The organism is Lentzea sp. (genome assembly GCF_035525475.1).
Taxonomy (GTDB): domain Bacteria; phylum Actinomycetota; class Actinomycetes; order Mycobacteriales; family Pseudonocardiaceae; genus Lentzea.
On sequence record NZ_DATLEC010000035.1, the window covers coordinates 55,939 to 107,017 of the forward strand.

Genomic DNA, 51,079 nt, shown 5'->3' on the forward strand with positions numbered 1-51,079 from the left:
GCCGATCGCGGCCGCGTAACCGCCGTCGAAGCTCACGAACGCCTCGTTGTAGAGGTGGTAGACGAGCACGGTGGTAGCCCGCAGCGGCCCGCCCTTGGTCGTCACGTACACCGCGTCGAAGAGCTGCAGGCCGTTGATCGTGAGCCAGACCAGCAGGAACCCGGTGGCGGGCGAGACCAGCGGCAGCTCGACGTGCCAGAACGACCCAGCACGGCCGCAGCCGTCCAAGGAGGACGCTTCGATCAGGTCCTTCGGCACGTTCTGCAGCGCGGCGAGGTAGATGATGACCGCGAACCCGAGCCAGCCCCACACCGTCATCGCCACCACCGCGAACAACGCCTGGCCGGGATCGGTGAAGAAGCCCTGCTTCGGCAGCCCGACGGCGTCCAGCGCGGCGTTGACCAGCCCGAACTGCGGGTTGGCGAGCCAGCTGAACATGATGCCGGTCGCGACCGTCGAGGTCACCAGCGGCACGGACACCGCGAGCCGGTACAGCACGACGCCGCGGATCCGCTGGTTGAGCATCACCGCGATCGGCAGCGCGAGCGCGAGCGTGATGGGCACGAACAGCACCACGTAGACGAGCGTGCGGCGGGCGGCGTCCCAGAACAGCGGGTCGGCGACGAGCTTGGCGTAGTTGTCGCCGCCCGCGAACGTCCCCGGCGAGGTGAGGTCGGTGTGCTGGAGGGAGAGCACGAACGACCACACCACGGGGACGAGGCCGAACACGCCGATCAGGACCACGGCCGGTGCCGCGAACCCCCACCCGGCGGCGTGGTCGGCGAGCTTGCGCCGGTCGGTCGTCATGAACCCGCCAGCGCCTGGTCGACCTCGGCCGCCGCCTGCGCGAGAGCGGCCTGGGGCTCGGCCTGGCCGAGCAGCACCGACTGCACGGCGGTGCCGAGGACCTGCGAGATCTTGGGGTACTGCGGGATGTTCGGCCGCGACTTCGTGACGTTCTTCTCGAGGTTCTCGACGAACACCTTGGCGGCGGGGTACTTCTCCTCGTACTCGGCGTACTTCGGCAGGTCCACCTCGGACTGCCGGATCGGCAGGTGCCCGGTCTCCATCGCGAACTCCAGGTGGATCTCCGCGGAGAGCAGCCACTTCAGGAACGGCAGCGCGTTCTCGCGGCCGTCGTCCCCGAAGACGACGAACGTGTCCGGGCCCGCGATCGTCGCGTGGCTGACCTTGCCCGGCAGGATCTGCACGCCGTAGGAGACGTCGTCGTTGATCGCGCTGAGGTCCCACGGCCCGGTCCAAAGCATGCCGATCCGGCCGGAGTTGAAGAGGTTGACGTACTGCTGGTCGCCCGCGTCGAGGTAGACCGACTTGTCCGTGACGGCCATGTCCCGCAACAGCTGCATGGCCTGCCGCCCGGCGTCGGAGGCGAACGCGGCCTTCTTGCCGTCCGCGGAGAGCAGGTCGCCGCCGGCCTGCCAGAGCAGGGCGAGGAAGCGCCAGACGGTGTCCTCGGTGCCGTCGTTGACGTAGGCCCAGCCGTACCGCCCGTCGCCGGTGAGCTTCCGCGCGGCCGACCGGAAGTCGTCCCACGTCCACGACTCGGTGGGGCGAGCGATGCCGGCGTCGTCGAAGAGCTTCTTGTTGTAGACGAGGGAGAGGTTGTCGACGAGCGCGGGGATGCCGTAGATCTTCCCGTTCACCGTCGCGGCCTCGCGCCCGGCGGCGAACAGGTCGTCCCACCGGAACTCGGCGTCGCCCTTGACCAGTTCGGTGAGGTCCTGGGTCTGCGCGCGGCCGGTGAGCCCGGTGATCGAGGAGCCGTACTGGTAGGCGACCTCCGGCGGGTTGCCCGAGGCGAAGGACGCCAGCGTCTTCTGAAGCACGTTGTCGTTGCCGCCGTTGAACACCAGCTCGACCTGCTGCTCGGGGTGCGCGGTGTTCCACCGGTCGGTGAGCTTGCCCAGGGCCGCGGCCTCGGCGTCGGTGTAGCCGTGCCAGACCTTGATCTTGCCGTTGCCGCCGGAGCCCGTCCCGCAGGCCGCGGTCATCAGGAGTGCGGCGCCCATCGTCAGCACCGTGCGGCGACTCAGCCCTGTGCCCATGTCGACTCCCTCAGGTGGTGGAACGCGGCTGCTCTGTGGTCGGGCACACTAAGCTCGAAACGCTCAAACAAGCAAGCATCGTGACCGAATGAGATTGTTTGCTGGCCTCCAGAGGACTCCTACCGGTACGGTCGCTCAGACCCGATCACCACTTCTGAGCGATCAAGGAGTTTGGCGCACATGACCTTCCCTGCGCGCGCCCTCACCGGGGCTGCACTGGCCCTGGCCTGCGTGACCGGACCGCTGACGACGTCCAGCCAGGCGGCGGCAGTCCAGCTCCCACCCACCGGCGCGGTGCTCGACTACCAGCTCGGCGCCGCCTACACCCCGCCGAGCGGCGTCACCATGGTGACCCGCGACAGCACGGCCTCCACGGCGGCCGGCCTCTACAACATCTGCTACGTCAACGGGTTCCAGACCCAGCCGGGCGACAAGAACGTCTGGCTGAACCAGCGCAAGCACCTCATCCTGAAGGACTCCTCCGGCAACCCGATCATCGACCCGGAGTGGCCGGACGAGTTCCTGCTCGACACCTCGACGGCCGCCAAGCGCACCGAGCTGGCGGGCATCATGGGCGGCACCATCGACCTGTGCGCGTCGAAGGGCTTCAAGGCGGTCGAGGTCGACAACCTCGACTCCTACTCGCGTTCGCGCAACAAGCTGACCGTGAGCCACAACCTGGCCTACGCGAAGCTCCTCGCGGACCGCGCGCACAGCAAGAACCTCGCCATCGGTCAGAAGAACTCCGCGGAAGAGGCCGCACGCGCACGCTCCGAGGTCGGCTTCGACTTCGCGGTGTCCGAGGAGTGCCACCGTTGGGAGGAGTGCTCGTCGTACTCCGACGTGTACGGCGCACACGTGATGGACATCGAGTACACCGATGACCTGCGCGGCACGTTCAAGGACGTGTGCAACGACCCGGACACCCCGGCGACCACCACGTTGCGCGACCGGTACCTCGTCGGTCCGGGCAACCGCGACTACGCGTTCGACTACTGCAAGTAGAAGCGTCGTCCGGGGTTCGCGCGACCCGCGAACCCCGGACGGGTCCTCACGCCCGGCGCAGCACGGTGAACCGGTCGATCACCAACGCCCCGGAGTCCAGCCGCAGCCCGAGCCCCGGCGCCCACCCCGCGACCACCGCGGGATCCACGGCAGCCCCGATCGGCGCGGACCGCAGCAGCGTCCACTTCTTGTCGTGCTCCTGCCAGCTGGTCAGCTGCCCGTCCCGCACCACGACCGCGAGCCGGTCCCCCGCCGCCCAGTTCAGCGCGGCGCAACAGCCTCCGGTCGCCTCGTCACCACGGCGGGTCCCGCCGACGGTCACGTCGACACCGGAAGCCTTGCCCGCGTTGTTGAACCAGGCCAGCGCGAAGTCGCTGTTCCCCGCTGTCTGACCGAGGAACAGGCTGTCCTCCGGCGCGGACCCCGCGAACGACCGGGGTTCGACGATCACGGCGGTCCCGCGAGCATCACCGGCCACGGGCGCGGCCAGCACCGACCCGCTGCGTGACGAGGCACTGGCCGTCAGCACGCCGCCGGACACGGTGAACGAAGGCGAAGCCTCGGAGAACGGCCCGTCCACCCGGTACGACCCGAGGCGGTCGGTGTCGAACGTGTCGTCCCAGGCCACGGCGCCGTAGTCGGCCGGGTCGAACACGCTCTGCGCGGACGACGACGCCGTGCTCGTCCCGCTGTCACCGGAAGCCGTCGCGAGCACGCGAACCGGGGCCGACTCCCCCAGCCGCAGCCCGGCGGGCGCGGTGACACGCCACCGCGTCACCAGCTTCTGCCCCGGCAGCAGCCGCGTGGCCGAGGCCGAGGTCAACGGAACCGCACTCCACCCGGCGGGCACGGCCAGAACCGACCGGACGTCCGCCAGCGACCGCGACGCGGTGACGGTCGTGGTGGTCTCCACGGCGGCACCGGCCCGTACCGGCAAGGACTCCGGCACCGAGGCGGTCAGCCCGCGCACGGGTGAACGCCACGACGAGAACGCGGTGATCCCGACCGCTCCACCATCGGCGCGGCGGGGCAGGATCCGCACCCGGTCGGTCGTCAGGGCGGGTTGCACGAGGACGCGGTTCACCTGACGCGCCACCGGTGACGCCGGAGTCCGTTGCTGTCCGGGGATGTCGCGCCACTGACCATCCGCGCCCCGGTACTGCAGGTCGTAGGACGTCGGCACCCGCACTCCTCCGCCGTCGTCGTAGAAGGTCACCCGCAGGTCCGACACGGGCGCGGGCGCGCCGAGGTCTACCTCCAGCCAGTCCGAGGCGTTCGGGCTGGTCCACGTCGTCCAGCGGGTGCCGGGCACGTCGAGGTGGAAGTCCTGACCGTCGATCGCCTTGACGGGCGGGTCGGCGCTGTAGCTGAAGGAGGCGCGGGCCGTGGGGTAACCGGTCTTGCCGACGTTGGCGAAGTCGTCGACGAGCTCGGGCAACTCACCCGAACCGCGGGCGGGGATCGACAGGCGCACCGCGGACAGGCCGGGCTGGCTGTGGGTGAGCCGGCCGTCCACCCAGACGCGCAGCCCGGCGCCCTTGCCGTAGCGGGAACCGGTGCGGTCCCACAGCACGGTGAGGTTGTGGCCGTGGTACGGCACGTTCTCGGCGGCGAAGTAGTCCCACGTGGACGGTGCGAGCGGGGCGATCTGGACGTCGTCGCCCAGCTGCGGGCGGATGCCGAGCAGGCCGGAGAGCACGTTGTCGTTGAACGTCGAGTGGTTGTAGTCCTCGCTGTGGCCCTGGCCGTCGTAGATCCACCGGTTCTCGTCGGGGTGGTGGGCCTCGGCGACGTACGGCCGGCCGTTCTTGCGCTGGGTCAGGGCGTAGCCGCGCAGCACCGAGAGGTAGTCGGCGCGGTTCACGTAGGACTGCGCCGGGTAGTCGATCAGCAGGTTGGCCAGCGCGGTCAGCGTCTGACTGGTGGCGTAGGGCCAGCTCGGGCCGTTCCACCGGCAGCAACCGCTCAACGCGTCGCGCATGAAGTACGGGCTGCGGCGTTCGGCGGTCGTGGGGCCGTAGGTGGCCGCGAAGCCCTGCGGGTCCTTCAGCTGGGCCCACGCCGCGCTGTTCTGAGAAGGCGCCATGTGGAAGTACCACGGCACGAACCCGATGGACTCGCGGTCGGCGATCTTCGCGCGGCCGGGGTTGTCGTCGCGCATGACGTGCTTGTAGAACTGGCCGTTCGCGTCCCACAGCCACCGCTCCTGCGCGGACCGCAGCGCGTCGGCGGCCTGGTCGTACTGGCGGGCGCCGGTGACGTCGCCGCGTGCCTTGAGCAGCTGCGCGATCGCCCGTGCGTCGCCGTACTGGTAGGCGTTCAGCGTCGGGCGGTAACCGTCGCCGCCGTGGTACGGGTCGGGGCTCTGGTACGAGCTGGCCGTGTACTCCATGGCGTCCCAGACCGGCGTCTGCCAGTAGAGGCCGAGGTCGGAGTCGAACTGCGGGGACCAGCGCTGCCACTGGCGGATCAGCTCGGGCAGGCGGTCGGTGGCGAACCGGGAACGGCCGTCGACCGCGGCACGGGCGGCCACGGCGTCGGCGGCCCAGAACGAGTACTGGTGCGCCCAGTCGGTCGTGTTCTTGTTCAGGAAGTCGGTGGCGGGCTTGGCGCTCGCGCCGGAGCCCCGCAGCCAGTAGTCCACGTAGTCGTCGAGGTAGCGGTGGTCGCGCAGCCACCGGCCCTCGTAGACGTGGTGGCCCGCCGCGGCGACGATGCCGCCGTTCGGCGCCGAGTAGCCGACGGGACCGAGGAACTCGGAGACGATCCAGCCGTCGCGGGGACCCGTGTACTTGAGCGCCTCCTTGTAGGTTCGCCAGCGGTAGTAGTAGGTGTCCCGGATCTCGCGGTCCGGCACGTCGACGAACGGGATGTTCGCCTCGTACCAGGCCGGCTCCGGGACGGTGCCCAGCAGGTCGGCGTGGTCGAGGAAGGAGGTTCCCGCACCCACGGCGGGATAGAGGTCAGGAGCTGCGGCGCGCCGCGCCACCGCCGGCGAGGCGGACGAGACCGCCAACGCCGCCACCACGAGGATCGTCATTGACCTGCGCATGCCCTCATTGAAAGGGAGAGCGCTCTCATCGCGCAAGACTCAACGCAGTCCGACATACCTCCACAGGATCACGAACATCACTCCCCGCCGCGGCCGCCCGAGCAGCCGCGGCGGCGAACCCCGGATCGCCCAGGACGCGTGTCACGGCGTCCCGCAGGCCCTCGACGGTCGACGGCCTGACGATCACGCCACCGCCCTGGCGCGCCACCCGGTTCGCCATCTCCCACTGGTCGCCGCCGCCGGGCACGACCACGACGGGGACGGCGGCCCGCAACGCCTTGACCAGCATCCCGTGCCCGCCACCGCAGACCAGCACCGACGACTGGCGCAGCAGCTCGTCCTGCCCGCCGGGACCCGAACGCGCCCACGGCGGAAGACCGGGAACCGGCGCGAACGTCGACACGACGGCCCGCACGCCTTCGTCCCGCAACGCTTCCAGCGTCATCTCGGCCATGCCGACGGACCCGGTCCACGCCGTCGACGGCGCGATCATCACCAGCGGAGCGGTGCCCGGCGGCGGGGTGAGCGTCTCCCGGCTCGCCTCCCACAGCAGCGGCCCGACGACGTGCGCGTTCGACGGCCAGTCCGGGCGGGGCACCTCCAACGCGGGCAAGGTCGCGATCAACCGCGCGGCCGGGTCAGGTCCGCGCGCCGGAAGGCCGACCCGTTCGCGCACGACGGCACGCTGTCGTTCGCCCTGGCGGATCGAGCGGGCCGTCATCGCGCGCAGGACGGCGTCACGCAGCCTCCCCCGCACACCGGTCCCGGCAGCCAGCCCGCTTCCCATCGGCGGCAGGCCGCGCGACGGCTCGTAGAGCGGATGCGGCGAGAGCTGGACCCACGGCACGCCGAGCAGTTCCGCGGCCATGCTCGCACCCAGCGCGAGCACGTCGCACACCACCAGATCCGGTGCGAGCGCACGTAGCCGAGGGACGAGCGCCAACGCCAGCTCGGCGGCCTGGTCGTGCAGGGCGCGGCCGAGATCCGCGCACTCCCGCAGGTCGGACAGCGCGAGGCCGGTGACCCGTGACGCCGTGATCCCCGCACCGGCGGCGGCGTCGACCCAGCGTTCTCCTGTCAGCAGCAGGGGCGTGTCGCCCGCCTCCGCGAACCTCAGGCACAGCGCGATCGCCGGGACGACGTGCCCGGGATCGCCTCCGGAGACGACGGCGACGCGCACGGTCAGACCGCGACCGACTCGATGGCCGCGGACGCGAGCGGTGTCGCGGTCTCGACGTACCGGGTGGCGAGCGCCTGGAACACCTGCTCCGCCTCGATCGCGGGCCAGTCGCGGGCCAGCAGCTCGGCCGGCAGGTGCGGGTCCTGGCGCACGAGGTCGAGCCAGTCCGCGTGCAGCACCAGCTGGCGCGCCAGGTCGTCGGGCAGCGTGTCGTCCGGTTCGCGCCAGCGCGTCAGGAAGTCCTGGTAGCGGGCGGCGATCGCGGCGGTGTCGAACGCGCGGGTGGCGAGGTCGGCGGCCTCGGTCGGTTTGGCGTGCTGGGCGGTGAAGACGGTGACGTTCTCCGCCAGGCCGAGCTCGGCGACCACCTCGGTGACGTCACGGGCGCCGGGGGCGATCCACAGGCCGTTCTGCACGGGACCGAACCCCGCCCACTGCAGCCGGGAGCGCAGGTCGTGACGAGCGCCCCTGCGGCCCTCCGGCAGGGAGAACCCGACGAGCGTCCACGTGCCGTCCCACTCCCTGTTCACGGCACCGCGCTGCCAGATGCGGCGGCCGCCGTCCTCGAGGACGCCCGTCGCGCGCGGCGTCAGTCCGAAGTAGACCTTGCGGCCGTTGCGGTGCTTGGTGAGCAGGCCGCGCGAGGTCATGCGGGTCAGCGTCGAGCGCACGGCCTCCTCGGAGACGTCCACGCGCCCGAAGACGTCGATCAGGCTCCCCGAGTAGACCGCGATGTCCCGGCCCAGCACGTACAGGCCGAGGAAGTTGAGCATCAAGGACTGGGGCGTCACGGACCCACGATACATGTTGGGCAACATCTAGACGAGCGTCATGAATGTGCCTTACTTTTGACCGCGACTCCCAGGGGAGAGGACTCGTCGGATGGAGCTGTCGGAGAAGGTCGCCGTCGTGACCGGCGCCGGCCGGGGGCTGGGGCGGGCCTACGCGGAAGCGTTGGCGCGCAACGGGGCCAAGGTCGTCGTCAACGACGTGGACGAGAGCGCGGAGGAGGTCGCCGCGAGCATCGGCGGCGCGGCCGTGGTCGCGCCGGTCGGGACGGCCGCCACCGCGGACCGGCTCGTGGCCGCCGCCGTCGAGGAGTTCGGCCGGCTCGACGTGCTGGTCACCAACGCGGGCATCCTGCGCGACCGCGTGCTGTGGAAGATGAGCGACGACGACTTCGACGCCGTGATCAACGTGCACCTGCGCGGCACGTTCACGTGCGCCCGCGCGGCGGCGGTCCGGATGCGGGAGCAGGGCACCGGCGGCAGCCTCGTGCTGGTCTCGTCGCCGGCGGGCCAGCGCGGCAACTTCGGGCAGACCAACTACTCCGCCGCCAAGGCCGGGATCGCCGCGATGGCACGGACCTGGGCCCTGGAGCTCGCGCGGTCGGACATCGCCGTCAACGCGGTCGTGCCGGTCGCCGCCACCGAGATGACGAAGACGATCCCGGTGTTCGCGCCGTTGATCGAGGAGTCGGAACGGACCGGGGCGCCGCTGCCGGAGTGGGTGCGGCGCGACGAGGGCCTCGGCACGGTCGAGGACGTGGCGGAACTGATCGTCTTCCTGGCGTCCGACGCGGCGAAAGGCATTACGGGACAGGCGATCGGCATCGGCGGCGACCGGCTCGCACTGTGGTCCCACCCCGCCGAGAAGCAGGTCCTGTTCTCCGGCGGCGGCTGGAAGGCGGCGGACATCGCCGAGCAGTGGGGCGAGTTCGAACCGGAGACCTACGGCATCCCCGCGCCGGTGGCACCGTGAATGTCGACGACCTGGTCGCCATCGACGTCCACACGCACGCCGAGATCTCCCGCGACGGCCACAGCTCGCTCAGCCCCGCGCTGCTCGAGGCGTCCGCGAAGTACTTCAAGGCAGCGCACCGGCAACCGACCATCGCCGAGACGGCGGAGATCTACCGCGAGCGCAGGATGGCCGCGGTGATCTTCACGGTCGACGCGGAGCACGCCACCGGCCACCCGCGCATCTCCAACGAGGAGGTGGCCGCGTCCTGCGCCGAGCACGCCGACGTGCTGATCCCGTTCGCGAGCGTCGACCCGTGGAAGGGCCGCGCCGCCGTCCGGGAGGCGCGCAGGCTCGTCGAGGAGCACGGCGTGCGCGGGTTCAAGTTCCACCCCAGCCTGCAGGGCTTCTCCCCCGACGACCGGATGGCCTACCCGCTCTACGAGGTGATCGAGGAGCTCGGCGTGCCCGCGCTGTTCCACAGTGGACAGACCGGGATCGGCGCCGGCGTGCCCGGCGGGGGCGGCATCCGGCTCAAGCACTCCAATCCCATGCTGGTCGACGACGTCGCCGTCGACTTCCCGCACCTGCGGATCGTGCTCGCGCACCCGTCGTTCCCCTGGCAGGACGAGGCCCTGGCCGTCGCCACGCACAAGCCGTTCGTCTACATCGACCTGTCCGGCTGGTCGCCGAAGTACTTCCCGCCGCAGCTCGTGCGCTACGCCAACACCCTGTTGCAGGACAAGGTCCTCTTCGGCTCCGACCACCCCGTGATCACGCCCGACCGCTGGCTGGCGGACTTCGCGAAGATCGACGTCAAGGACGAGGTGCGTCCCAAGATCCTCAAGCTCAACGCCGCTCGTCTGCTCGGACTCGTCAAGGAGGACGCATGACCACCGCCGTGCACGGACTCGAAGAGCTCAGGGCGTTGACGGGCAGGGACCTCGGCCACACCGACTGGCTGCAGATCGACCAGAACCGCGTCGACACGTTCGCCGACGCCACCGACGACCACCAGTGGATCCACGTCGACCCCGAACGCGCCGCCACCGGGCCGTTCGGCGGCACGATCGCGCACGGCTACCTCACGCTCGCGCTGCTCATCCCGCTGATGACCGAACTGCTCGACGTCTCCGGCGTGCGGATGAGCATCAACTACGGCCTCGAGAAGGTCCGGTTCCCCGCTCCCGTGCCGGTCGGCGCCAAGATCCGCCTGAAGGGCCGGGTCGCGTCCGCCGACGAGGTCGCGGGCGACGGCGTGCAGATCACCATCGACTTCACGGTCGAGATCGAGGGTTCCGAGAAGCCCGCGTGCGTCGCACGGGGCATATACCGCCACTACGCGTGAGGTGAAGCCATGGCGACAACAACGCAGTTACGCCGTGCCGTCGCATCCAGCTTCCTCGGCAGCGTGATCGAGTACTACGACTTCCTGCTCTACGCCACCGCTTCCGCCATCGTGTTCAACAAGGTGTTCTTCTCCTCGCTCGACCCGCTGGTCGGCACGATCGCGAGCTTCGGCACGTTCGCCACCGGCTACCTCGCCCGGCCGCTCGGTGGTGTCCTCTTCGGACACTTCGGCGACCTGCTGGGGCGCAAGAGGATGCTCGTGCTCACCATGAGCCTGATGGGTGTGGCGAGCTTCCTCATCGGTCTGCTCCCCATCTACACCCAGGTCGGCTGGCTCGCTCCCGCCGGGCTCGTCCTGCTGCGGGTCCTGCAGGGCGTCGCGGTCGGCGGTGAGTGGGGCGGCGCGGTCCTGATGTCCGCCGAGCACGCGACGTCGCGGCGCGGCCTGTGGGCGAGCTTCACCAACGCCGGCGCGCCGTTCGGCATGGTGCTGTCCACTCTGGCGCTCAGCACGACCTCCGCGCTGATGAGCGAACAGGCGTTCCTCTCCTGGGGCTGGCGGGTGCCGTTCCTGCTGAGCCTCGTGCTGCTCGGCGTCGGCCTGTTCGTCCGCCTGAAGGTCGAGGAGACGCCGGTGTTCCAGGCCGAGCGGAAGCGCACCTCGGCGCCGCTGCTGGACGTCCTGCGCAACCACCCCCGCACGTTGCTGCTCGCCATCGGCGTCGGTCTCGCCGCGTTCGTCGCCCAGTCGACGTTGACGACGTTCCTGCTGGCCTACGGTGTCCAGACGGGCATCGGCAGGCAGACCGTCCTCAACGCGGTGACGATCTCCTCCGCCTGCGCGGTGATCGGCATCATCGGCTGGTCCGCGACGTCGGACCGGTTCGGGCGCAGGCCCGTCGTCCTCGCGGGCGCGGTGCTCATGGCGGCGTACGGGTTCGTCCTGTTCCCGTTGGTGGACAACGGTTTCGTCGTGATCGCGCTCGTGCTCGGCCAGGCCGCGATCCACCCGATGATGTACGGGCCGCTCGCCGCGCTCTACAGCGAGCTGTTCCGCACCGGCAGCCGCTACACCGGCGCCTCGCTCGGCTACCAGCTCGCGGGACTGGGCGCGGGTCTGGCGCCGCTGCTCTTCGCCCAGGTGCAGCGGACCGCGGGGACCGGTGCGATCCCGTTCATCCTGGCGGCGTTCTGCGTGCTCACCGTCGTGTGCACGCTGTTGTTGCACGAGACCAGCAGGACCAGCCTGACGGGAGACGGTGATGCGGAACGCGGGACTGGGCAGCTGGCCACACCGCCGCGCGCGCATGGCGCCGAAGCGTGAGGCGTTCACCTACGACGACGTCTCCACGACCTACGGCGAGCTGGCGGTCCGCACGACCCGGCTGGCGTGGCGGTTGCGGGAGCTCGGGGTGCGCGACGGCGACCGCGTCGCGTACCTCGGCCCCAACCACCCGTCGTTCGCCGAGACGATGTTCGCGACCCACCAGCTCGGCGCGATCTTCGTCCCGCTGAACTCCCGCCTCACGCCCGCGGAGGTCGGCTACCAGCTGGCCGACTGCGGCGCGCACGTGTTGATCCACGCGCCGTCGCATGTCACGGACCATCCACGGGCCGTGTCTCTCGACTCCTACGAGGACTGGCTCGCGGGTGGTTCCGACGACTTCCTGGACGTCCCCGTCGACATCTCCGCGCCCGCGCTGATCCTCTACACCTCCGGCACCACGGGCAGGCCCAAGGGCGCGGTGCTGACCCACGCCAACCTGCTGTGGAACACCTTCAACCTGATGATCGGCATCGACCTCTCGACCGACGACGTGGCACTGGTCGCCGCACCGCTCTTCCACGTCGCGGCGCTCGCCCAGACGTTGCTGCCCACGTTCATCAAGGGCGGGCACTGCGTGATCACCCCGCGCTGGGACGCCGAGGTGTGCCTCGACCTGGTCGAGAAGCACGGGGTGACGCTGATGTTCGGCGTGGCCACGATGTTCGCCGACGTCGTCGCGTCACCGCGCTGGCCGGACGCCTCGCTGTCGTCGTTGCGCGTGCTGCTGTGCGGCGGCGCGGCCGTGCCGGACGCGCTGATCCGCGCGTACCAGGACCGCGGGCTCGTGTTCTGCCAGGGCTACGGCCTCACCGAGACCGCGCCCGGCGCCACGTTCCTGGAGGCGGCGGACAGCGTGGCCAGGGCGGGGTCGGCCGGGACGCCGGTGTTCTTCGGCGACCTGCGGCTCTCCGACACCGGCGAGATCGAGGTGCAGGGCCCGAACGTCACGCCCGGCTACTGGAACGACCCGGCCGCCACCTCCGCGGCGTTCACCGCCGACGGCTGGTTCCGCACCGGTGACCTGGGGCGCCTCCTCGACGGCAACCTCCACGTCCTGGACAGGCTGAAGGACATGTTCATCTCGGGCGGCGAGAACGTGTACCCGGCCGAGGTGGAGAACGCGCTGGCCTCGCACCCCGACGTGGCCGAGGTGGCCGTGGTCGGGGTGCCCGACGAGCGATGGGGCGAGGTCGGCCGTGCCTTCGTGCGACCGCGGGACGGCGCCGCGGTGGACGTCGCCTCGTTGCGCTCGTTCCTGTCTCCGCGCCTGGCCCGGTACAAGATCCCGCGGTACTTCGAGGTGGTGTCGTCGTTGCCGCGCACGGGTTCGGGGAAGGTGCTCAAGCCCGCTCTGCGCCGCTTGCCGCTGTGACGGCGTAGCGCGCGAGAACCGTCTGGACGGCCTCGGCCACCGAGTGGGCCATGGCCTTCCCCGTGGGCGCCCAGTTCATCAGCAGCATGCGCGGCCAGAACGCGAAGTTCGAGATCATGCCGAGGAACTGGGTCGCGGCGAGGACCGGGTCGTCGACGACGAGCGTGCCGGCGCGGTGCTCGGCGGCGAGGTAGTCGCGGACGGCGTCGAAGAACGGCTGTTTGCCCAGCTTGAACTGGGTCTGCCCGAGCTCGGGGAAGCGCGGCGCCTCCGCGATGACGATGCGGAACAACGCCACCATGCCCGGACGGGTCAGCAGCGCCACGTACCGGTTGCCCAGCGCGGTCAGGCCTGCCGCGGGATCGCCGGGCGGCGGGGTGAGCGCGCCCTCCTCGGTCCGCCAGTAGTCGGTGACGATCGCGTCGAACAGTTCGGCCTTCGTCGGGAACTGCTTGAACAGCGTCGCCTTCGACACCCCGGCGGCGTCCGCGATGCGCGCGAGGGAGGTCTTGTCGTACCCGGACTCCAGGAACAGCGCGGTGGCGGCGTCGACGATCGCCGTCCGCTTCTGCTCCGCGAGGCGCTGGTGGTAGGTCGGCACGCCATCATTGTGCCATGAGGTGAGTCACTTGACTCGCCATCGCATCGCGCCTACGGTCCGAGGTGAGTCACTCAACTCACCATTGGAGATCGACATGGGACGGTTCGACGGCCGGACGGTGTTCGTCACCGGCGCGACGAGCGGAATGGGCGAGAGCCACGTGCGCGGCTTCCACGCGGAGGGGGCGCAAGTGGTGATCGCCGCGCGGAATCCGGAGGCGGGGCGGAAGCTCGCGCACGAACTGGGCGAGCGGGCGTTCGCGGTGCGCCTCGACGTGACCGACGAGGACGCGTGGGCCACGGCGGCGCAGTCGGCACAGTCGCGGTTCGGGCCGGTGTCGGTGCTGGTCAACAACGCGGGCGCGCAGCACGCGGCGGCGTTGATCGAGGACACCGCGCTGGAGGTCTGGAACCGCGCCCTGGCCGTCAACCTGACCGGGCAGTTCCTCGGGATCAAGCACCTCACGCCGTCGTTGCGCAGGGCGGGAGGCGGGTCGATCGTGAACATCGCCTCGACGATGGCCCACGTCGGATCGCCGTACTACGCGCCGTACGTGGCGAGCAAGTGGGCGTTGCGCGGGCTCACCAGGACCGCCGCGCTGGAGCTCGGCCGCGACGGGATCCGGGTGAACTCGGTCCACCCCGGTGTCATCTCGACCCCGCTGATCACCGAACCGGTCGCGCCCGGTCAGCCCGCGATCGGCGACCTCTACTCCCCCGCGCCGTTCGCGGTGCCGCGGCTGGGCACGCCGGAGGAGGTCACCGCCCTGGTGCTCCACCTGGCGTCGCCGGAGTCGGCGTTCGCGACCGGGTCGGAGTTCGTGCTGGACGGCGGCTTGCTGCTCGGACCGGCGCTAGCCGCCTAGAGCGTCCCGTGAGTCCGTTCGATGAAACTCACGGGACACGCCCCAGGAACCTCGCGACCGGGCCGAACGTGACCAGGCCCGTCCCCGCTCCGGCCAGCTCGTGCCGTGCGGGCCGCAGCAGGACGCGGGCCCGTTCGAGGAGCTCGTCGTCCTCCAGGCGTTCCGCCACCATCGCCAGGAGGCACGCCCGCACCTCGCTGAGCAGGTCGGCGGGTCCCCGCGGCAACGCGTGCGCGGCTTCCCGAGCTTCGTCGTGCGGCAGGACGAGCGGGCTCACCCAGTCCCGCAACGGTCCCCAGTCCTCGTCGAGGTCCACTGTGGACGGACCGTGCAGGCTCAGCACCGCCAGCGGCAGCAGACCGCGCTCCATGCCCCACATGCCGGTGCCCTCGACGCGCCGGGCCGCGGCGCGGTAGGCGCGGTCGGCTTCGGCGACGTGTCCGGCCGCTGCCAGCTTCAGCGCCGCGTACCAGTCGGTGAACACGCTCACCAGGGGCAGGTCGTGGCGCCGGGCGAGCTCGTCGGCGGCGGACGCGTGCCGGTCGGCCGTGGCGAAGTCGTTCAGCGCGGCGCCGGCCTGGACGAGGATCAGATGGCCCAGCACCTCGTGGGTCGTCAGGTGGTGGGTGGCGGCGAGGGTGACGAGCTCCTCGCCGATCGCGGCGCGGTCCGCTGCCAGGCCGGTGCGGTGGAAGGTGTGCATGAAGCGGGCGTTGAGGGCGAACGCCAGCAGGGCGGGGTCGTCGAGGTCGCGGGCGATGGCCTCGGCTTCCCGGGCCTCCGGGAGGCGGGTTCCGGTACCGCGGTCCTCCATGGCGACGGTGGCGAGCAGGCGGGCTCGGGTGGCGGTGGGGCCGGGGAACGCGGGCAGGACGCGTTCGGCCGCGGCGACCAGCTCGGCGGAGTGGGCGGGGTCGTCGTTGGTGGTCCAGACGCCGGGCACGTCGAACGACCCGATGACCTCGGCGACGGTGTGCGGGTCGGAGGCCGCCCGCAGCGCGACGGACCTCTGCTGCCGGGCGGCCTCGAGGTCGCCGCTCACCGCCAGCGCTCTGGCCAGCCCGACCATCAGGTCGAGCCGGGTGCCGCCGGCCGCCGTGATCGCCGCTCTCCACAACCCGACGGCCTCGCGCGGCGACCGGGTGGCCTCCGCCGCTCCCGCCAGCGCCCGGACCGCCGCCGCACCCCGTGCTCCGGCCAGGAGGTGGTGGTGCGCCAGCAGCACGACGTCGTCCGGCCGCAGCGACTCGAGCGCCGCGGCCACGGCCGAATGCCAGCGCGCCCGCCGGGTCAGCGACACCTCCTCGTACACGGTGTCGCGCACCAGGACGTGCGTGAAGCGGGCGAGTCCCGGAGCGACCTCGACCAGGAACCCGGCCTGGAGCGCGAGGTCCAGCGAGTCGAGCACGTCCTCGCCCGCGACGAGGCCGAGCAGCTCCACCTCCACGTCCCGCCCCAGCACCGACGCCTGGTGCAGCACCGTCCGGGCGGTTTCGGGCAGGGCTGCCAGCCGGTGCCGGATCACCTCCCGCACACCCGCCGGGACGCCGAGCGACCCCTCGGCCGCGAACAACCGTGCCAGTTCCTTGACGTAGAACGGGTTGCCGCCGCTGCGGTCGAAGATCGCCCGCACGTCCGCCCCCGCCGAGATGGACCGCACCAGCGCGCCGACCGCCTCCTCCCCCAGCCCGCCGAGCGCGACGCGGACGGGTTCGGCGCGGGCCAGCGCCTCGGACGGCACCGCGGACCGGGTGGTCGCGACGACCAGTACGCGTCCGGAGAGCCGGGTCGTGGTGAAGGCGGCCAGCACCGCCAGGGTCTCCTCGTCGGCCTGGTGCAGGTCGTCCAGCACTACCAGCACCGGCGCCGCGGACTCCACTGTGGACACGACGGCGCGGCGCAGGTGGAAGCGGTCGCCCGGGACCAGCGCCGAGCCCAGCGCCTCCACCACCTGTTGCCACGGCCACGCCACCGGCGCGTCCTCGGGGCAGCGGGCCCACACGGTCGTCCACCCCTGGCCGCGGAGCACGGCGAGGAACTCCTCGGCCAGCGCCGTCTTGCCCACCCCGGCCTCACCGCTCACCAGCGCGATGCCCAGCCCCGCCGCGGGAACGGCGCCGGACAGCGCCGCCAGCTCGGCGGACCGGCCCACCAGCGCCGGGGTGACCGCGGGCATCAGCCGGGGCGACTGGGCGAGGATGTCCGCCTCCACCGCGCGCAGCTCCGGTCCGGGGTCGACGCCGAGGTTCTCCGCCAGCGCGTGCCGGGCCGAGCGGACGGCCTCCAGCGCGTCACCCTGACGGCCTTCGCGGTACAGGGCCAGCGCGAGCAGGCTCCACGCCTTCTCCCGCCACGGGTGTGACGCCACGTGAGCGCGCAGGTCGGCGACGGCCCCGGCGGCACGACCAGCGGCCAGCAGGGCTTCGGCACGGCGTTCGACCGCCACCAGCCGCAGCTCGGACAGCCTGTCGATCTCGGCACGCGCCCAGTGCTCGTCGGCGAACTCCGCGTAGGCCGGACCGCGCCACAGGGCCAGCGCACTGTCCAGGACGGACAGGTCGCCGCCCAGCATCTCCTCGAACTGCCAGGCATCCACCTCCGTTGCCCGCAACGCATAACCCGCGCCCTCGGTGACCAGCAAGGACGAGGGCGTCCGAGGTGGACGGTCAGGTTCGAGTGCCTTGCGCAGGGCGCCGACGAAGGTCTGGACGGTCCCGACGGCGCCGCCGGGCGGTTCCTCCCACAGGTCGGCGACCAGCGTCCGCACCGGCACGACGCGGCGGCGGGCGACCAGGAGACGGGCGAGCACCGCGCGCTGCCGGGGACCGCCGAGCCGCGCGGAACCCGCGGTCAGCGGGCCGAGCACGCCGAACATCACCACGCGCTGACTCCGGCGCTGATCCGTTGCTGATCGGGCAGGGCGAAGCTCGGGGCGTGAACCACACCGCATTCGACCACCAGCGCGTCCAGGTCGGCGACGGCGTTGAGCTCAACGTCGCCACCACGGGCGAGGGCAGCCCCGTCGTGCTGCTGCACGGCTTCCCCCAGACCCACCTCATGTGGCGGCACGTCGCCGCCGACCTGGCCGCCGACCACACCGTGATCATGCCCGACCTGCGCGGCTACGGCGACAGCGACAAGCCCGCCGACACCGGGCTCACCTACAGCAAGCGCACGATGGCCGCCGACGTCGTCGAGGTCGCCAGAGCGCTCGGGCACGACAGGTTCGCGCTCGCCGGCCACGACAGGGGCGCGCTCGTCGCGTTCCGCACCGGCCTCGACCACCCCGGCCACGTCACGCACTTGGCGTCGCTCGACGTGCTGCCCACGCTCGACATGTGGGACGTGATGCGCGGGACGTCCGCCGTCGTCGGGTTCCACCTGTTCCTGATGGCCCAGCCGCCCGGCCTGGCCGAGGAGCTGATCGGCGCCCGGCCCGACGCGTTCTTCGGCCACTTCCTCGACATCTGGAGCACCGAGCCGTTCCCCGCGGACGTCCGCGCCGAGTACCTGCGGGCGAGCCGCGAGGCCGTCACGTCGATCATCGCGGACTACCGGGCGTCGGCGACGGTCGACGTCGAGCACGACACCGCCGACAGCGAGGCACAGCTGCGGATGCCGGTCACCGTGCTGCAGCAGGACTGGGGCGCGGCGCTCGGCTTCGACGCCGAGGCGTTGTGGCGGCGGTGGGCACCCGACCTCGACCACCGCACCGTCTCGTGTGGACACTTCATGGCCGAGGAGGCGCCGGACGTCGTCGCCGCGGCGATCCGCGACCTGCTGACGCGCTAGTTCCCACGGCTGAGGTCACCCGTGTCCGGTGGCGTGGCCGAGGCCGGCCAGGGTCATGACGACGTCCGCCGCGGTCCCGGCGCCGGCGACCAGCAGCAGTTCCGTGCGGTTGTCGCGGTGCCGGGCGGTGAGCCGGTGCAGGACGGACACCCCCGCGCCGGCCAGCTGGGTCACGTCGCCGAGGTCGACGGTGAGCGACCGGGTGCCGGTGGCCCCCGCGATGGTCACGGTCTGGCCGAACCTGGCCGCGGTGCGCGCGTCCGCGGGTCCGGTCACGCGGATCAGCGGGACGGACGGGTCCTCCTCGATGCGCGGCATCGGGCCGTGCACAGCCGGTCGGCCGCCAGCGGGAGCTCACCCCGGAACGCCCGGTCCGCGGCGACGTCCTCGGCGGCCCGCGCCAGCTCGTCCGCGCACTCGGCCAGCGTGCGCCCCGGCCGGTCGAGGACACCGCCGGTGTGGAGCAGGACCAGGTCACCGGGAGCGAGCGCCGCCCGTCCCACCCGCGGGTCCCGCTCGCCGCCCACCGCGAGCGGCGGGACTCCAGGGCCGCGCAGGAAGCGCGCTCCCCCGGCCGTGACGACCAGCGGTGGCGGAGGACCGGCTGACGCGTGCTCGACCAGGCCTGTCCCGGGGTCGAGCACGGCGACGCACACCGTGGCCGACCCGGCGCCGGGGATCCGGTGGGCCGCGGCGTCGGCGGACCGGATGGCCGCCACGGCGTCACCGGTGGCGGCGAGCCGCTCGGACAGGACCACGCTCAGCTGTCCCGCCGCCGGGCCGTGACCCACGACGTCGCCGACCACCAGGCCCAGCCTGCCGTCCGGGAGGACCAGGGCGTCGAACCAGTCGCCGCCGGCCGCAGGCAGGCAGCTCGCGGCGACCTGCGCTCCCGGCAGCAGCGGGACGCTCCGCGGGTGCGACTCGCGCCGCACCGCGTCCGTCGCCTCCGCCTGGCGGCGTTCGGCGTCGGCCGCCCGCCGCCGGTCGGCCATGCGTTCCGTCACGTCGGCCACGTCGACGGTCACTCCGACGACCTCGCCGTCACCACCGCGCCTCGGCGTGATGGTCCAGTCGCAGAAGTGCTCGGCACGGACGTCCAGGCCAGGCTCGGTGCGGAGATCCCGCAGGCACTCGGCCCCGCCCGTCGCGTAGACCCGTTCGACGGCCTCGGCCGCTGGCCGCCCGCCGACCTCGGCGAAGGCCTCCCGCGCGGTCTCACCGACGCACCCCGCCCACTCCCGGCAGGCCCCGGTGGCGGCGACGGTCCTGAGCCCGGGTCCCTCGAAGGCGACCACCCTCGACGGCATCTGCTCGACCACCTGGCTCAGGACCACGGCGGCGGCCCGCTCGTCATCAGCTCCGTGCGACCTCACCCGTGCCGGCCTCCGCTCGTCCGGATCGCCGGCGCTGTGCGGGCGCCGGCGGGTCGAGCAGCCCGCGGTAGAGCCGCTCCATGCCCGTGGCGACGTCCGGCCAGGTGTGGCGGGCGTGGACCCGGTCCACCGCCGCGATCCCGCAGGCGGTCCTGAGCGTGGTGTCGTCCAGGACCAGCCGCAGTGTCCTCACCAGCCGCTTCAGGTCGCGCGGCGGCACCAGGACACCCGTGACCCCGTCGATCACGGCATCGGTGAGTCCTCCCACCGCGGTCGCGATCACCGGCACGCCACACGCCATCGCCTCCAACGGCAACGCATCCCACGACGGCCGCGACGGCACGCACGCCACCACGTCCGCGGAACGCAGCAATGCCGGCAAGTCCTCCCGTGCGACCGGCCCGATCAGCTGGACGCGGTCCTCCACGCCGAGCTTGCGGGCCCAGCGGCCCAGGCGGTCCACGTCACCCGCTCGCGCGCCCGCGACCACGAGCTCGACGTCCGGCAACCGCGGCAGCGCCGCCACCAGGTCGGCGACACCGTTGTCCAGCAACGGGTCCACGACCGTCACGACACGGCGCAACGCGGTGCGGGGGGCCGTTCTGCCGTACGGGTGGAAGAGGTCGACGTCGACGCCCCGCGCGACGAGCCCGATCCGCGGCCGCGGCACGTTCGCGGCGGTCAGGTCGAGCAGCTCGTCCTCGCCGCCCGCCAGCACCAGCGCCGCTTGCCTGCCCACCAGCCGCTCGACGTCCACACGTTGGCCGAAACCGTGGAACGACTGCACCACCGGCACGCCGAACGGTTGCGCGGCGAGCAAAGCGGCCAGTCCGGAACGCCAGAAGTGGGCGTGCACGAGGTCCGGCAGCGAGCCGGCCCATTCGGTGCGGAGCTCGTCGACGAAGTCGCCCAGGTACAGCTCGTCGTCCTCGGCGTGCCGTCGGTGGTGGACCGTCACGTCGTGTCCGCGGGCCCGCAGAGCCCCGGCCAGGTCGCGGACGTGCGCGTCACGCCAACCGGGAACATCGTTCGCGGACACGATGGAAATCTTCAATTGCGCAGAAGCAGGCAGCACAACAGCTCCGTCCACGGCTCGATCGTGCTGACGGGGCTGTTCTCTTAACCCACTCATCCGAACGTAGCGCAGCTCGGCGAGCATTGCCTGACGGGCCTTGCCGGTCAGGCGATTCCCCGCAGCAGGAGGTTCAGGGCGAAGTCGAACCGCTCGTGACCCTCGCCCGCGTTGAGCTTGTCGGCGTGCGCGACCGTGTGCGGGAATCGGCTCACCGGCAGCATCTTGAGCCGCGCGACGGTTTCTTCCCTGTCGACGAGGCGGGCGTCCCCGTCCTGGTCGGGGTCGCGCCGCAGCGACGCCTCGAACGTGTAGGCGCTGACGTACAGGAGCGCGGCGTCGACCGCCCACGCCGCCCGCTGGGGTTCGACTCCTCCCGCCAGGAGGATCGCCAGCATCCCCTCGGTGATCCGGAGCGTGTCGAGGTTGGCCGGACGGGCGGACAGCGCGGCCCGCGCGATGCCGGGATACCGGAGGAACTGGTCGCGCAGCTGGGCGCAGACGTCGTGGAGCTGCGCGCGCCACCGCGCGGCGTCGGGCGAGGGCAGCGAGACGTTCCTGCTCAGCGTGCCGATGAGCAGGTCGTCGAGCTCGGCCTTGTTGCGCACGTGGGCGTAGAGCGAGGCCGGTCCCGTGTCGAGCGCGGCGGCGACACGGCGCATCGTCAGCGCGTCGAACCCCTCGGACTCCACCATCCGCAGTGCCGTCGTGACGATGCGGTCGACCGTGATGGGCTCCTTGCGGGCCGGGGGCCGCTGGTCCAGTGCCGCGATCCGGGTCGCCCATTCCTCACGCGACGCGCCGCGCTCGTTGCTCATGCCCCCAGCCTAGTTGACACGAACAGTGTTCGTCCGTAGAACAGTGTTCGTGTCAACCTCCCCCGGTTCGTTGCGTGAGGCGTGGATCGCCCTCGCCGGACTGTCCGCCGTGTTCCTGTTCGAGATGCTCGACAACTCGATCCTCACCGTCGCGCTGCCCACCATCGGCCGCGACCTCGACGCCTCCACGACCGCGCTGCAGTGGGTGTCGAACTCCTACGCCGTCGTCTTCGGCGGCCTGATGCTCGTGTTCGGCGCCGTGGCCGACCGCTTCGGACGCCGCCGCGTGATGCTCGCCGGCCTGGCGCTGCTCGGCCTCGCGAGCCTGGCGACCGTGTTCGTCACATCCGTGGCGGCACTGATCGTCGTGCGTTCGGCGATGGGCGTCGCCGCCGCGATGACCACGCCCGGCTCGATCGCGCTGGCGTTCCGGCTGTTCACCGACGACGACCTGCGCGTCCGCGCGATGACGCTCATCTCCACCGTGGGCCTGGTTGGCCTCGCGGTCGGCCCGCCGCTCGGCGGCTTCATGCTGACCATCGCGCCCTGGCAGGCCCTGCTGCTGGTCAACGTCCCGATCTCGTTGTTCGCCCTCGTCGGCATCGGCCGCGGGATCGCCGCCGACACCGAGCTCCACCGCTCGCCCGCCGACGTCCTCGGCGGCGTGCTCGGCACGGCGACCATCGTGCTCGCGCTGCTCGTGCCGACGTTCTTCGTCGAGGCGGGCTCCCACTCGTGGATTCCCTGGGCCACAACGGTCGCAGCACTTCTGGCCGGCGTGTTCTACGTGGTTCGCGCGCGCACAGCCCGCCATCCGTTGCTCGACCTCGCGCTAGTCGCCCGTCCACTGGTCGCCAGCGGTCTCGCCTACAAGGCCGCGACGGGCCTGGCGGCGGCCGGTCTCACCTACCTCGTGACGCTCCAGTTGCAGCTCGACTGGGGCTGGTCCCCTGCCCTGGCCGCGGCGGGGATGCTGCCGCAGGTGGCCGTCCTGATCGCCGGAGGGCCGGTGGTCACCCGGTTCGTGCGCTGGGCGGGCCTGGACCGCGCGGTCCTGCTGGGGTCGGTGTCCGTCGTGGCCGGACTCGCCGTCTACGCGCTGCTCGGACGACTCGGGTACGCGCCGGTCGCGTGCTCGCTGGTGCTGGTCGCCATCGGCATCCGCGTGGTGGGCGCCGTGGCGGGCGTCAACGTCCTCAAGGGACTGCCGGAGAACCGGACGTCGATCGGCGCCGCCCTGGTCGACACCGCCTCCCAGGCCGCCTCGGCCGCCGGGGTGGCGATCAGCGGCACCGTGCTCGCGTGGCTGTTCGCCGGGAGCATCGCGCAGCCGGGGTGGAGCCCGCTGCAGACCACGCGGTTCGAGGAGGCGGTGATGATCGGAAGCCTTGCGCTGACGGGGATGTCGGCCGCTCTCGTCGGCTGGGCCCACCTCCGCGTGCGCAGTGCGTCAGCTGACGCGCTCGTCCACAACCCATGACCGCATCCGGGAGCGGTCGAGGAACCGCGCCTCGTCCTCCGCGATGCCGGAATCCGTCGCGGCGACGAGGGACAACCACTCCCGGAAAGCCTGCTTGTCGGCGAACTTCAGCTGGGTCATGGCGTCGAACTCCGACGGGTTGCCGCTCATGTCGGCCTCCGGCAGGTAGTGCCGGGCGTAGAGCGCCGGCGCGGGCGCGACGCGGAGGACCAGCGGGACGTGGTGGTTCTCGTAGTAGTCGACGAACTCGGCTCGGCTGAGCCCGGCCCGCGCCTTGAGCAGCACCACCATGGTGATCACGCCGCGCGCACCAGCAGGTCCACGACGCCCGGCAGCTCGGCCCGCAGCGCCGCGACCGCCTCCGCGTCCCCCGCGAAGTGGTGCAGCAACGCGCGCTGGAACACCCCGTCGAGGGTCAGGTAGACGAGACCGGACGACCCCGGGACCGTACCGCCGCGCAGTTCGGCGTACCGGGTGACCACCCGCCACACCATCGCTTCCCGGTGGCTGTCGATCTCCAGCACGGCCGCGCGGAACGCGGGGTCGAACAGGCTCTGGTTGCGCAGGTCGTACCAGAGGCGGTGCAGCGTCGCGTCCTGGGCCAGGATGTCGAAGAACATCTCCACGAACTCGTCGCGCAGCTGCTCCGCCGTCCTCGCTCCGGCCACGACCTCGTCGTAGCGCGTCACGCAGACGACCTCGTACTGGCGGACGGCCTCGGTGATCAGGTCGCGCTTGTCGGCGAAGTAGTAGTGCAGGACGCCGTGGGAGAACTCGGAGTTCTGCGCGATCTCCCGCAGGCTCGTGCGGGCGTAGCCCAGCTCGGCCAGCGTGCGCAGGGTCGCCGCGGCGAGCTCGGTCCGCCGGGCGCCGAACTTGTCGACCTGGCGGCGGGCGATGCGATCCTGCTTGCGCTGAGCGACATCGGTCACGGAACGCATCCTATCGCCCACCGAGACAAACCTTGAACAATTGCCCGAAAAACCTTGGACAGTTGTCAAAGAAAAACTTGACGACTGTCAAGTCTCGGCTGGCGCGTGAGCCATCTCGCCCAAGGAGGCGACTCAATGACGAGTTATCAGATTGGCGCGGGCATGGCAGGGGCTCTGGCGGCGGCCGCCGACCGCTTCCGGCCCGACGGCTCGATCGCGACCGCCCGGCTGTCCTCGGCGGGCAGGCCCACGCCGCTGACCCAGGTCGCGATCATGGCTTCGGACGGGGCTTTGCCGCCTCGCGGCTCACGCGGCGAGATCGTCGCGCGGGGGCCGCTGGTGATGGCCGGGTACCACCGCAACCCCGCTGCCACGGCCGAGGTGAGCGCGCACGGCTGGCACCACACGGGCGACATCGGCTACCTCGACGAGGACAACTTCCTCTCCATCGTCGACCGGGCCAAAGACATGATCATCACCAGCGGGTTCAACGTGTACTCCGCGGAGGTGGAGCAGGCGCTGCAGGCGTTCGTGAAGGAACAGCTCGGCGGTGTGAAGGCGCCGAAGCAGGTCGAGGTCTGGCCCGACCTGCCCCGGTCCAAGGCGGGCAAGGTGCTCGAAGCCGAGATCCGGCAACGCCTCTCCCGGCAACACCTCCCCGGGCGCTGAGCAAGGGCCGGGCGCCTCCCTGGACGCCCGGCCCTCCCCGGTCACGCCGTGTGCAGGGTGAGCCCGTAGACGCGCAGGATCTCGTTGATGGGCTGGAACCAGGTGCGGCCGCCGCTGGAGCAGTTGCCGTAGCCGCCGGACGTCACGCCCTGCGCCTGGTCACCGGTGATGAACGAACCGCCGGAGTCGCCACCCTCGGCGCACACGCTGGTGCCGACCATCTCGTAGACCGCGCCCTGCTGGTAGTTCACGGTCTCGTTGCGGCCCTGCACCACACCGCAGTGCCAGTGCGTGGTCGAACCGGAGCGGCACACGGAGGTGCCGACCGGCGCCTCCCACGAACCGCGGACCAGGGCGTCGCTCACGGTGCCCCAGCCGAGCACGACGGGCACGGTCCACCAGCCGCCGCCGGTGCGCACCCACGCGTAGTCGTTGCCGGGGAACGACGAACCGGCGAAGTTGCCCTGGAAGGAGCGGTCCCAGCCGTACACCGCGGCGCCGTTGCCGCCGCAGTGGCCCGCCGTGACGTAGCCGCCGTGCACCGAGAAGCCGATGGAGCAACGGACGTTGCCGGTGTAGTACGGGTCGCCGCCGACCGTGCCCGCCGCGAACGTCTGCGGCTGCTGGACACCCTCGGTGTTGACGGTGATGGCGCCGAAGGAACGCGCCTTCTCCAGGAACGACGCGACCTCGGCCGTCTGCTTGCCCGCCTCGACGTTCACCACGACCGTGCCGGTCCTGGGGTCGGGGCGCCAGCTCGCGACGGCCGCCGGCACGGCGCCGGTCTTGGAGAGGGCGTCGAGGCGGTTCTTGTGGGCGTTCATCGAGTTGGCGGACCGGCCGACGACGACCGCGTCGGCGCCGGTGGCCTCGACCTCGCGGGCCGCCGCCTGGTCGGTGACGGCGACGACCAGCTTGTTCGTCTTCTCGTCGAACCAGGTGCCGGCGAAGGAGGTGCCGGCCTCCGTCTCCGCGCGCGGCGCGAGGACCGACGCGCGTTCTTCCTTCTCCAGGCGCAGGCGCGCCTGGCTTTCGGTGAGCCCGAAAGCCGAGCTCATCGCGGTGAGCAGGCCAGGTGACATCGCCTCGGCCGAGGCCTGTGCGGGGGTGGTGAAGGTGGCCCCGACCAGTACGAGTGCGAGCACGGGCACGGGCACGATTCTGGGCATGGTGGTGCGCATGTGATCTCCTTGTCCGTACAGGGATCGCTGCCCGCACCGTTGCGGGAAGCGGCGAACATGAGAGCGCTCCCACATTGGACCAGACCAACCTGGGCCGTCAACATCCGACAGAACACCTGTCCTGCCCGATTCCTGCCCGGACGGATCGAACCGGGCATCACCCCATGACGACGACCTGCCGCACCGCCTCACCGGAGGCGAGCCGGGCGAACCCGTCGTTGATGTCGTCCAGCCCCAACCGGCCGGACAGCAGCCCGTCCACCGGCAGGCGTCCCGCGCGGTAGAGGTCGATGAACCGCGGCACGTCCCGGCGCGGCACGCACGAGCCGAGGTAGCTGCCCTTCAGCGTGCGTTCCTCGGCGACCAGGTTCAGCGCGGGCAGCGTGATGGTGCGGTCCGGGTGCGGCAGTCCGACCGTGACGGTCGTGCCGCCGACAGCCGTTGCGGCGTAAGCCTGTTCGAGCACGGCCGCGACACCGGTCGTGTCGATGACCTTGTCCGCGCCACCGCCGGTCAGCTCGCGGACGTGGGCGACGACGTCCGGTCCGCCGGCGGCCTCGTGCGTCGCGCCGAGCGTCAGGGCGAGCTGCCGCTTGTGCTCGACGACGTCCACCGCGACGACCTGGGTCGCGCCCGCGGTGATGGCCGCGAGCACCGCCGACAGCCCGACACCGCCGAGCCCGAAGACCGCGACCCTGTCCCCCGGCACCACCTGGGCGCTGTAGAACGCCGCGCCCGCCCCCGTGAGCACGGCGCACCCGAACAGCGCGGCGACGTCGAGCGGCAGGTCCGGCGGCACCAGCGTGGCCGAGCGGTCGGAGATCACCGTGTACTCGGCGAACCCGGACACGCCGAGGTGGTGGTGCGGCCGCGTGCCGTCCGGGAGCGTCCACCGGCGCTGCCCGCCGAGCAGCGTGCCCTCGCGGTTCGCGGCGGCTCCCGGCTCGCACAGCGCCTGCCTGCCGGACGAGCACGGAAGGCACGCGCCGCACGCGGGCACGAACGACAGCACGACGTGGTCACCCGGCGCGAACTCGGAGTTCGGGCCCGCCCCGACGACCTCGCCCGCCGCCTCGTGGCCGAGCACCATCGGCAACGGCCGGACGCGCGAGCCGTCGATCACGGACAGGTCGGAGTGGCACAGGCCGGTGGCGTGCACGCGCACCAGCACCTCGCCGGGACCGGGCGGGTCCAGCTCGAGGTCGACGATCTCCAGCGGCCCGCCGACCGCGGTCAGCACAGCGCCTCGCGTCTTCACGCCACCACCAGGCCTTCCATCGCGGTGCGCAGGTGCGCGGGGATCTCGACCGGTTTGCGGGTCGTCCTGTCGACGAACACGTGCACGAAGTGGCCTTCCGCCACCACGTCCTCGCTGTCCTCCAGGAAGAAACCGACCTCGTAGCGCACGCTCGACCGCCCGAGGTGGCCGATCCGCAGGCCCGCGTCCAGCGCGTCCGGGAACGAGACCGAGGCGCGGTAGTTGCAGTGGGACTCCACGCACAGGCCGATCTCCGCGCCCCCGTGGATGTCGAGCCCCGACGCGATCAGCCACGTGTTGATCACCGTGTCCATGAACGCGTAGTGGACGACGTTGTTCACGTGGCCGTAGACGTCGTTGTCCGCCCATCGGGTCGGAATCCGCTGCCAGTGCCGGTAGCTGTCGCGCAAGGATCCTCCGCTGCTGTGGTTCACCTTCAGCCGAGCCTCCTGATCAGCTCGACCCTCGACCGCACGCCGAGCCGCGCGAAGATGTTGCGCAGGTGGTGCTCGACGGTGCGGTGGCTCAGGAACAACCGCGCGGCGATCTCGCGGTTCGTGGCGCCCTCGGCGACCAGGGTGGCGATCTGCGCCTGCTGCGGCGTCAGGTCGGAGTGGTCCTTGCGCTCACCGGTCGAGTCGCCCGCCGCGCGCAGCTCGGCGCGGGCCCGCTCGACCCAGTGGTCGGCCTGGTACGACTCGAAGATGCGCACCGCGTCGCGCAGGTGTTCGCGCGCCGCCTTGGGCCTGCGGCCGCGCCGCAGCCGGTTGCCGTACAGCAGCTCGGTCTTCGCGAGCTCCAGGGCGGTGCCGCTGGCGCGGTGCAGCCGGATGGCTTCCTCGAAGTGCTCGTCGGCGGTGCCGGTCTCCAGCAGGCCGTGGCAGCGGTGCGAGAGGGCCAGCCGTGCCGCGCTCCCGGTGGCGCCGGCCCACCTCTCGTACCGCTCGAACGCCCTGTCCCCCGTGGACGGTTTGCCGCACGCGACGGCGGCCTCCACCAGGTGCGGTGCGGCCATCACCTTGATGCCGGCGTGCCCGTGGTGCAGGCGCAGCCGGTCCAGCGCGTCGGCCGGCCGGTCGCGCGCGAGGTCGACGCACGCGAACGCCCACGCGCCGAACGTGCCGGGCCGGGTGAGACCGCGTTCGGTGATGTGCTCGGTGGCGGTGTCGATGCGGTGCAGCGCCGTCTCCGTGTCGCCGCGCAACGCCGCCAGCAGCGCGAGGATCGTCAGGTGGTCGACCACGGCGTTGTGCTGGCCGATCGCCGTGGCCGCGTGCACGCCCTCGGTGGCCGAGGTCAGCGCCGCGGTGTGCTGGTCGAGCAGCAGGGCCGACAGCGCCCGGTAGACCAGCGCCCACGGCACGAGCGCGGTGTACCCGCTCTCCCGCGCCGACGTCACCGCGCTGGTGGCCATCTCGAACGACCGCGTGGCGTCGCCCAGCACGTAGGCGGCCTGGCTGGCCCAGATCCGCGCCTGCGGCCCTGGCACCTGGACGGCCAGGTCGACCACCGAGCGCAACGCGGGCATCGCCTCGTCGTGGCGTCCGGAGAGCGTCGCGGACATGCCGATCAGGTGGTCGAGCGTGAGCCGGGTGACCGGGTGCTCGTCGGGCAGGCGGATCGACCGCGCGAACTCCGCGACGGCCGTGTGCCGGCGGGGGTCACCGGCGATGCTCGCCGCCTCGCCCGCGAACCCCAGCGCCGCCACGGCGAGCCCGCGTTGCGTTCCGACGAGCCCCTGCGCGGCGCGGACCAGGCGGTCCGCCGCCACGTCCGGCAGGCTCTCGCCCAGGTCGATGCCGCCCACGACGAGGTCCATGAGCGCTCTGAGCTCGACCGTGTCGGTCATCCGGACCGCCGTGCGCAGGACCGCGCGCGACCGGTGCGGGGCGCCGTGGGCCCAGTGGTCCGCGGCGGCCCTGAGCAGGCGGCGCGCCTTCTCCTCCGGCTCGGTGGTGAGCTGGGCGGCGCGGCCGTGGTCGCGGGCGGCGGTCACGAAGTCGCCGCAGCGGCGGGCGTGCTCGGCGCCGGCGGCGAGGGTGTCGGCGTGCTCGCTGCCGTCCTTGCTGGTCACGGCGCTGTGCCAGGTGCGGCGCGGTCCCGGTGGGAGCACCCGCGCGAGCTCGGCGTGCGCCTGGAAGCGCAGGGCGGTCGGGATTCCGTTGTGGAGGGTGGAGCGGATCAACCGGCGCGGGTCGAGCAGCGCGCCCGCCTCCGTCACGGCGTCGAGGTCGCCGGTGAGCCGCGCCAGTTCCTCGGCGGTGAGCTCGTCGTCCACCGCCGCCAGCGTGACGACGTGCCCGGCCTGCGGCGACAACGCCTCGAACCGCGAGAGCATGCGGGCGCGCAGCGAGCTGGACTCGGGCAGCACCTCCGGTGGCGGAGCCGTGCCGCCGAGCTGGTCGGAGGTGAGCGACTCGACCAGCTCCCGGAGAGCGAGGGGGTTGCCGCAGGCGAGCTCGGCGAGGTCGACCGCGAGCGCGGAGGGCAGGCCGGGCAGCAGGTCGTCGAGGAGCAGCAGGCTCGCCGCCCTGTCCAACGGCTCGAGCACCACGCTCGGCAGCCCGAACGTCTCGGTCTCGGTGGCGATGAGCAGCGCGGCGCTGGTGTCGGCGACGTCCGCGGCGAGCCGGCGCAGGTCGTCGTCGAGGTGGCGCACGTCGTCGACGCACAGCACCGCTTCGTAGGACTGGCGGGCGTAGTCGAGCATGGCCGACTTGCCGCAGCCGGGCTCGCCGCGCAACACGAGCGCCGAACCGTGCCCGTTGCGCGCACGCCTGAGGAACGCGTCGACAGCGACGCGCTGCCTGTCCCGGCCACGCAGCATGGGGCCAGTGTCACCACCTTCCGGCGGCCTGCGGAAGGGGTCGCGACGAATTTCACCTACCACTGTTAGTTTTTTCTCCGAAGTTCCTCGGCGCAACCGGTGGTTGTACCGATGCGTACGTCCGAGACGGGGTTGCAGGGTCGGTGTGTCCCCGAATTCACCCCTGCCGAATGAGGTGTACAAAGTCGTGCGACTTCGTTCATTCGTTCCGATCGCGCTCGCCATGACCCTGGTGGGCGCCCCCGCCGCCCAGGCGGCGGACAACCCGTACGAACGCGGCCCCGCCCCGACCAACTCGAGCATCGAGGCGACGCGCGGCCCGTTCGCCGTGTCGGATACCTCGGTGTCGTCGCTGGTCAGCGGCTTCGGCGGCGGCACGATCTACTACCCGACGAGCACCGCCTCCGGCACGTTCGGCGCGGTGGCCATCTCACCGGGCTACACCGGCACCCAGTCGAGCATCGCGTGGCTGGGCCCGCGCATCGCGTCCCAGGGCTTCGTCGTGTTCACGATCGACACGATCACGATCTACGACCAGCCCGACAGCCGCGCGTCCCAGCTCCTCGCGGCCCTCGACTACCTGACCCAGCAGAGCAGCGTGCGGAGCCGGATCGACTCCTCCCGCCTCGGCGTCATGGGTCACTCGATGGGCGGCGGCGGCACACTGCGCGCGGCGAGCCAGCGCCCGGCCCTGCAGGCGGCGATCCCGCTGACGGGCTGGCACACCACGAAGAACTGGTCGTCGGTGCGCGTCCCGACGCTGGTGGTCGGTGCCGAGAGCGACTCGGTCGCCCCGGTCTCGTCGCACTCCGAGCCGTTCTACACGACGCTGCCGTCCACGCTGGACAAGGCGTACCTGGAGCTCAACAACGCCACGCACTTCGCGCCGAACTCCCCGAACACGACCATCGCGAAGTACAGCATCTCGTGGCTCAAGCGGTTCATCGACAACGACACCCGCTACGAGCAGTTCCTCTGCCCGGCGCCGGGCCGCAGCACCCTGATCGAGGAGTACCGCGACACCTGTCCGCACTCCTGATCCGCTGAACACGGGTCGCGGCGCCTTCAGAGTGGAGGGCGCCGCGCCCCCGCGTCAGGCGAGATGACCGTCGGGCCGCACGAGACCGGCCTCGGTCTCCACGTGCTCCCCGGACCGCAACCGGGCGAACACCGAGTCGTGGTCCGCCACCCGCCGCCCGGTCCCGTGGTCCACGTCCAGCCCGGCAAGCCGTTCGGCGAGGATCCTCGACATGTCCGGCGCGGCGGCGATCAGTCCGCTGATGACCGACCGCAACGCCCGCACCTCCTCCGAATACCCCGTGATCAGCGCGGTCTGAGCCCTGGTGTGCTCGAGCAGGGCGGCCCCGACGGGGTGGCGTTCGTCGTGGTAGGTGTCGAGCAGCGACTCGCCCGCCCTCCCGGTGACGACGGCGGCGAGCTTCCAACCGAGGTTGTGTGCGTCCTGGATGCCGGCGTTCATACCGACTCCGCCCGTCGGGAAGTGCATGTGCGCGGCGTCCCCCGCCAGCAGCACGGCGCCGGACCGGTAGGCCACCGCCTGGCGCGTCGCGTTGCCGAAGCGCGACAACCACTTCGGGTCGCGCATGCCGAAGTCCGTTCCCGCGATGGCCTTCACCGTGACGCGCAGCTCGTCAAGGGTCAGCTCACCGGGCCACGCGGCGACGTTCGACCCGGGATCTCCCCCGACGATGCGGTGCAGACCACCGGGCAACGGCACGACCATCAGGCCACCGCGCTCCCCCGCGACGCTGGCGAACCCACCGGCCGGCGGCGCATCCAGCACCACATCGCCGAGCCAGCCCCACGTCGTGGCGTCGGTGCCGGGGAAGTCGATGCCCGCCGCCTCGCGCACGGTGCTACGAGTCCCGTCACAACCCACCACATACCTCGCCGTGACTCTGGAACCGTCGGCCAGCGCGACCCCGTCGCCGATCAGACCCACGACCCGCCGGCCTCTGAGGACGGTCGCGCCCAGCGCGCGAGCGCGTTCCTCCAGCAGCTCCTCGGTGCGGGCCTGCGGCAGGGCCAGCGTGAACGGGTAGGGCGTGTCGAGGGCGGAGAAGTCCAGGCGGTCGGGCAGCCCGCCGAAGTGCCCGTTCGGGATGCGGATGCCCTCCGCCAGGAACGGCTCCACGACACCGCGGCAGTCGAAGATCTCGATCGTGCGCGGGTGGATCGTGAGCGCCTTGGAGTTCGGGTCCCGCTCCTCCCGCGCCTCCAGGACCGTGACGGAGGCCCCGCCCAGCCGCAACTCCCCAGCCAGCCACAGCCCGGTAGGCCCGGCACCGGCGATGACGACGTCCACACTCACTCCCTTGGTCACTGACCAACAACTGGGAGCCGAGTAGACTAGGTCAGTGACCAAGAGTCAAGCGGACGTGGTGCGCACCGCCCTCGAAATCCTCGACGAACGCGGCGCCGGAGCGGTGTCGATGCGGGCCATCGCCCAACGGCTCGACGTCCGGATGAACACCGTGCTCTGGCACGTGAAGACCAAGGCGCGGCTGGAAGAGCTGATGGCCGACGCGATCGTGGCCGGCGTTTCGTTGTCGGGGCTGCCTTCGCACTGGCGTGAACGGGCTGCGGAGATCGCTCGCCGCTATCGGCTTGCCCTGCTGGCACATCGGGATGGCGCCGCTGTGGTGGCTGGGACTTACGCCGCCGAACCGGCCACGTTGGACACCGCTGAGGCGTTGGTGGCCGCGTTGCTGGAGGGTGGGTTGCCGGAGCGCGAATCCGCCTGGACTTGCTGGAGTCTCATCTACTTCGTTCTCGGGCTGGCTCAGGAGGAGCAGGCGGTGCCGGACGGGTCCCGCAGCCCCGAGATGGGAGAGCGCGCCTCATTGACGCGTGTTCTTCCTTTTCTCACCGGGAGTTTCGACGAACGGTTCGAGTTCGGCGTCGCCAAACTCCTGTCGTGATCAGCGCTCGATGGGCTGGCCGCGACATCTCAGGTCAGACCGATCCGCCGGTCGTCCCGGAACAGAAATTCCGACGCTTGACGGCGCAACCGCGCAACGACGCGGTCTCGTTCACGTCCGGGAGCGTCCGGGAAAGAGCGGGGCGTCAGTCAGCCGGCCTCGGATACGTCACCAGGTGCCGGTAAGCGTCAGTCGGTGGCAGTGATCCGCCGCGGCGTCCGGTCACCGGTGAAGCCATCACGGACTACTCGGCCGACCTCGCGGCCCGTCGCCGGCGCGAACAGCAGGATCTCGGCCGCGGGCCGCTGACAGGCGCGTGGATGGTTGGCTCGCGCCCCGTCGAGGGGTCGACGCCCGGCGTACGGCGACGACACGGTCGCGGGCTTGGCCCCGAACGTGGAGCGCCGCACTGGCGCCGGAAGGCCTGCGGGCCGTGGTGAACCTCGTGCATTCACCTCAAAGTGTTCAAGTCACCCTCGCACTTCCGTTGACGGAAGCGGATGGTGGCCTTTTCCGCTGTCGCCACCACCGCAAAGAGTGCAGTTCCGCAACCCTCGCGGGAAAGGGATGGAAGTCAGCGGAATTTTCGATGGCGCGTTGTTGATGTTCAACGATTCATCGCACCGATCCTGAAAGGAATCGGTTTCACATTATGCGGAGTTCACTCTTGCGGGCGTATTCGTGCGTCGATTCTGCGTGGCAACGGATTTCACGCTTTCATACCCCTGGATCTCCGGGTACTCATCGCACGCAGGAGGACAGGGAAATGGGCAGATCCAGATTCGCGATCACGGCGTCGGCCATCGCGCTGACGGCCTCGGGGTTGCTCGTGACCGCGGCAGGCGCGGCTCGAGCGGAATCGGGATACGACAACATCAGCATGTACAAGCAGGAGAAGACCCAGTGGTGCTGGGCAGCCTCCGGCCTGACGATCGCCAAGTACCACAGCCTCGGCAGCACGCAGACGGACTTCTGCAGCCGGGCCCAGCCGGCCTACGGCTGCAACAACCAGCCGGCCACGCTCGACGACATGGCCAGGGGATGGAGCAGCCTCGGCATGGCACGCCCCGGCTCAGGTCTGGGCAGCGCGGCCTCGTTCAACCAGGTCTACACCGACGTCAAGGCCGCCCGTCCCATAGGCGCGCGCATCGGGTGGACCTCCGGCGGGGGCCACATGAACGTCGTCTACGGCTACGACACCTCGAACAACACCATCGCGGTCGCCGACCCGTGGCCGGACACCACCACCTACACGTGGTGGAACTACAACGACTACGTCAACAACAGCTCGTTCAAGTGGACCCACTCCCGAATCGGCATCTCCCGTTAAGGCAGGCATCGTGCGCGAACCAAGAACGTCCAGGTGGCAGGCGGCTTCGCGCCTCTCCCGCCTGACCGCTGTCCTGACACTGGGCGCATCCGCGCTGCTGTCCGTCGCCGGCCCCGTCCACGCCGCCCCGGCCGAGGACCCGCTCCCGGTGGACATCCCCGACTACCAGGCCGCTCTCGACACCGTGAGGTCGATCGACACCCGTAACGCCGTGTGCCGCTTCCTCACCGTGCCGGTGCCCGCGGGCGGGTCCGACGCGGTCCACACGATTCCGGAGAAGACCAATCCGTGCGAGGGCATGCCGGCCTTCACGATCAAGGACCCGCTGGCGGTCAGCGAGATCACGCCGGGCTTCGTCGCGGGCACGTCCCAGCCGATCGCCACCGAAGCGATCAAGCTGACCCGTCTGGTGTCCTCGCTGAGCACCACCGTCAACGACCGTCAGGCCACCGTCATGCTCGCTCCCACGCAGGGCGGCGGCTGGCACCTGGCGGCGGTGCGCGAAGGCGACGGCGACGTCGCACTCGCCGGCAAGGCCGTCGCGGGGGCCTTGGTGTTCACCGAGCCGCAGATCCGCGGCTGGTACCAGCTGAAGCTCATCACGGTGGAGCCGCTCAACGACCAGGCGCGGGAAGGACTGGGCGGCCGGTCGGCGATGTCGCTGAGCGAGTACCAGAAGCTGGTCAAGGCCCGTTATGCCGACAAGATGCCCGCATCGGAGTACGACACCAAAGGCATGTCCAGCGGCTACGGCCCCGCGAAGGAGGCGAAGAGCGCATCGTCCGCGACGACGCCGCTCGTCGGCGCATCGGGCGCGGCGCTCGTGCTCGCGGGCGGCGCCTTCTTCCTTCTCCGTCGCCGACGCGACACCATTGGCTGAGTCCCCCGCTTCGCCTCGATACCCGGCATACGGCCGGGGTCGGGGCGAGGCCGTGCAGCGGGTCCGCCTACCCCGCCCACGCCGGCCAGCCGAGATCACAGTCGCCGCGCGCGCCCTGCCAGCTGATCAGCTCGGCGGTGACGCCACCAGGCCGTGCAGGACAGTAGCCGCGTTCTTCGTGAGGTTCTGGCAGATAAGCACGTTCCCGAGGAACTCCCGGTCGGGGTGCGTGTGACCGCGGTACTTCTGATGAGCGGAGTCTCAGCTCTCCCAGACGATCGGCGACTTGCCGTACTCGGACCGGTTGTACTCGGCCGCGGCGACCTTCAGGCCGTCCGGCGCCCCGCTCAGCACGCAGGTCTCGTACGACGCGCCCGAGGTCGTGAACGTCTTGGGCGCGCTGCTGGAGTCGCAGTTCGCGGTGTCGCCGCTGATGATCACGCCGGTGCCCTTGCCGTCCGCGCCGAGGCCGCGCAGCGAGACCGAGGTGAAGCTCAGGTCGGTGCCGCTCAGGTTCTCGACCTTGACCCGCAGGTAGAACGGCGTGATGTTCTTGGCCTTGTCGCCGAACTTCACGAGGTCCTCCTTCGCGCCCTGCTCGATGGCGACGAGGGTGACGCCCATGGTGCCGCTCTTGTCGCTCAGCGTGTAGGGGATGACCGCCTGGGCGCCGACCTTGAGCTTCGTGCCGGGCGCCGTCACGTTCCCGCCGGCGGCGACGGGCGGGGCGGACGCCGTGGTGCTCGCCTTCGCGCTGGAGGAGGTCGTCTCGGCGGTCGTCGTGTCCGAGGTCGCGGGGGTCGCCGTACCGGTCGTCTCGGAGCCGCAGGCCGACAGGAGCAGGCCCGCCGTCGCGACGGCGGCGATGAACAGGGGGCCACGGGCGTGCGTCACTGCGGGACTCCTCGGACGACTACGGACGGTCACGTGGAGGGTAGGTCGTTGCGACGAACGGCGGTATCGGTCGTTCGCACCACACGGCGGCTCAGAGGTCGTCGAGGCCGATCAGGCCGTCCTGGATCGCCCGTGCCACGAGCGCGGCCTTCGTGGGTGCCTCGCGGCCGATCGCGGCGTACTTCACCCTGATCCGCTCCAGGTGCGAGTTCACGGTGCTGAGCGTGATGTTCAGCCGTTGCGCCACGAACTCCTTCGACTCCGACTGGAACCACTCGACGAGCACCTCGGTCTCCCGCGGCGACAGCGCCGGACGCGTCTCGGAGGAGTCGCCCGCCAGCGCGCCCGCCAGCGCCGGGGGCGTGTACGACTGCCCGGCCGCCGCCGCGCGCACCGCCTGCACCAGGTGCTCGGCGCCCTCCGCCTTCGTCAGGTAGCTCAGCGCCCCGAGCTCCAGGCACTGCAGGACCACCTCGTCGTCGGCGCGCATCGAGTACACGACCACCTTGCGCCCGTCCTCGACGAGCTTGCGCAGTGCGGACATCGCGGGCGCGACACCGCCGAGGTGCAGGTCCAGCACGACCACCGAGGCGCTGGAACCGGGTTCTGTCCACGCGACCTCCGGGTCCTCACCGCTCGCGACGAGCGCTATGCCCTCGGTGGACAGCCAGTGCTCGACTCCCGCGCGCACAACGGGATGGTCGTCGACCACGACCGCCGTCACGTCGTCCGCCATCGCGCCTCGCTCCTCACCAGTCCGCTGTGGACACTCGTCTCGACCGTCACCGACACCGGCGGGACCGGGTTTTCCGGCAGCACACCCGGAGCGTCCGCCACCACCGCCACCCGCACCTCGGTGGCCGTGCGCAGCAGGCTCACCTTCGCACGTCCACCGGCGGCGGCGAGGGCCTGGGCCATCGGCGCCACCAGCTCCCGGCGCACCTCCGTCGGCACCGCCGTGGCCGTGCCGCTGACCGCGAGCGACACGACGACACCACGCCGTTCCGCCACGTCCACACAGGCCGTCAGCTCGTGCAGCAACGGGTCCGGCACGTCGTCGTTCTCCGCGAACAACCTGCGCAGCTGCACCGCCGCCACCGAGCACCGCAGCCGAGTCGCCTCGTCGGCGATGCTCACCACCTCGTCGGCGAGGTCCACGAGCAACGGCAGCAACGCGCCCAGCTGCCCCTCGAACCCGGCCCGCAGGTCCTGCTCCCATTGTCGCGCGAGCTCTTCACGGATGCGGGCGGCGTCACGTTCGGTGGCGGCCTGCGCGGCCAGCCGCGCGTCGCGCAGGAGCACCCGCGTGATCACCAGGATGCCCAGCTGGAAGCTCGTGCCGCTGAGGATCACCACCCCGGCCGTTCCCACGTCCCCGTTGCCGGTGTGCGCGAACCACGCGACGCAGAAGCAGATGTGGGCGGCGAGGGCGGCCACCAGGATCTTGGGCCGCTCCACCAGCACGAGCAGCAGGTACCAGCCGACGAGCCCGAACGCCCAGTCGGGCGGCTCGAACGACGCCCCGTCCGGCAGGCCGGTCGCGGCGAGCACCGACGAGGTGAGCACCAGGGCCGTGACGGGTGCGGCGACGGTTCCCGGCAGCACGGCCCGGCCTGCCGCGACGTGACCGGCCACGATGCCGAGAACCGCGGTCAGGAGGCCGTAGGCGAGCCAGGCGGCCGGGCCGTGGCGGTGTTCCACGAGAGGGGGCAGCGTGAGGACGAGCTGGACGGCGAAGATCACGACGACGAGGACGCGTCGTGTGGTGGCGAAGACCGCCTGGTCAGTCATCAGCCGGCCACACCAGCCGCGTCGTCGTCCCCCGCGCCGGCACCGACTCGACGACCGCCGCTCCCCCGGCCGCCCGCAGCCGTTCCACCACCGACCCGCGCAGCCCTCGCCGGTGTTCCGGCACGTCATCGATCACGAAGCCCCGGCCGTCGTCGCGCAGCACCACGACCGCGCCCCGCCCGTCCCGCGACACCGCCAGCTCCGCCACGCCCGTCCCCGCGTGCCGTTCCACGTTCGTGAGCAGCTCCCGCACCGCCCGCACGAACGCCAGCGCCACCCCGGCCGGCACCGGCACCACCTCGGCGGACACCCGCACGTCCACGGCGCTGTCCCTGGCCACCGCCGCGAGCGCCGCGCCGAGGTCCGCGGTGCCCTGCGCGTCGCCCCGCTCGGCCAGCACCACCAGGTCACGGCGTGCCTGCGCGGCCACCGCGGACGGATCGCCGCCGTGCGCGGCCATCAGGAACGTCGCCGCCGCCGTGTCGTGCAGCAGGGCCAGGTACTCGCGCTCCCGGCGGCCGCGGTCCAGTGCGACGGCGGCGGCGCGGTTCTGTTCGGCGGCGCGCTCCCGCAGCACGTCGACCCGCCTGCTCGACCGGCGCAGCAGCTCGTAGGCCAGCCGCGCGAGCACCGACTCCAGCACCGCCCGCACCAGCACGCCCGGACCGGTCACCACGACCTGCACCGCGAGCAACGCCGCCGCCGCGGGCACCGTGACCCTCGGTGGCCACTGCCACTGCCAGGTGATCAACGTCGTCGTCAGCACCGTGAGCACCCACTGCCCCGCGCTGCCGTCCAGCGCCACCGACAGCACCACGACCCGCACGAACGCCACCGGCAGGGCCACGCGGGGCAGCCGGAAGTCGGCGACCGAGGTGAGGGCGACGAACGCGAACAGCCCCCAGCCCAGTGGCGTGCTCGTCGAGAAGGCGCCGAACAGGCTGATCAGGACGACTCCCGCGCCGCGGACCGGGCCCGCGAGCCGGGACACCGTCGCGAGAAGCCTCACCTCCAGCAGCACGAGCCGCATTTTGTCAGGTGAATGCGCTAGGCATTCAATTCGACCTACACTGAAGTCATCGAGCGGATCACACCTTGACGCGGCCCTTGGTGGACCACATCCGGTACCCCGCCGCCACGGCCTCGGCCTCCGACGCGAACGTCATGTCGCCCTTCATCCGCCGGTAGTAGGGCGAGTCGGCCGTGTGGTAGACCATCGTCTTCGAGTTTCCCTTGAGCGGCGACGACTTCTGCCGGTCCACCGGGGTCTCGGCCGGCCGCTCCACGACCACCTTCTCCGCCGTGAGCCGCGGCGCGGGCAGGGCCAGCACCTGCTTCGGCGGGTCGGCCTTGGAGCGGCCGCGCACCGACAGCCACGTCAGCACCGACCCGATGGCGAACGACACCGCGCACAGCACGAACATCTGCGAGAACAACCAGAGCACAGGAACTCCTAACGGACGACGACGTCGACCTGGCGTGTGGCCGGGTCGTACTCGCCATCGGGGGCGGGACGGGTCTCGGTGGCGATCAACGCGGACGACACTCCCTGGCCGACCAGCACGTCGCGCACCATCTGCGCGCGCTTCTCCGCCATCGTGGGATCGGTGCCGTGCGCCACCAACGTGACCGAGGCGCGCGGTGCGACGAGGAGCATGCGGCCGACGCGCTGGACGAGCACAGGACCGTGCCCCTCCCACGCCGTGGTGCCCTGCACGAACCGGATCGCGCCGTTGCCGTTGACCAGCCGGCTGATCGAGTCGTGCAGCGCCTCGACGTTCAGGTCGCCGGACACGGTGGACGGCCCGACCTCGACGCGGTCGGTGACCTGCAGACCGTTCGTCGCTTCCCTGACGGCGTCGCGCAGGGCCTTCGCGCGTCCCTCGTCGGGCACACGGGCCGCGACCGCCACCTGACCGTTGTGGACGGTCGCGGTCACGTCGGACACCTCGGCGGACAACACGGCCGAGACCAGCCGCCCGACGACGGCGGGCGGGATCGGCAGCGTGCCACCGAGCCGCAGCGCCGCCGTGACGCGGTGGTCGCCCGCCTTCGTCGCGTCGAGGAGCGCGCGGCGTTCGACGTCGTCGGCCACCGCCCCGGACAGCAGGAGCTCGGCGCCGCGCAGGGCGACGAGCAGCTGTTCCGGCTCGGCCGTGCGCACGTCGGTGGCGCCGACGCCGGACACGTCGGACACCACGGCGCGCACCGCGTCGGCCGAGCGCGGCGAGACCTCGCTGACCACGACCGACCGGCCGCTCACCGAGACGACGCCGTGGTACCCCGCCTTCCCCAGCGCTGTCCGCACCTCGGCGTCCAGCGTCCGTTCGATGCCACCGCCGTGAACGACCACGCCGGTGGCGGCGAGCAACGCGGGCACCAACAGCCCGCCAATCCAAACCGCGTGAGGCAAACGCACGCCGAGGGCTTACCGGACCGCGAGACCGCAGTTCCAGCCGCTCAATCCTTTCGGACCGAACTTCACCTGATCAGGTGGATGGCTCCCCTGGGTCCGCATTCTCGGGGAGCCACCTGGTCTCAGTCCCGCGCGGGAGTCCTCGTCCGCCGCCACGCGATCACGATGAGCGCGATCAGGCCGAACAACGGGATCGTGCTGATCGCCCACGACAGGCCCATCGGCGGCCCGGGCTGCTCCATCACCTGGAGGTTCTTCAGCTCGCCCGTCGCCGGTCCGGCGGGGCCGTCGATGGCGAACTTGAACGTCCACGTGCCCGGCTCCGGCAGTGCCTGGATGTCGAGGCCCCACACCTCCCGCTTGCGCGGATGACGCGCCAACGGGTCGTCGCCCATCTCCTTGTCGCCGTGGACGAGGGTCAGCGTGCCCTTCTTGTCGGCGATGCCGTCCTCGGGCGCGAACGTGAAGTCCAGCGACTGCATGGCCTTGACCGGCCACGTGCTGAAGCCGACCGTCAGGTTGTACGGTCCCGCCTGCACCTTCTCGGTGTGGACGACGTTCACGGGTTCGAAGGCGAGCGCCGGGGCGGTGAGGCCGAGCAGCAGCGCGACCGCGCCCGCGAGTCCCAGCAACGTTCTACGCATGGCTGTTCTCCTTCGCCGGTGCGAGGTGGCGCAGCATCTGGCCGAACCGGCGGCCGAGCATCCCCGCGAGGGCGCCGAGCACCGCGCCCGCGACGACGGTGGCCACGTACCGTTCCATGTTGGGGAAGTTGCCGCCGCTGACGAGGATGCGCTGCACGGGCGAGAGGCCCGTGATGATCACGCCGCCCACGAGGCCCGGCACCCAGGCCGGCAGGCCGCGCAGCAGTTCCACGGCGACGGCGACGAGGATCAGGCTCATCGGGATCATGTTGGGCAGGCCGGGGATGCCGTCGGCGTAGTCGCGCAGCGGCAGGCCCGTGGCGTCCGCGTAGACCTCGGTGGCCCACGGTGAGAACCACCAGAACACGGCTTGCAGCGCCGCGACCACCACACCGACGGCGAGCGCGCCGCCACGGCGGTTCAGGACGTAGGCGCCCGTGAACAGGATCATCACCGAGAAGAACGCGCTGCCCGCGTTGACCGTGTTCACCGGTCCGCCGGGCAACGCGCGCAGGCCCAGCACGGTCACCATGCTGAACGTGAGCAGCGTGGCCGCGGCGCCCGCGACGCCGTAGGTGCCCCACTTCTGGTCACGGGCGACCGCGAAGATCATGACCGTGCCGACCATCGTGATCGAGATCGACAGCAGGAGACCGATGTGCGGCGGCGAGTCGATCACGGCGTCGAAGCCGTACAGGCCGTGCCACCACTGGTCCCACAGGCCGTACACCAGGAACAGCGCGGCGCCGATGCCGGAGATCAGGTAGCCGACGGGTGCCGCGAACGTGCGGCCGAAGACGCCGACCGCGCGGCCGCCCACGAGCGGGTCGACCGCCTTGTCGCGCTTGGTGTTCGCCGTCGTGGTGAGCACGACGAGCAGGCTCGCGAGACCCGAGATGGCGCTGCCCGCGTACAGGAACAGGTGCGGCAGCGTGAAGAACGTGTCAGGGCCGACGTCGGAGTGCCACTGGATGTCCCAGGTCAGTCCGACGAGCGAGGTGACGGCACCGGCGAGCACGACGCTCGCGGGCACCAGTCCCCTCGGGACGCCGACCCTCGCCGACGGCGCGGCGACCGCTGTGATGTCCACTTCGATTTCCTCCCCCTTCAGGTGAGCAGCAGCGGGATGACGACCCGCTCCGTGCCGAGTGACACGGTGATCTCCCATTGCCCCGCCATGAACAGGCCGACGTCGCCCACCCGGTAGTGGCCGGGCTCGGCCGGCGCCGCGGTGATCGGGGCCAGCGCGTGGCCCATCAGCGGCATCGCCGGTTCGACCGTCACGTCGCCGCCGGCGGCGTTGCCCGCGCGGTCGGTGATCCTCAGGTCGAGCGTGGTGCTGCCGGACTTCGTGCTCGCGGGCGTGAGCTCGAACCGGAACCGGCCGCTCTCGGCGACCTGCGGCCGCGCCTCGACGTCCCGCGGCCACAGCACGAGCAGCGCGGCCACGAGTGCGACGACCCCGGCCAGGGCTCCCAGCGCGTAACGCCTCACTTGGTCGCAACCCCCTTCGCCGCCGGGACGTCGATCTCCTTCGGGACGGTGACGACCGAGTAGTCCCGTTCGACCTGGATCCACACGAGGTACTTGCCGGGCAACGGGAACGAGTAGGTGAACGGCACGTCCGGCCCGTACGCGGCGACGCTCTCGTCCGGCTTGTCCGGCATGCCGGGGACCGGCGGGATCATCGAGTGCACGTGCGCCCAGATCGGCGCGGTCACCGGACTGCCGGTGACGGGCCCGACGACGATCATGTGCCCGAGCATCCCGAGCCACGGTTGCAGGTCCCGTTCGCCGAACTTCGCCGTGATCGTGCTCGGCCTGCCGGTCTCCCGGATCTCCGTTGTGACGTCGGCCTTTCCGGCTTCCGGCGCGGAGCCCGTGCCGGCGACGTCGATGCTCGACCGCAGCAGCTGCACTCCCCCGCCGCGACGGGCGATCTCCGCGGCGACGGCGTGCCTGCCCTGCTCGGGATCCCTGAGCCGGGCGCGGTACTCGCCGGGCGCGGTGCGGATCGGGTGCAGGTGGCGGAGGGTGCCGGTCGGCGACACGACGACGAGGTGGATGAACGCGTTGTCGTGCACCAGCAGGTCGTCCACCGGCCGGCCGGACGACCCGTCGGTCAGGCCGAGCACCAGGTCGTTGCCTTCCCTGCGCGGCACGAGGTTCACCGGCGGCCGGGAGAAGTCCGTGACGGACGTTCTCCCGTACGGGTTCATGACGCTGTCGAACGTCGGGTCGAGCTGTGTGCCCGGAGCCGGGATCGGCGGAATGGTGGGCGACAGCAACGCCGCGGTCACCCCCACCGCGATCGCGGCGACCATGCCCGCCGTGGGCACGAGGGCGAAGCCGGGCTTCCCTGCCACCGCGAGCAGCAAAGCCAGCAGCAGCAACGCACCCGCCGCGATGAACCCGCCGTAGGTCGCGTTCTCCCACGGCGACGCGACGAGCGCGGGAACGACGAACGGGATGCTCGCCTCGTCGACCGCGAGCTCCCACGGACCGGGCCGGTCCACGTGCACGACACCGGAGTAGAACCCTGGTGTGGCACCGAGAACGACCTTCGCCGTGCTCGTCTCCGCGCCGACCGCACGCGCGGTCAGGGTGATCTCCCCCGGCGGTGACCCGGCGTGCGTCACCACGTCGACGTGCACGGGTCCCGGCACCTCCGCGACCCGACGGATGATCACCGTGAGGTCGCGGTCGCCGAGACTCTGCGCGACGTGGACGTCCGCGCCGGACTGGGCACCGTCGGCCGCCGCCGGGCCCACGACCCCGAGGATCGCGCCCAGCAGGAGCAGCAGGATCACACCACTTCGCTTCATCGCGCCACAACGTATCGATCATGGCCTGCCGACGCGTCACTGCCGGGACTGAATCCGGGTCCCCCGCGCGGGGGATTTCCGACCCCTGCGAAGCGGGAGGACCTCAGGGCCGCTTATCCGGCAGGATCACCGTGCGATGGACTCGATCAGAATGCCCTTGAAGCACCAGTCGTGGCTGGTGGCCGCCGTGTGCATGGTCGCCGATGCCGGATTCGTGCTGCTCGAGCACAAGTCGTTGTGGCGGACGGCGGTGGTCCTGGTGCTGACGCTGGCCGTCGACGCGGCGCTGGCCGGTCCCGCGAAGCTCTCCGGCTGGGTGGCCGCGGCGCAGGCGGCGTTGCCCGTGCTCGTCCTCCTCGCCTTCGGCAGGGGCATCGACGCGAACGAGGCCGGTCTGCTGATCGCCGGCTACCGCGCGGGAGCCTGGCTGCGCGGCACACCGGCGTACCTGTCGCTGGGCCTGCTCTCCGCCAGCCTCGTGACGTGCTCGTTGTTCGTGGGCCAGGGCCTGGTGACGGCGTTGCTGGTGGCAGCCAAAGCCGCCGTGCTCCCGTGGCTGGTCGGCCGTTACACCACCGCCCGCCGCGCGTACCTCGCCGAGATGGAGAAGCGTTCGGAGATGGAACGGCGCGACGCCTCGGCGGCCGTCACCAAGGCCGTGAGCGAGGAACGCAGCGCCATCGCCCGCGACCTGCACGACGTGATCGTGCACCACGTGAGCGCGATAGGCCTGCACGCCGGCGCCGCCCGCCTCGGCCTGCCCGACAGCGACACCCGCCTCGCGCTCTCCCTGCGTTCCGTGGAGATCGCGAGCCGCGCTGCCATGGTCGACCTGCGGCACCTGCTGGACCTCCTGCACGGCGACAAGTCCGAGGGAGCCAGGCAACCGGGCCTCGACAACCTCGACGAGCTGCTCGACGGCGTCCGTTCCGCGGGCGTCCCCGCACGCCTCGAGGTGAGCGGCCGGCGGCGCGACGTGCCGGAGTCGTTGGACGTCACCGTCTACCGGATCATCCAGGAGATGCTGACCAACGCCCTGCGCCACGGCGACGCGTCCGGCGTGACCGTGACGCTGGAGTACGCTCCGGCGGCGCTGGTCGTCACCGCCGAGAACACGGCGGGCGCCCGCAACGGCTCCGGCTCCGTGCGGAGGGGCCTGGTGGGCATCCGCAACCGCGCGTCGATGTTCGCCGGCACCACCCGCTCCGGCCTGGAACCGGACGGCAGGACCTGGCGCACCGTCGTCACGTTCCCCCTGGAGGCGTCATGACCCTGACGGTGCTGCTGGCCGACGACCACGCGATGCTGCGCTCGGGCATGCGCGCGATCTTCGACACGCAGCCCGACCTGGAGTGCGTGGCGGAGGTGGCCGACGGCAGGGCGGCGGTGTCCGAGGTGGCCCGCCTGCGCCCGGACGTCGCCGTGCTGGACATCCGCATGCCGAAGCTGGACGGGCTGGGCGCGACCGAGATGATCCTGGCCGACCCCGCGAACCGCACGAAGGTGTTGCTGCTGACCACTTACGACTCCGACGAGTACGTGTACCGGGCGCTCAAGGCCGGTGCCAGCGGGTTCCTGCTGAAGTCGTTGCCGCCGGAGGAGCTGATCTCGGCGGTGCGCGTGGCGGCTCGTGGAGATGCGCTGATCGACCCTTCCGTGACCCAGCGGTTGATCGCCCGGTTCGCCGTCAGTCTCGCGCCGCCTCCCACGCCGCCGGAGCTTGCCCTGCTGACGGCGCGGGAGCGCGAGGTGCTGCAACTGGTGGCGGCGGCCCACTCCAACGCCGAGATCGCGGCCCGGCTGCACGTCGGGGACGAGACGGTGAAGACGCACGTGTCGCGGGTGCTGGCCAAGCTGGGTCTGCGGGACCGGGTGCACGCGGTGGCCTACGCGCACATGAACGGGCTGGTGCAGGCGCGGCCACCGCTGGACCGGCCCGGTCAGATCCGGCCGAGCAGCTGACGAGCGGCCTCGAAGTCCCGCTCCCCCACCAGGAACTCCCGCAGCACCTGCTCCAGCTCGGCGGCCCGGATCGTCCCGTCCCCGTCGTGGTCGAGCTCCCGCATCGCGGCGATCAGCTCGTGCCGCCGCGGGCTGTGGTCGAGCAGCCGGGAGTACTCGTCCTGCCGCACCTCGTCGTTGCCGTCCCGGTCGATCAGCCCGCGCACGGCGGCCGCGACCGCGCCGTAGCCGTGCTCGCGGGAAGGCGCACCCGGATAGCGCCCCTCAGCCAGCGCCACGTGGTACGCGTCGGCGGTCACGATGCCGTCCGGCGGCGTGCCGGTCGCCGCGCACAGCTGTTCCCACCACGACCGGAACGCCTCGTGGACGTGGTCCTCGTCCTTCTCGTCCAGGTCGAAGTGCGTGCTGATCTCGCGGGCCATCGCCAGCAGGTCCGGCCAGCGCAGCCTTCCGTCGCCGTTCTGGTCCAGCACCGTCCCGAAGAACGACTCGGGCGCGGCCTCGGCCCGCGGGGAGGCGGCGGCCCTGATCGACGCGGCCGCCAAAGGCATGTAGCGCCACGGTTTCGGCAGGAAGTCGAACGCCATGCGCACGGACAGGTGCAGTCCGTCGACCAGAAGACCCAGGCCCGGCAAGGTGGTCAGGCGCAGGCGTTCGCGGTAGACGGCGGGCAGCGTCACGGCCGTCGCCTGGACGGCGGCGGTCACCACGGCGTAGCGCAAGGGTGCCCAGATCAGGTCCGGGATCGGCAGGCCCGGTGGCGGCGGCACGCGGTAGACGCTGCCGGACAACAGGTCGCGAACCGTCGCGTTGTCCTCCAGCACGTCGGCCACCACGTGGTCGAAGTAGCTCTGGAACTCCTCCGGCGTGGCCGGGAGGTCGTCCGCGGACAGGCCGAACTCCTGCCCGAGCCGTCGCCACTCGTCGTAGAAGCGGGCGGTCTCCTCGGCGGACATCGGGTCGCCGCCGAGACGTTGCATGGTCAGCACGCCCTCGAACAACGTCAGGTGCACCCAGGCCCTGGCCGCGATGTCGCCCGCGTCGAACTGCCTGCCGTAGCCGTCGGTGCCCTGCATGCGGCGGTGCAGCCGGTCGAGCCGGGCGAGCTCGCGGCGTTGCTCGGAGGCGCTGCCGTAGACGTAGGTGTGCAGGCTTTCCAGCGTGCGCAACAACCTCCGCCACGGGCGTGCGTTGTAGACGGAGTACTCGGCCACGGCGGCACCCACGGCCGGATGCGCGGCCTGCAGCACGAGCGCGCGGTGCATCACCAGCAGGAACCGCCACTGACCGAGGCGGTCCCATGTGCTCGATTCCGGTCCCAGCGCCACTTCGACGGTCATTGCGCCGAAGTTAGTCATGACGCCGGGGCCGGAGATCGAAAACCGCCGGGGATTCACCTCATGCGGTGGTGGAATCCACCCACTTGCCCGAAATCACCGCCGGTACACGCCGAACTCGTACAGCGAGTAGCCCCACCCGGTTCCGCGCTGCGTGGCGTGCAGCCGCACGTACCGGCCGGTCGCGGTCACGTCGATCGAGCCGACGCCGCCGTTGCCGGTGGCGGTGCCGTAGACCGAGCGCCAGTTGTTGCCGTCGTCCGACACCTGGATCTCGTACGCACGGCCGAACGCGCCCTCCCACACCAGCTGCACGTGCTGGAAGGTCGTGACGGCACCGAGGTCGACGCGGATCCACTGCGGATCCGCCCAGTCGGTGGCCCACCGCGAGGAGGCGTTGCCGTCCACCGCGTTCGACGGCGGGAACGGTGCCCCGTCGCCCACCTGCTGGTACGACGACGCCGTGGTGGCTTTGCCCCGGGCCACGTTCACACCGGACGGCTGTGGCGCGACGACCCGCACCGACCGGGTCTCGATGCCGATGTTGCCGCGGCCGTCCTCGGCCATGACGTAGACCTTCCACACGCCGAGGCGGTCCGGCGCGGTGACGGTCAGCCGGGTGCCGTCGACCTGGACCGGAGTCGCCGCCAGGCCACCGCTGTTGTCGATGTACTTGCTGTTGAACGCCGCCGACCACGCGATCGCGTCACCGTTGGGATCCGACGCCGCCACGTCGATGGCCAGCGGGGCACCGGCGGCGACGGTCTGAGGAAGGTTCATCGACGAGATGACCGGCGGGGTGTTGGCGGGCGTGGCGCCGCCGAACGCCCGTTGCACCGCGTAGAACGACAGCCGCTTCTTGCCCGCGGGAGTCAGGTTGAACCACACGGCGCCGAAGTCGTACTCGGTTCCGTAGTGGAACAGCGTGCCGCCGAAGGAGACTCCGGTGTGGCCGACGATGCAGTTCCAGGCCTGGGTGTAGCCGTCGCGCTTCTGCACATCGGTCGGCTCGGCGGGCACGCCGTTGGCGTCGTTGGGCACCTCCCACTCACCTGCGGGGCCGGCCTCGGTGAGGATGTACGGCTTGGTGTAGCCGCCGTTGATCCAGTCCTGGCGCACCTGGCAGACGTTGCCGTAGGAGTTGACGGCGTAGAGGTCGAGGTCGGGCGTATGGGCCTTCAGGTACACCCATGCACCGGTCCACGCGTCGGTGTTCGTCACCGGGTGGTTGGTGTCGATTGCGTGGATCGCTCGCGCGGCCTCGTTGATGTAACGGGCGTAGGCGATGCGCTGGTTCTCCAGCTCGGTGCCGGAGTAGCAGTTCTGCAGACCGAGGATCGACTCGTTGCCCACGTTCCACATCAGCACACCGGGGTGATCCTTGTAGGTCGTGACCCACTGCCGGATCTGGCCGAGCATGTCCGCCTTGTACTGCGCATCGGTCACGTAGTTCACGCAACCACCGGAACCCGGACCACCGCCGGGCTGCAGCCAGAAACCGTTGATCACGCGAAGCCCCTGAGCCGCCGCCGCGTCCAGAAGCGGACGGGTCGAGGCGTCGGTGCCCCAAGTGCGCACGGTGTTGGTGCCCATCGCCTTCAGCTCTGGCATGTACCGCGCGGCGTCCGCGGCGGGCGGACCCCAGGTCAGGCCCTTGACCGTCCACGGCTTGCCGTCCACCGTGAGCTGCCAGTTGCCCTGCGACCCGGTGACGTGCACGCCGGTGCCGGGCTGCGGGTTCGAACCCTGCTCACCGAAGACCCGCAACTCCCACAGCGAGACGCCGTAACCGTTGGCGCGCTGAGTCGAGTGGACTCGGACGTACCGGCCGGTGCCGCTCACGTCGTAGCCCTGCCGGCCACCGGTCCCGCCGGTCACCGAACGGACCGTCTGCCACGCGTTGCCGTCGGCCGAGACCTGGATCTCGAACGCCGTCGCGAAAGCGGACTCCCAGTCGAGCTCCACACGGGTCACGGCCGAGGTCGCGCCGAGGTCGACCCGCAGCCACTGCGGGTCGCTCCACGCACTCGCCCAGCGAGTGCCGGAGTCACCGTCGACCGCGGCCGACGCGGGCGTGCCGCCGTTCTCGGTCGAGGACGCGACCGCGGGTTTGCCCTGCGAGAGCAGGACCGGAGCTGCGTGAGCGGGGAGCACCGCCAGGCCTAGCAGCACGGCGACGACCGTGCAGATGGAGCGGACGCGGACCATCGCGCCTCCTGCCACAAGTAGGGATGTGTGCGTGGAGAGCGCTCTCACAACCCTGCCGCCGAACGTTACGACGAGACGTCGGCAGTGTCAAAGAACCGGTCTTGACACCTCCGGGACGGGAGCGGGACGCTGTTTGGGAGAGCGCTCTCCCAAGCCGGTTCCCCACGTCGGCAGGAGGACACAGGTGTCCAAGAAACTCAGCGCGGTAGCGGCCGCGGCCGCACTCGTGACGGCGGTGATCGTCGTCGCGAACCAGTCGGCCCAGGCCGACGACCTCGTCACGCACCACGAGTTCCAGGCGAACTGCTCGGTCACGACCCACCTCCCGGACGACCCCATCGTCTTCCCGGGGCTGCCGGGCGCGTCGCACATGCACACGTTCCTCGGCAACGCGTCCACCAAGGCCAGCAGCACCAACGACTCGCTCAAGGCGGGGCAGACCAACTGCAGGACGCCGGACGACAAGTCGGCTTACTGGTTCCCGTCGGTCTACAACGGCGACCAGATCGTGCCGCCGAACTTCCCGCAGGTCATCTACTACAAGTCCGGCATCCTGAGGTACCAGGACGTCGTGCCGTTCCCGCCGGGCATCCGGTTCGTGGTCGGCAGTCCCACGGCGACGCAGGAGCAGTTCCGCACCGCGCCCGGCGCGGTCGAGGGCTGGGAGTGCGGCGACAGCTTCCACAACTGGGACATCCCCGCCTACTGCACGCCCGGCACCCAGCTCAACGTCCGCTACCAGGCGCCGAGCTGCTGGAACGGCCGTGACCTCGACTCGGCGGACCACAAGTCGCACATGGCCTACCCCGACCGCGCGACGCTGGTCTGCCCGCCGAGCCACCCGGTCGCGGTGCCGATGATCGAGTTCAAGATGGCGTTCCCGGTGTCCGGTGACATGTCGCGCGTCCGGCTCTCCAGCGGCCGCGGCTACACCTGGCACTACGACTTCATGAACGCCTGGGACGCCCCCACGCAGGCAGCGCTGGTCCGCCACTGCATCAACGGCGGCCTGCAGTGCGACCCGCGCGGGTTCGACCTGTACAAGCCGGATCGAGGAGCAGCGCTCGGACCGGACTACCGGTTGCCGCGGTGAGGTTCTCCTCCTCATGCACCCCAGGGCGGCGCGTGCCCTGGGGTGTTTCCGCGTTGCTGCTGCTGTCCGCGTGCTCGGCCGCGCCGCCCGGCGCGCCCGCCGCCCCGTCGCCGGTCACCAGCACGGACACGGCGTGGGTGCAGCTGATGATCCCGATGAACGAACAGCTCCTGCCCGCCCTCGACGCCGCCCCCGCCGAGCTCCGGGAGTTCGCCTCCGAGCTCAAGGCGTCGCACTCGGACGAGCTGGTCCAGCTGCGGCGGTTGCGGGACGAAGCGGGGTTGCCGGACACCAACCTGCACGCCGGCCACCAGATGCCGGGCCTGGTCTCCGAAGCGGACCTGCTGGTCATCAGGACGGATCCGGCCGCGCTCGTGAAGAAGCTCCACGAGCACCTGGACCAGACGGCCAAGCTCGCCCGCAGCGAGCAGGAGAACGGGACGGACGCCGCGACCAAGAGCTTCGCGGCGTCCGTCGAGTCGTCACGCAAGAGGCAGCTGGACCGCCTCGGTCACGGGTAGTTCACGACGTAGCGGACCTGGTTCGCCAGGTCCGCCTGGCCGCCCGTGCCGTTGATGACGTTGGCGATCGTGCCCACACCACCCAGCGACACCGCGACCAGGTGCGTGAACCGCACACCCGACCGGTTCGGCGCCTCGAACGCGTTGTCCGTCACGATGCTCGGATCCGCCTGGTTGAAGGCGTAGACACCGACACCGAACGCCTGGTGCGTCGTCACCGAGTCCGCGACCTTGTACCCCGCCCATCCCCGCTTCGATCCGTTCATCCACGCG

At 71.3% G+C, this 51,079-nt stretch carries 47 protein-coding genes and 2 pseudogenes (1 of these 49 cut by a window edge); 18 read left to right on the plus strand and 31 right to left on the minus strand.

The genetic code is table 11. The features are described 5' to 3' along the window. Both VM306_RS05240 and VM306_RS05245 read right to left on the minus strand, forming a co-directional pair. Positions 1–807, minus strand: the 5' portion of a protein-coding gene (locus tag VM306_RS05240; protein ID WP_325511453.1) for a sugar ABC transporter permease. Its footprint begins 84 nt before the window's first position; only the first 807 of its 891 coding nucleotides appear in the window; it begins with the start codon at positions 805–807; the stop codon falls past the left edge of the window. Further along, positions 804–2,066 carry an ABC transporter substrate-binding protein gene (locus VM306_RS05245; protein ID WP_325511455.1) on the minus strand — a complete coding sequence of 421 codons (1,263 nt, stop codon included), beginning with the start codon at positions 2,064–2,066 and terminating at the stop codon, positions 804–806. The genes VM306_RS05240 and VM306_RS05245 overlap by 4 nt, the downstream gene beginning before the upstream one ends. Before the next feature lie 180 nt (positions 2,067–2,246). Between VM306_RS05245 and VM306_RS05250 the strand changes: the two genes are divergently transcribed. Next, on the plus strand, positions 2,247–3,071 hold the full coding sequence (locus tag VM306_RS05250; RefSeq protein ID WP_325511457.1) for an endo alpha-1,4 polygalactosaminidase: 825 nt from the start codon (positions 2,247–2,249) through the stop codon (positions 3,069–3,071). A 46-nt stretch (positions 3,072–3,117) separates the two neighbouring features. Here the strand turns inward: VM306_RS05250 and VM306_RS05255 are convergent, their stop codons facing one another. From VM306_RS05255 to VM306_RS05265, 3 genes are read right to left on the minus strand one after another with little or no spacing between them, the layout of a single operon-like run. Then, positions 3,118–6,123 carry an MGH1-like glycoside hydrolase domain-containing protein gene (locus VM306_RS05255; RefSeq protein ID WP_325511459.1) on the minus strand — a complete coding sequence of 1,002 codons (3,006 nt, stop codon included), beginning with the start codon at positions 6,121–6,123 and terminating at the stop codon, positions 3,118–3,120. Between the two features lie 25 nt (positions 6,124–6,148). After that, positions 6,149–7,303, minus strand: a complete 1,155-nt coding sequence (locus tag VM306_RS05260) for a glycosyltransferase (protein WP_325511461.1) — start codon at positions 7,301–7,303, stop codon at positions 6,149–6,151. A 2-nt stretch (positions 7,304–7,305) separates the two neighbouring features. Next, the gene (locus VM306_RS05265; protein ID WP_325511463.1) at positions 7,306–8,094 is read right to left on the minus strand and encodes a PaaX family transcriptional regulator C-terminal domain-containing protein; all 789 of its coding nucleotides are present in this window, start codon (positions 8,092–8,094) and stop codon (positions 7,306–7,308) included. A 91-nt stretch (positions 8,095–8,185) separates the two neighbouring features. Between VM306_RS05265 and VM306_RS05270 the strand changes: the two genes are divergently transcribed. The 5 genes from VM306_RS05270 to VM306_RS05290 are packed head-to-tail and all read left to right on the plus strand — an operon-like array spanning position 8,186 to position 13,092. Then, positions 8,186–9,064 carry an SDR family NAD(P)-dependent oxidoreductase gene (locus VM306_RS05270; protein ID WP_325511465.1) on the plus strand — a complete coding sequence of 293 codons (879 nt, stop codon included), beginning with the start codon at positions 8,186–8,188 and terminating at the stop codon, positions 9,062–9,064. Further along, positions 9,061–9,936 (plus strand): amidohydrolase family protein, encoded by an 876-nt coding sequence (locus VM306_RS05275; RefSeq protein ID WP_325511467.1) that lies wholly within the window; start codon positions 9,061–9,063, stop codon positions 9,934–9,936. The genes VM306_RS05270 and VM306_RS05275 overlap by 4 nt, the downstream gene beginning before the upstream one ends. After that, complete coding sequence (locus tag VM306_RS05280; RefSeq protein WP_325511469.1) at positions 9,933–10,391, plus strand: MaoC family dehydratase; 459 nt, start codon at positions 9,933–9,935, stop codon at positions 10,389–10,391. The genes VM306_RS05275 and VM306_RS05280 overlap by 4 nt, the downstream gene beginning before the upstream one ends. A gap of 9 nt (positions 10,392–10,400) precedes the next feature. Next, the gene (locus VM306_RS05285; protein WP_325511471.1) at positions 10,401–11,717 is read left to right on the plus strand and encodes an MFS transporter; all 1,317 of its coding nucleotides are present in this window, start codon (positions 10,401–10,403) and stop codon (positions 11,715–11,717) included. Next, on the plus strand, positions 11,656–13,092 hold the full coding sequence (locus VM306_RS05290) for a long-chain fatty acid--CoA ligase (protein ID WP_325511473.1): 1,437 nt from the start codon (positions 11,656–11,658) through the stop codon (positions 13,090–13,092). Before VM306_RS05285 ends, VM306_RS05290 begins: the two co-directional genes overlap by 62 nt. On the opposite strand, the gene VM306_RS05295 is transcribed toward VM306_RS05290, so the two are convergent. Beyond that, entirely contained in the window at positions 13,061–13,693 is a 633-nt protein-coding gene (locus tag VM306_RS05295) for a TetR/AcrR family transcriptional regulator (protein WP_325511475.1), read from the minus strand. The genes VM306_RS05290 and VM306_RS05295 overlap by 32 nt on opposite strands. A gap of 94 nt (positions 13,694–13,787) precedes the next feature. On the opposite strand from VM306_RS05295, the gene VM306_RS05300 reads away from it, so the two are divergent. Further along, complete coding sequence (locus tag VM306_RS05300) at positions 13,788–14,558, plus strand: glucose 1-dehydrogenase (RefSeq protein WP_325511477.1); 771 nt, start codon at positions 13,788–13,790, stop codon at positions 14,556–14,558. A gap of 28 nt (positions 14,559–14,586) precedes the next feature. On the opposite strand, the gene VM306_RS05305 is transcribed toward VM306_RS05300, so the two are convergent. Next, on the minus strand, positions 14,587–17,433 hold the full coding sequence (locus tag VM306_RS05305; RefSeq protein WP_325511539.1) for a BTAD domain-containing putative transcriptional regulator: 2,847 nt from the start codon (positions 17,431–17,433) through the stop codon (positions 14,587–14,589). Between the two features lie 59 nt (positions 17,434–17,492). On the opposite strand from VM306_RS05305, the gene VM306_RS05310 reads away from it, so the two are divergent. After that, positions 17,493–18,350: an alpha/beta hydrolase gene (locus VM306_RS05310; RefSeq protein WP_325511479.1), complete on the plus strand. Its 858-nt coding sequence runs from the start codon at positions 17,493–17,495 to the stop codon at positions 18,348–18,350. A 15-nt stretch (positions 18,351–18,365) separates the two neighbouring features. Here VM306_RS05310 and VM306_RS05315 read toward each other — a convergent pair whose 3' ends face one another. The 4 genes from VM306_RS05315 to VM306_RS05330 form a co-directional block, all read right to left on the minus strand. Beyond that, positions 18,366–18,668, minus strand: coding sequence for an STAS domain-containing protein (locus VM306_RS05315; protein ID WP_325511481.1), 303 nt, complete (start codon positions 18,666–18,668; stop codon positions 18,366–18,368). Further along, positions 18,632–19,726 carry a SpoIIE family protein phosphatase gene (locus VM306_RS05320; protein ID WP_325511483.1) on the minus strand — a complete coding sequence of 365 codons (1,095 nt, stop codon included), beginning with the start codon at positions 19,724–19,726 and terminating at the stop codon, positions 18,632–18,634. Before VM306_RS05320 ends, VM306_RS05315 begins: the two co-directional genes overlap by 37 nt. After that, positions 19,707–20,765: a glycosyltransferase gene (locus VM306_RS05325; protein ID WP_325511485.1), complete on the minus strand. Its 1,059-nt coding sequence runs from the start codon at positions 20,763–20,765 to the stop codon at positions 19,707–19,709. Before VM306_RS05325 ends, VM306_RS05320 begins: the two co-directional genes overlap by 20 nt. Positions 20,766–20,905: 140 nt before the next feature. Beyond that, positions 20,906–21,616: a TetR/AcrR family transcriptional regulator C-terminal domain-containing protein gene (locus VM306_RS05330; RefSeq protein ID WP_325511487.1), complete on the minus strand. Its 711-nt coding sequence runs from the start codon at positions 21,614–21,616 to the stop codon at positions 20,906–20,908. A 49-nt stretch (positions 21,617–21,665) separates the two neighbouring features. Between VM306_RS05330 and VM306_RS05335 the strand changes: the two genes are divergently transcribed. Further along, positions 21,666–23,096 carry an MFS transporter gene (locus tag VM306_RS05335; protein ID WP_325511489.1) on the plus strand — a complete coding sequence of 477 codons (1,431 nt, stop codon included), beginning with the start codon at positions 21,666–21,668 and terminating at the stop codon, positions 23,094–23,096. Here VM306_RS05335 and VM306_RS05340 read toward each other — a convergent pair. Both VM306_RS05340 and VM306_RS05345 read right to left on the minus strand, forming a co-directional pair. After that, complete coding sequence (locus tag VM306_RS05340; RefSeq protein WP_325511541.1) at positions 23,067–23,387, minus strand: EthD domain-containing protein; 321 nt, start codon at positions 23,385–23,387, stop codon at positions 23,067–23,069. The genes VM306_RS05335 and VM306_RS05340 overlap by 30 nt on opposite strands. A 5-nt stretch (positions 23,388–23,392) precedes the next feature. Next, entirely contained in the window at positions 23,393–24,037 is a 645-nt protein-coding gene (locus tag VM306_RS05345; protein WP_325511543.1) for a TetR/AcrR family transcriptional regulator, read from the minus strand. A 138-nt stretch (positions 24,038–24,175) separates the two neighbouring features. Here VM306_RS05345 and VM306_RS05350 point away from each other — a divergent pair. After that, positions 24,176–24,697, plus strand: a pseudogene (locus VM306_RS05350) (AMP-binding protein); the annotation flags it as partial. Between the two features lie 41 nt (positions 24,698–24,738). Here the strand turns inward: VM306_RS05350 and VM306_RS05355 are convergent. The 4 genes from VM306_RS05355 to VM306_RS05370 form a co-directional block, all read right to left on the minus strand. After that, the gene (locus VM306_RS05355) at positions 24,739–25,878 is read right to left on the minus strand and encodes a S1 family peptidase (protein ID WP_325511491.1); all 1,140 of its coding nucleotides are present in this window, start codon (positions 25,876–25,878) and stop codon (positions 24,739–24,741) included. Positions 25,879–26,035: 157 nt separating this feature from the next. Continuing rightward, a complete protein-coding gene (locus VM306_RS05360) occupies positions 26,036–27,136 on the minus strand; it encodes a zinc-dependent alcohol dehydrogenase family protein (protein ID WP_325511493.1) in 1,101 nt (366 codons plus the stop codon). Continuing rightward, positions 27,133–27,546 carry a thioesterase family protein gene (locus VM306_RS05365; RefSeq protein ID WP_325511495.1) on the minus strand — a complete coding sequence of 138 codons (414 nt, stop codon included), beginning with the start codon at positions 27,544–27,546 and terminating at the stop codon, positions 27,133–27,135. The genes VM306_RS05360 and VM306_RS05365 overlap by 4 nt, the downstream gene beginning before the upstream one ends. 26 nt (positions 27,547–27,572) lie before the next feature. Further along, entirely contained in the window at positions 27,573–29,963 is a 2,391-nt protein-coding gene (locus tag VM306_RS05370; protein ID WP_325511497.1) for a helix-turn-helix transcriptional regulator, read from the minus strand. 223 nt (positions 29,964–30,186) lie between these two features. Between VM306_RS05370 and VM306_RS05375 the strand changes: the two genes are divergently transcribed. Continuing rightward, positions 30,187–31,002 (plus strand): dienelactone hydrolase family protein, encoded by an 816-nt coding sequence (locus VM306_RS05375; RefSeq protein ID WP_325511545.1) that lies wholly within the window; start codon positions 30,187–30,189, stop codon positions 31,000–31,002. Between the two features lie 54 nt (positions 31,003–31,056). Here VM306_RS05375 and VM306_RS05380 read toward each other — a convergent pair whose 3' ends face one another. Further along, positions 31,057–32,289, minus strand: a complete 1,233-nt coding sequence (locus VM306_RS05380) for an FAD-dependent monooxygenase (RefSeq protein WP_325511499.1) — start codon at positions 32,287–32,289, stop codon at positions 31,057–31,059. A 76-nt stretch (positions 32,290–32,365) separates the two neighbouring features. On the opposite strand from VM306_RS05380, the gene VM306_RS05385 reads away from it, so the two are divergent. From VM306_RS05385 to VM306_RS05395, 3 genes are all read left to right on the plus strand, one after another. After that, positions 32,366–32,905 carry a TetR/AcrR family transcriptional regulator C-terminal domain-containing protein gene (locus VM306_RS05385; RefSeq protein WP_325511501.1) on the plus strand — a complete coding sequence of 180 codons (540 nt, stop codon included), beginning with the start codon at positions 32,366–32,368 and terminating at the stop codon, positions 32,903–32,905. A gap of 766 nt (positions 32,906–33,671) precedes the next feature. Then, positions 33,672–34,235: a papain-like cysteine protease family protein gene (locus VM306_RS05390; RefSeq protein WP_325511503.1), complete on the plus strand. Its 564-nt coding sequence runs from the start codon at positions 33,672–33,674 to the stop codon at positions 34,233–34,235. 10 nt (positions 34,236–34,245) lie between these two features. After that, on the plus strand, positions 34,246–35,115 hold the full coding sequence (locus VM306_RS05395) for a hypothetical protein (RefSeq protein WP_325511505.1): 870 nt from the start codon (positions 34,246–34,248) through the stop codon (positions 35,113–35,115). Positions 35,116–35,376: 261 nt separating this feature from the next. Here VM306_RS05395 and VM306_RS05400 read toward each other — a convergent pair whose 3' ends face one another. The 10 genes from VM306_RS05400 to VM306_RS05445 form a co-directional block, all read right to left on the minus strand. Continuing rightward, positions 35,377–36,009 carry a hypothetical protein gene (locus tag VM306_RS05400; RefSeq protein WP_325511507.1) on the minus strand — a complete coding sequence of 211 codons (633 nt, stop codon included), beginning with the start codon at positions 36,007–36,009 and terminating at the stop codon, positions 35,377–35,379. Positions 36,010–36,100: 91 nt separating this feature from the next. After that, positions 36,101–36,745, minus strand: coding sequence for a response regulator transcription factor (locus VM306_RS05405; protein WP_325511509.1), 645 nt, complete (start codon positions 36,743–36,745; stop codon positions 36,101–36,103). After that, positions 36,730–37,800 carry a hypothetical protein gene (locus VM306_RS05410; protein WP_325511511.1) on the minus strand — a complete coding sequence of 357 codons (1,071 nt, stop codon included), beginning with the start codon at positions 37,798–37,800 and terminating at the stop codon, positions 36,730–36,732. Before VM306_RS05410 ends, VM306_RS05405 begins: the two co-directional genes overlap by 16 nt. Continuing rightward, the gene (locus tag VM306_RS05415) at positions 37,793–38,821 is read right to left on the minus strand and encodes a sensor histidine kinase (RefSeq protein WP_325511513.1); all 1,029 of its coding nucleotides are present in this window, start codon (positions 38,819–38,821) and stop codon (positions 37,793–37,795) included. The genes VM306_RS05410 and VM306_RS05415 overlap by 8 nt, the downstream gene beginning before the upstream one ends. 67 nt (positions 38,822–38,888) lie before the next feature. Further along, positions 38,889–39,245, minus strand: coding sequence for a hypothetical protein (locus VM306_RS05420; protein WP_325511515.1), 357 nt, complete (start codon positions 39,243–39,245; stop codon positions 38,889–38,891). An 8-nt stretch (positions 39,246–39,253) separates the two neighbouring features. Then, positions 39,254–40,180, minus strand: coding sequence for a hypothetical protein (locus VM306_RS05425; RefSeq protein ID WP_325511517.1), 927 nt, complete (start codon positions 40,178–40,180; stop codon positions 39,254–39,256). A gap of 158 nt (positions 40,181–40,338) precedes the next feature. Further along, positions 40,339–40,860, minus strand: a complete 522-nt coding sequence (locus VM306_RS05430) for a hypothetical protein (RefSeq protein ID WP_325511519.1) — start codon at positions 40,858–40,860, stop codon at positions 40,339–40,341. Next, positions 40,853–41,950 (minus strand): hypothetical protein, encoded by a 1,098-nt coding sequence (locus VM306_RS05435; protein ID WP_325511521.1) that lies wholly within the window; start codon positions 41,948–41,950, stop codon positions 40,853–40,855. Before VM306_RS05435 ends, VM306_RS05430 begins: the two co-directional genes overlap by 8 nt. Positions 41,951–41,967: 17 nt before the next feature. Then, positions 41,968–42,354, minus strand: coding sequence for a FixH family protein (locus VM306_RS05440; protein ID WP_325511523.1), 387 nt, complete (start codon positions 42,352–42,354; stop codon positions 41,968–41,970). Next, on the minus strand, positions 42,351–43,685 hold the full coding sequence (locus tag VM306_RS05445; RefSeq protein WP_325511525.1) for a hypothetical protein: 1,335 nt from the start codon (positions 43,683–43,685) through the stop codon (positions 42,351–42,353). Before VM306_RS05445 ends, VM306_RS05440 begins: the two co-directional genes overlap by 4 nt. A 136-nt stretch (positions 43,686–43,821) precedes the next feature. Between VM306_RS05445 and VM306_RS05450 the strand changes: the two genes are divergently transcribed. Together VM306_RS05450 and VM306_RS05455 are read left to right on the plus strand one after the other, a co-directional pair. After that, complete coding sequence (locus VM306_RS05450) at positions 43,822–44,955, plus strand: sensor histidine kinase (protein WP_325511527.1); 1,134 nt, start codon at positions 43,822–43,824, stop codon at positions 44,953–44,955. Further along, positions 44,952–45,647, plus strand: a complete 696-nt coding sequence (locus VM306_RS05455) for a response regulator transcription factor (RefSeq protein ID WP_325511529.1) — start codon at positions 44,952–44,954, stop codon at positions 45,645–45,647. The genes VM306_RS05450 and VM306_RS05455 overlap by 4 nt, the downstream gene beginning before the upstream one ends. On the opposite strand, the gene VM306_RS05460 is transcribed toward VM306_RS05455, so the two are convergent. Together VM306_RS05460 and VM306_RS05465 are read right to left on the minus strand one after the other, a co-directional pair. After that, the gene (locus VM306_RS05460; RefSeq protein ID WP_325511531.1) at positions 45,626–46,987 is read right to left on the minus strand and encodes an oxygenase MpaB family protein; all 1,362 of its coding nucleotides are present in this window, start codon (positions 46,985–46,987) and stop codon (positions 45,626–45,628) included. The two genes, VM306_RS05455 and VM306_RS05460, sit on opposite strands and share 22 nt — an antisense overlap. A 93-nt stretch (positions 46,988–47,080) precedes the next feature. Continuing rightward, positions 47,081–49,192: a discoidin domain-containing protein gene (locus tag VM306_RS05465; RefSeq protein WP_325511533.1), complete on the minus strand. Its 2,112-nt coding sequence runs from the start codon at positions 49,190–49,192 to the stop codon at positions 47,081–47,083. Between the two features lie 184 nt (positions 49,193–49,376). Between VM306_RS05465 and VM306_RS05470 the strand changes: the two genes are divergently transcribed. After that, entirely contained in the window at positions 49,377–50,285 is a 909-nt protein-coding gene (locus VM306_RS05470) for a DUF1996 domain-containing protein (protein ID WP_325511535.1), read from the plus strand. A gap of 32 nt (positions 50,286–50,317) precedes the next feature. Then, the gene (locus VM306_RS05475) at positions 50,318–50,806 is read left to right on the plus strand and encodes a hypothetical protein (RefSeq protein WP_325511537.1); all 489 of its coding nucleotides are present in this window, start codon (positions 50,318–50,320) and stop codon (positions 50,804–50,806) included. On the opposite strand, the pseudogene VM306_RS05480 reads toward VM306_RS05475, so the two are convergent. Next, a pseudogene (locus VM306_RS05480) lies at positions 50,797–51,079 on the minus strand (coagulation factor 5/8 type domain-containing protein); the annotation flags it as partial. The gene VM306_RS05475 and the pseudogene VM306_RS05480 sit on opposite strands and share 10 nt — an antisense overlap.

What these genes read in the sequence shown, in the direction of transcription:
- VM306_RS05345 (WP_325511543.1), bottom strand. Translation starts at nt 24,037, where the DNA reads ATGCGTTCCGTGACCGATGTCGCTCAGCGCAAGCAGGATCGCATCGCC.
- VM306_RS05340 (WP_325511541.1), bottom strand. Translation starts at nt 23,387, where the DNA reads ATGGTGGTGCTGCTCAAGGCGCGGGCCGGGCTCAGCCGAGCCGAGTTC.
- VM306_RS05245 (WP_325511455.1), bottom strand. Translation starts at nt 2,066, where the DNA reads ATGGGCACAGGGCTGAGTCGCCGCACGGTGCTGACGATGGGCGCCGCA.
- VM306_RS05270 (WP_325511465.1), top strand. Translation starts at nt 8,186, where the DNA reads ATGGAGCTGTCGGAGAAGGTCGCCGTCGTGACCGGCGCCGGCCGGGGG.
- VM306_RS05330 (WP_325511487.1), bottom strand. Translation starts at nt 21,616, where the DNA reads ATGAGCAACGAGCGCGGCGCGTCGCGTGAGGAATGGGCGACCCGGATC.
- VM306_RS05315 (WP_325511481.1), bottom strand. Translation starts at nt 18,668, where the DNA reads ATGCCGCGCATCGAGGAGGACCCGTCCGTCCCGCTGATCCGCGTGACC.
- VM306_RS05300 (WP_325511477.1), top strand. Translation starts at nt 13,788, where the DNA reads ATGGGACGGTTCGACGGCCGGACGGTGTTCGTCACCGGCGCGACGAGC.
- VM306_RS05370 (WP_325511497.1), bottom strand. Translation starts at nt 29,963, where the DNA reads ATGCTGCGTGGCCGGGACAGGCAGCGCGTCGCTGTCGACGCGTTCCTC.
- VM306_RS05460 (WP_325511531.1), bottom strand. Translation starts at nt 46,987, where the DNA reads ATGACCGTCGAAGTGGCGCTGGGACCGGAATCGAGCACATGGGACCGC.
- VM306_RS05405 (WP_325511509.1), bottom strand. Translation starts at nt 36,745, where the DNA reads ATGGCGGACGACGTGACGGCGGTCGTGGTCGACGACCATCCCGTTGTG.
- VM306_RS05390 (WP_325511503.1), top strand. Translation starts at nt 33,672, where the DNA reads ATGGGCAGATCCAGATTCGCGATCACGGCGTCGGCCATCGCGCTGACG.
- VM306_RS05455 (WP_325511529.1), top strand. Translation starts at nt 44,952, where the DNA reads ATGACCCTGACGGTGCTGCTGGCCGACGACCACGCGATGCTGCGCTCG.
- VM306_RS05305 (WP_325511539.1), bottom strand. Translation starts at nt 17,433, where the DNA reads ATGTTCGGCGTGCTCGGCCCGCTGACCGCGGGTTCCGCGCGGCTCGGC.
- VM306_RS05250 (WP_325511457.1), top strand. Translation starts at nt 2,247, where the DNA reads ATGACCTTCCCTGCGCGCGCCCTCACCGGGGCTGCACTGGCCCTGGCC.
- VM306_RS05285 (WP_325511471.1), top strand. Translation starts at nt 10,401, where the DNA reads ATGGCGACAACAACGCAGTTACGCCGTGCCGTCGCATCCAGCTTCCTC.
- VM306_RS05355 (WP_325511491.1), bottom strand. Translation starts at nt 25,878, where the DNA reads ATGCGCACCACCATGCCCAGAATCGTGCCCGTGCCCGTGCTCGCACTC.
- VM306_RS05375 (WP_325511545.1), top strand. Translation starts at nt 30,187, where the DNA reads ATGACCCTGGTGGGCGCCCCCGCCGCCCAGGCGGCGGACAACCCGTAC.
- VM306_RS05450 (WP_325511527.1), top strand. Translation starts at nt 43,822, where the DNA reads ATGGACTCGATCAGAATGCCCTTGAAGCACCAGTCGTGGCTGGTGGCC.
- VM306_RS05445 (WP_325511525.1), bottom strand. Translation starts at nt 43,685, where the DNA reads ATGAAGCGAAGTGGTGTGATCCTGCTGCTCCTGCTGGGCGCGATCCTC.
- VM306_RS05465 (WP_325511533.1), bottom strand. Translation starts at nt 49,192, where the DNA reads ATGGTCCGCGTCCGCTCCATCTGCACGGTCGTCGCCGTGCTGCTAGGC.
- VM306_RS05430 (WP_325511519.1), bottom strand. Translation starts at nt 40,860, where the DNA reads ATGCGTAGAACGTTGCTGGGACTCGCGGGCGCGGTCGCGCTGCTGCTC.
- VM306_RS05410 (WP_325511511.1), bottom strand. Translation starts at nt 37,800, where the DNA reads ATGACTGACCAGGCGGTCTTCGCCACCACACGACGCGTCCTCGTCGTC.
- VM306_RS05280 (WP_325511469.1), top strand. Translation starts at nt 9,933, where the DNA reads ATGACCACCGCCGTGCACGGACTCGAAGAGCTCAGGGCGTTGACGGGC.
- VM306_RS05290 (WP_325511473.1), top strand. Translation starts at nt 11,656, where the DNA reads ATGCGGAACGCGGGACTGGGCAGCTGGCCACACCGCCGCGCGCGCATG.
- VM306_RS05255 (WP_325511459.1), bottom strand. Translation starts at nt 6,123, where the DNA reads ATGCGCAGGTCAATGACGATCCTCGTGGTGGCGGCGTTGGCGGTCTCG.